Genomic DNA, 56558 nt, shown 5'->3' with positions numbered 1-56558 from the left:
ATCAGCGAGTACGATCCGATTGCCGCGGTTGAAGCCAGCCACAGCCATCAAGGCGGCCTGACCGCCCCGATGAATGGCAGCATTGTCCGGGTGTTGGTCGAGCCTGGGCAGACAGTAGAAGCCGGTGCGCCGCTGGTGGTGCTCGAAGCGATGAAGATGGAGCACAGCATTCGGGCGCCCCAGGATGGCGTGATCAAGGCCTTGTATTGCCAGGAAGGCGAGATGGTCACCGAAGGCAGCGCGCTGGTCGAGCTGGAGTAACCGCGAGTCACTGCCAGGTCCTGTGAGCCAGGATCTGGCGGGTTAAAACCGCGCGGTGGCCTGTACCACCACGCCGATGATCCGACACTGCTCGGTAAACAGGGCTTTGGGGTAGGTCGGATTCAAGGGCACCAGATAACGTTGCCCGCCCTCCTCGATCAACTTGCGAAAGGTCGCTTCGGCGCTGTCGGCCCATTGCGCGATCACCAGTTTGCCCGGTACCGCTTCCACCGCCGGGTCGACCAGGATCAGCATGTCCTGGGCAATGCTGATGCCTGTGGGTGCGGTCATCGCATCCCCCACCACCACCAACCAGAAAGCTGCGCCCTGGGCATGGTAATCCGTCATCTCGGAGCGCCCGTTGCCGTAGGCCGGCACCTGGGCCTCGCGCACCTGCGACAGGACCCGCCAATCGCTCACCGGGTAACGAAAGTATGGGTTGTACTTTTGCGCCAGCGATCCCGGTTCTGCACCCTCGTCCTGCGCCTGCTCGACCTCCCTGAGCACCATGGCCACCTCGAGAAAACCCAATCCGAGTTCCTGCAACACCCGGTTCATGTCATCGAGGCTGGGCTGCCGGCGCTTGTTCAGCCAATGCCCGACGCCACCCTGTGACATGGCGAGACGCTCTGCGAGTTTTTCCTGAGTGATCCGCAGTTCACTCATCTTGGCCTTGACCAATTCAATCCATTTATCCATGGGCGGAACAATACTTCGCGCTGGCTGACCCTCAACACACAAATTGTAGTATTTAATTTTTGGTCATGAATACAGTTAGTACTATTCTCTACCAACACCAACGGCTCCACCCTCGGAATAGGTACTCACCATGGATATCACCGATAACACGCTGCCCGCGCCGGAAACCACCAGCGACTTCAGTTCACTCAATAACTGCGCCGCCGCCCAACGCGCGCTGGATTATTACTTGAAACCCGCTGTTTCAGATCCCCAAGTCATCGAACGCTTCTTCGAGGTCAGCCCTCACGTCAGCCGCGAGGAAGCCTTGGCGCATGCCTCGGACCTGTTGCGCTGTGCGGCCGCCTCCGCCCATGAGTCAGCGGACAACCTGCAGGGCCCACGCCGCGACCTGGCGTTTTCGGTGGTGCACATGATCGACATGGCAAAAGCCATGGTGGACAGGTCACTGGACGCAGAACAGGTCTATTGAGATAACGCGGTTGAAACCGAGGTAAACGTCGGAACCTGAGGCAGGTCGCGGCGTCTGGCAAAACGACAGGAAAGATATTTCCTATGAGGCGGGTAAAAATAGTTGACTTGCAAATGATAATGATTATTATTGCGTGCAGCTGGTCGCGAGATCAGTCGATAGACCAAGGGACCTTAGGTCGGACTCTTGGAATATCTCCTCATCAGGCTAATCACGGTTTTTGACCCGGCTTTTTGCCGGGTCTTTTTTTTGCCAGTTATTCTGGCTTTGGCTTCAGGCTAATGAAGACTGGTACTGCTAAATTCGATGGCGCGCATGATATCAAAAGACCACCTTTTTGCAACACGACTCACAAAAACCCGAATTAAACACTGACAAATAGCACTTGAGAATCAATCGCATAGCCACTAAGCTGCTGCAGCGTCAAGGACGACGCCCCCCCTCCTTTCCCGGTAAATTGCCCTCGGCTTTACCCCTCGCCCGTGTAAAGTAGCGCCATAAAAATCATATCCAGGATGAGATTATGACCGTGGCTCAACGCTCCTTTGATATCACTGCCAACTTCGACAGCGGCAACATCGAAGTGCTGGACCTCAGCAATCCGCTACAGGCCTTGCTGGCCATCAAGCCCGACACCCGCAGCCCGCATTTCCAGTGGTTCCACTTCAAGGCCAGCGGCCTGCATGTGGGCGAAGAACACTGGTTTCGCCTGAGCAACGCCAGTAAGTCCTCCTACAACAAGGCCTGGGACGGTTACCAGGCGGTGGCCTCCTACGACCACGTCAACTGGTTCCGGGTGCCGACCATTTTCGAAGGCGACTGCTTGCGCTTCAGCCTGGAAGCCCGCGAGACTCACGCCTGGCTCGCCTACTTCGAGCCCTACAGCCGCGGCCGCCATGACTGGCTGATCGAGCAGGCGCTGGGCAAGGCCGGTACCGAGTTACTGGCCACCGGCAAGAGCGTCGAGGGCCGTGACATTCAACTGTTGCGCAAAGGCAGTGGCGCCGAAGGCCAGCGCAAGGTCTGGATCATCGCTCAGCAACACCCCGGCGAACACATGGCCGAATGGTTCATGGAGGGAGTGATCGAACGCCTGCAACAGCACAATGACCCAGAGCTCAACAGCCTGCTGACCAGTGCCGACCTGTACCTGGTGCCGAACATGAACCCGGACGGGGCGTTCCACGGCCACCTGCGCACCAACGCCATGGGCCAGGACCTCAACCGTGCCTGGCAGAGCGCAAGCCAGGAAAGCAGTCCGGAAGTGTTGTTCGTGCAGCAGCACATGGAGCAATACGGCGTTGACCTGTTCCTGGATATCCATGGCGATGAAGAGATCCCCTACGTGTTCACGGCCGGCTGCGAAGGCAACCCTGGCTACACGCCACGCCTGGCTGCGCTTGAGGAGCACTTTCGCAGCCATCTGAAACACCAGACCCGCGACTTCCAGACCACCCACGGCTACACCCGCGACCTACCGGGGAAAGCCAACATGACCCTGGCCTGCAACAGCGTCGGACAGAAATTTGACTGCCTGTCACTGACCCTGGAGATGCCGTTCAAGGACCACAACGACGCCCCGAACCCCCACACCGGCTGGTCCGGCAAGCGCTCGATGCAATTGGGCAAGGATGTGTTGTCGACCGTCGCCGCACTGGTGAAAACCCTGCGCTGATCGCTCAACGGGCCGCATGCCACAGCGCATGCGACCCTCAGGCCTCGCCGGCAGCGCCCTGCCCGATCAGTGATCCTTGCCGGACAGCATGCTCTGCAATACGCCGTCACGCCGGATCCAGCCATGGAACAGCGCTGCGGCCAGGTGCAGCAATACCGTGAGGAACAGCAGGTAGGCCAGGTACCCATGGGCCCTGCGCAGGAAGGCGAACAGCGCGGCATTGGCCGGCACGATTGCTGGCAATTGCAGGCCAATGCCCAGCGTGACCGGATCACCCGCTGCCGAAATCATCGCCCAGCCGAGCACTGGCAAGGTCAGCATCAGGGCATACAGCAGCCCATGGGACGCCTTGGCCGCGAGCACCTGCCAGTCGGGCAGGTCCGCCGGCAAGGGCGGTTGACGCGTCGAGAAGCGCACGAACAGGCGCACGATCACCAGCAACAGGATCGCCACGCCCAACGGCTTGTGCAGGTGGATCAGCCATTCATGGCGCTCGGACACCGAGGCGACCATGCCGGCGCCAATGAACAGCATGGCGATCACCAGCAATGCCATCAGCCAGTGCAGCAGCCGCGCCAGGGGCGCGAAGTGGTTCGGTTGCGCGCTCATTGGGCGGCCTCCTGTTTAGCGTCAGGCAACTGACCGACTTCGCTGGTCCGGCGCAGATAGGAGCTGGCGTAGGCGGCCGAGCGCGCGGCCAGCAACGGATCTTTCGAGGGCTCGATGCCACTGGGCAGGATCAGCGGGTCGTAGTTGATATCCCGGCACTCGCCACTGTTTTGCGCCTGGCTGCTTTGCAGCACCAGCGTCCCGGCGTTCAGTACCTTGCGTTCAGCCGGCCAGGCTTGACTGGCATCGTCAGTGGGGTCCGTCGGATCGGCCAGGGTGATCAGCAACTGCCAGCGCAACGGCCCGGCCTGCAGGCGCTCGCGCAAGTCCTGTTCGAGAACATCAGCGCCTTGTGCGGCGCTGGTGGTTGCGCCGTCCCGGGCCTGCGGGACGACCCCCCAACGCACGGCCTGGCGTTGACCCGCCGGATTCACCAGATAAAACGCATTGATGCCGTTATAGGTCTCGGTGGCATAGCTGGCCGAGGGTTTGGCGCTCTTGATCCAGCGCAGGAATGGCGCGGTTTCCGGGTGCGCGGCAAAAAATGCCGGGGCGGCCGCTGGGTCCGGTTTGCCCGTTGCAGGATCCGGGCTCTGCGCCTGCTGTAACTGATAAAACGCCTGGGGTGTACCCACCGGGAACACCGGCATGCTGTTCATGCCCGTGCGCCATTGTTGCCCATCGGCCTGAGTGAAGCGCAGCGCCAGGCTACGGATCGGCACGCTGGTATCCGGTGCGTAAGGATTGCCGCTGGGCAAGGCAAACCGCCCGACCACCGGGGTTCGTGCAGCGTTGAACACCTGCGCGGTGGAATAGGCACGCACCTCGTTGCTGCTCTCGAAATAGCCGATCACGCACACCCCCTTGGCGTGGTTGCGGCGAAACCCTGGGTGAACGCCATTGTTGGTTTCAAGCACGTTGACCAGTGCCTTGGGAGTCAAGCGCTGTGGGTCGAGAGAACCGTTGACGTAGGCAAAGGCCACGGCCATGGCGCCAACCACCAGGCCAATCGCTGCCAGGCGCAGAGCCAGGCTGACGGGACTTAAAGGAAGCCTGTCGGGGGGCGGGGAACGATCTACCATGTAACACTCCAGGGCCGGGAACGGCGTGTGGCAAGGATCAGGCAGACGTTGCCCTTCGACGTTTATTCCATGGCCCGGTGTTTATTTCTGCGCCACGGGAATAACCTCCACTGCCAAGCGTCTCTCTGGTCCCAAGCGTAGTGACTGGCCCGCCCACCATGAACCCTCTCGACGAACAGTTACGTGAACTGATCCCCAGGCTGCGTCGCTTTGCGGTCTCGCTAACCCGCAATTCCAGCAGCGCCGACGATCTGGTGCAGTCGTGCCTGGAGCGTGCGCTGTCGAGTTGGGGCAGCAAACACCCGGAGGGCGATCTGCGGGCCTGGCTGTTTGCGATTCTGTACCGGCAGTTTCTCGACGCCCATCGCCGCTCCCGGCGTTATGCGCGGATGCTTGAGTTTTTCACCGGCCGCGACGAGCCGCAGCCTTCGCTGGAGCGCACAGTGATTGCGCAGACCACCCTGGAAGCCTTCGACCGGTTGCCCACCGAGCAGCGGGCGCTGTTGCTCTGGGTTTCGGTGGAGGGCTTGAGTTATAAAGAGGTCGCCGAGATCCTCGGGGTCCCGACCGGCACCGTGATGTCTCGTCTGTCCCGGGCGCGCCAGGCTTTGCGTCTGCTCAGCGACGGTGAAATCAGTAGCCCTTCCCTGCGGAGACTCAAATGATCAGCATGCCGCCCAGCGTCAATGACCTGCACGCCTACGTCGACCATCAGCTCAACGATGCCGACCGGCGCCTGGTGGAGACGTACCTGGCGGCCAATCCGCAGATGGCCGGGCAGGTACGCGCCTGGCAGCAGGACGCCCAGCAACTGCGGGCAGCCCTGGGCGGCGCCTTGCAACAACCGGACAACCCCGACCTCGACCCGGGGCTGATTCGCCAACGCCGCAAGCGCCAGGCCCGGCGCTACCTGACCAGCGCCGCCCTACTGCTGATCGCAGTCAGTGTCGGCGGCCTGGGTGGCTGGCAAGCACGGCAAATGACGCTCAGCGGTGGCACCCTGCCGATGACTGACGCGATGCAGGCGTACCGGATGTTCGCCCAGCAAGGCCTGCTGCCGGCCGACTATCGGGTCAGCGATGACGGCGACATGCAGGGCTGGCTCGATCATTATTTTGCCCGCGCCAACCGCCTGCCGGACCTCGCCAACGCGGGTTTCCAGCCGGTCAGTGCACGATTGCTGAGCACCGACCAGGGCCCGGCGGCCATGGTGATGTATGAAGACCAAGGCGGGCGCAAGATCAGCTTCTACATCCGCCCGCCCGGCCCGCGGAACTACCTGCTCCCCAAAGGCAGTCGCAGCGACGGAGAATTGCAGGCGCAATACTGGTCAGGGGCCGGCTACAACTATGCGATGGTCAGCGAAGCCCGCGACCCGGCTACCCAGGTCATCCAGCAAACGCTGAAGTTCTAGCCGCCAGACCCGGACGTTTACCGTTATCATTCCAACGTTTGCAGGCTCGACGCCGCCCTCTCTTCCATTGACTGGATGTGTTCATGCATACCCTTGCACAACTGCGATCCGGCGAGTTGGCCGGGATCAAACGACTGGACCTGTCGTGCGGCCTGGAGGAGTTTCCCGAGGAAATTTACAGCCTGGCGGACTCGCTGGAGGTGCTCAACCTCAGCGGCAACGCCTTGCGCCAATTGCCGGACGACCTGCACCGACTGCGCCACTTGCGGGTGCTGTTCTGCTCGAACAATCTCTTGCGCGAACTGCCGGCCAGCCTGGGTCAATGCCAGCAACTGAGCATGATCGGCTGCAAGAGCAATCGCCTGCAGCGGGTCCCGGCCACGGCGCTGCCGCCACAGTTGCGCTGGTTGATCCTGACCGACAATGAACTGGAGCAATTGCCCAGCGAACTGGGGCAACGCCCCCTGCTGCAAAAACTCATGCTCGCCGGCAACCGGCTGCGCAGCCTGCCCGCCAGCCTGGGCCAGTGCCATCGGCTGGAATTGATCCGCATTGCCGAAAACCAACTCAGCGAACTGCCCCAGTGGTTGCTGACCTTGCCGTCCCTGGCCTGGCTGGCGTATGCCGGCAACCCGCTGGAAACCGAGGCCGATGCCAGCGCGCTGGCCGCCACCGCACACATCCCCTGGGCGCAATTGCAGCTGCAGCAGCGCCTGGGCGAAGGCGCTTCGGGGGTGATTCATCAGGCACGGTGGCAGCCGCCATCACTGCCGGAGCGCGAGGTCGCGGTGAAACTCTACAAAGGCTCGATGACCAGCGACGGTTCGCCCCTGCATGAGATGAACGCCTGCCTCAGCGCCGGCACTCATCCGCAGCTGATCAGCGTGCTGGGGCGCATCGTCGACCATCCACAGCAACAGGCCGGCCTGGTGATGGGGCTGATCGACCGCAGTTATCGCAACCTGGCCGCCTTGCCCAGCCTGGATTCCTGCAGCCGCGACGTGTATGAGCCCGACACGCGCTTTAGCGCCGAAGTGGCATTGAACATCGCCCGCGGCATCGCCTCGGCCGCTGCGCACCTGCATCGACAGGGCATCACCCACGGCGACCTGTATGGCCACAACACTTTGTATAACGATCAGGGCGACTGCCTGCTGGGGGACTTCGGCGCAGCGTCCTTCCATGCCCGCGCCGAGACCCTGGAAACCCGCGCACTGCAACGCATCGAAGTGCGCGCCTTCGGGATTCTGCTGGGGGAGTTACTGGCGCGGATCGACTCCGGCCTGAGTGCCGCACGACGCGAGGTACTGGAGAGGTTGCAGCGCCAGTGCTGTCAGCCCCAAGTGCTGGCACGGCCCGGGTTCAACGAAGTCGTGGAGCAATTGGAAAGTCTGTGACCGCTGCGCGGTCAATAGCGAGCAGGCTCGCTCCCACAGTTGACCGAGTTGCCTGGTCGGACGCGATCTAATGTGGGAGCGAGCCTGCTCGCGATGACGGTGTCACTGGCGAATCAGATCAACCCGCCAACCCGACAAACATGTCCTGCACGTCATCGTGGTTGTCCAGGCCTTCAAGGAACGCTTCGACTTCTTCCATCTGCGCGTCAGTCAAGCCGCTGACCGGGTTCTTCGGCTTGTAGCCCAGTTTTGCCGACAACACGGTGAAACCCTGCTCCGGCAAGGCTTTCTGCACCGAATCGAGGTCGGTGGCTTCGGTGATGAACAGGGTCGCGCCGTCTTCGGCGGGTTCGAAATCCTGGGCACCGGCTTCGATTGCAGCCATCTCCGGATCGGCGTCCGGGGTGTCCGGCGATGCCTCGATCATGCCCACGTGGTCGAAGTCCCAAGCCACGGAACCGGAAGCCCCCAACTGCCCCTTGCGGAACGCCACGCGGATTTCCGCCACGGTGCGGTTGATATTGTCGGTCACGCACTCAACGATCAGCGGTACCTGGTGCGGGGCAAACCCTTCGTAGGTCACACGGTGGTACTGCACGGTCTCACCCAGTTGACCCGAACCCTTCTTGATCGCCCGTTCCAGGGTTTCACGAGGCATCGAGGCCTTCTTGGCCTGTTCCACCACCAGGCGCAAATGCGCGTTGGTTGCGGTATCGGCACCGTTACGCGCAGCAATGGTGATTTCCTTCACCAGCTTGCCGAAGATTTTCCCCTTGGCGTTGGCTGCCGCTTCTTTGTGTTTAACCTTCCACTGTGCGCCCATAACTCACTCTCTTGATCTGTGGCGCCGAGACATCTATTGGCCGACGCTTTGCGCAAGTTTATACGGCAAAAAGTTGGCAATCGACCAAAAACTGCAGTGGATGAGCGACATCACCACAAGCGCTTGTAGGGGTTTTCTGAAATGCGCTTAGGGGCTGACTATTAACCCTCAGTGTTTCGTACCCTCGATGTCCCGAACTTCAAGGCACAAGGGTGTGTGATGCACAACGACATGGAAAGCCCCCCGGGCCTGAGCCCAACCCTGACCCTCCCCGAGCTCGCCTTGAGTTTTGCGGTGCGTCAGTTCAAAGGGCACGAAGCCCTCAACCAGCTGTACCAACTGGAGATCGAATTGCTCGGCCCCGCACCGGCGATTCGGCTGGAGCAGTGGCTGCACCAGCCGGCCTACCTCAGCCTGGGTGCGGATTGCGGTCGCCACGGGATCGTCCAGTGCGCCGCTCTGATCGAGGCAAGCGCACAGCAGATCACTTATCGTCTGACCCTGGTACCTCGCCTGGTAGCCCTGGAGCAAACGCCACGACGGCGTGTGCGGCGTGAGTTGAGCGTGCCACAACTGCTGCACCAGTTGCTCGAAGAGCACAACCTGCCCGCCGACAGTTACCGCTTCGAGCTGCACCATGGCGAGTACCCACCGCGGGCGCTGTGCATCCAGTACGACGAAACCGACCTGCACCTGCTGCATCGGCTGTGTGAAGAGGAAGGCATCCACTTTCACTTTGAACACCAGCACGAGCGACATGTACTGGTGTTCGCCGAGGACAGCGCCAGCTTCACCCAGCACCCGCTAGAGACCGCCTTTGCGCCCAGTGCCGACCAGCCGGTGATCAGCCAGTTGTTTCAATGTCACAGCCCGCTCGACTCCGCGCCGCGCCACAGCGTTCAGCCACGGGGCGAACCACAGGAGTCGCGCCCCGCGCCGGCAGACGCCGCCAATCAAATCGCCCAGGCCACAGCCCGGGCAACCCTGACCCAGCAGCACCAGCTCCAGTTGAGCCGGCGCGAGCTCGAACGGCTGCGGTGCCCGCACCGGCAAGTCCAGGGGCATAGTACCCAGCCGGATCTGTGCAGTGGCGGCATCCTGCAAGTCAGTGGCCATCCTGTCGCGGTGTTCAATGACCAGTGGTTGCTCTGCGAGGTCGAGCACCAAGGCTGCGCGAGCCACTACCGCAATCAATTCACCGCCATTCCCTGGTCCAGCGAATTCCGCCCGGCGCTCAAGCACCCCAAGCCGCGCATCCACGGCCAGCAAATCGGTCGGGTGGCAGAGCCAGCAGTGCTCGACGCACTGGGTCGGGTGGAGGTCCGGTTGTGGCCTGAGCAGACAGCGGGTGACGCGCCCTCGGGGATTTGGTTGCCCAGGGTCCAGGTGGCCGCTGCCGCCACGCAGGTGCCCGCAGGCGGCAGCGAAGTCCAGGTCAGCTTCCTTGATGGCGATCCCGATCGACCGGTGTTGTATGCCACCGACCGCGGCGCGGTGCGCAATGGCCCAACCCGGCACGATGAAGAACAACCTATCAGCCTCTGCGCCAATGGCAACGTGCTGCACCTGACTGCAGACAGCATCACCTTGGCCGGCCCACTGTTCAGCCCCACACCCACCCCTAGCGTGGACCCCCTCGAACAACCCGGGCTACCTCAGCCCCAGCACAGCGGCTGGAGCGGTGAGATCTCGCTGTTCGAACGCCCGCCCGCGACCACCGACCGCCTGGCCCACGCCAACTGGTACATCGTGCGTATGCCACGCCCCGGCCTCAAGGAGTTGAGCGGCCTGGATCGCAGCGACGTGGTCATGCAGGGCACCAGCCTGGCGTCGGGCAACCTGGCGCTTTCACCGGCGCAGAAAAAACAGCTAGCCTGCGAGTTCGTCCGCACCCCGGACCAACTGTGCCTGCTCTATCCCGGGCAATGCGTGGCGCTGGCCGAGTACTTCCAGCAACACTGGAACAGCGAGCAACGCCTGAGCTTCATTGAGAGTGCCAGGCCCACCAGCCCGTCTGCACGCACGGGGCACAACCAACTGTTGTTCGACTGGTTGCTGCCCCACGCCGGCAAGGCGCCCCGGTCAGGCTAAGAGCGGCGGCAGGGAGCAATCAGCTGTGCAGTGGCTAAATCGTTACCGGCACTGTGGGCACAAGCGCACGGTTAGGTTGCAGCCCTGCCGGGCGGCTGTTCCAGTGAGGGATCAGCACCAGGGCGGAAAACAACGCGCAACCGGCAAACACGATGAACACCGTGACCGTATCGAAGTAGCCGGGCAGCAGGCCGCCGAGGATCGCCCCGACCGAACCGCAGCCGTTGACGAAACCAGCGGCGGTGGCGCCGGCCTTGGCGGTGCCGAAGTCAATCGCGGCCGCACCGCTGATCATCGAGTCCGGTCCGTACAGGGTCAGGCCCATGACAAACAACAAGGCCACTACCAGCAACACGCTACCGGTCTGCAAGGCGCCCATGAACAGCGCCAGCGACACGGTCAGGGCCAGCAGGCTCAGGACGCAGGCCGGCAAGCGCCGCGCACCGAACAGTTTGTCCGAGGCCAGGCCTATCATGATCGGCCCCAGCAACCCCGCCAGCTCGAACGCGGTGGGGATGATCGCTGCCCCCACCTTGCCCACGGAGGGCATTTGCTCGAAGACGATCACTGGTCCCCACAACAGAATCGCGTAACGCGCTGGCTTGAGCATGAAGTACGCCAGGCCCAGGGTCAGCACCGTGCGGTTGCGCAGGATTTCGCGCAGCGGCGCCCACATACTGATCCGGCTTTGCGCATCTGCCTCGGCAGCTGTCAGTTGCGGCTGCGGCTCCACTGCCGGCAAGCCGACGTCTTCAGGCTGGTTGCGCTGAAAGATAAAAAACAGCAGCGCCACTACTGCCACCACCGCGGCACTGGAAATGAACGCCGTATGCCAACTGCCCACCAAGGTATAGGCCCACCAGCCGACAAAAGGCGAAGCCACCAGGCCGCCAAAGGCGTAGCACGAACTCCACAGGCCCAGCACCCGGCCGCGTTGTTCGGCGGGGTAGAAACTGCCGAGATTCTTGCACAGACCGGACCACCCGGTGGCCTGCGCCAGGCCCTGGATGAGCATGCAGGTAGCGAAGATCGGCAAGGTGGCAAAGGTGCCCATCACCAACGCCGCCAAGGCTGAGATCAACAATCCGCCGAACACCACCACCCGCGGCCCATAGCGATCGGCGAGGATGCCCCAGGTGAACTGGCCGACGGCATAGGCTGCCAGGTAGAGCCCGTCGAGGTTGGCCATGGCCATTTTGTCGAGGTGAAAGGTAGGGTCTTCACCGATCCCCAGCTTGGCCACGGAGAACGCTTTGCGAGTGAAGTAGAAGGCCGCGTAGGCGAGCCAGGTAATGGCGAAGATTTGCACGCGCCAACGCTTGAGGGTGCCGATGTGCTTTTGCATGGTGGATCTGACCTCAGGGTGTGAGTGTGCCGGCAGATTCCGAAAGCCAAACTCCTGTATTTTTATTGTTCAGCACTGCGCCAGGGCCCCTTGGAGGGCGGGCGTTACCGGTCAGATGAGTCCTGCTCCATCCCTGTCTCGAGATGTTCCATGCGCGTCAGGATCATGGCCACCGCCGTGGGTCGACTGACCGGCCTGCGGGGCTAGGTACGATAAAAACAGTTACTGTTGAATAAGAGAAATCGATTTATCGTATTTCAAATATACGCTCAGCCTGTAAGAGGTCACGCGATGTCGGTATCCCACGCCCAGCTCAAAGCTTTCCATGCCGTGGCCAAACACGGCAGCTTCACCAAAGCCGCCGAACGCTTGTTCCTGACTCAGCCGGCAATCTCCGACCAGGTGCGCAAACTCGAAGAGCGTTTTGGTGTGTTGTTGTTTCATCGCAACAAGCGCTCAGTGCGCCTGACCGACCTGGGTGAGCGCCTGTTGAGCATCACACAACGCCTGTTCGTGATCGAAGCCGAGGCCCAGGAACTGCTGCACGACTCCCAGGCACTGCAGACCGGCAGCCTGATCCTGGCGGTGGATGCCCCGGTCCACGTGCTGCCGCAAATCGCCCGGTTCTGCGAGCGCTATCCCGGCATCAGCGTGAAGATCGAAACCGGCAACACCGACGAATCACTGTTTCGCCTGTTCAACTATCAGGCTGACCTGGCCTTGCTCGGACGGGACGTCAGCGATGCGCGCCTGCTGACACTACCGCTGCGCAACGACCCGATGGTGGCATTCGTTTCCCGCAGCCACCCCTGGGCCGACCGCGAATCGATCTGCCTGGCGGACCTGGACGACACTCCGCTGGTATTACGCGAAATCGGTTCGGTGACCCGCCAGACCCTGGAAGAAGAAATGGCCCGGGCCGGCCTGCGCATTCGCCCGGCGATCCAGGTGGAGGGCCGTGAGGCCGCACGGGAAGCCGTAGTGGTCGGGATTGGCGTGGGCGTGGTCTCGGCCGCCGAGTTCGGCGCCGACTCCCGGGTTTGCGCTCTACCGATTATCGATTGCACCCGGCGCCTGACCGAAACCCTGGTGTGCCTGCGCGAACAGAGTTCTCGGCGCGTAGTGGCGACGTTTTTGCAGATGGTGCGTGAGAGCCTGGAGTAGGCAGGTCCGGCCCCATCGCGGGCAAGCCCGCTCCCACAGTGGCTCTGGGTGTTCGCAGATTTGGGGGACATCCACTCAGCTCCATCAATGTGAGCCTGCTAGCGGTAGACGCGCCACATTCCATCAGGCGGGCGCCAGGGCAAAAAACGCCTGGATCAGACGCAGGTCCCGGCGCCGCTCCATGCAGCCGATCAAGTGCCGATTGACCAGCCCCTCACCGATGATCGGCACCGCGCGCACCCGCGGGTCGTGACTGACCTCGACCGACGACACCACCCCGACCCCAAGTTCCGCCGCCACCGCCTCGGTCACCGCTTCGCGGCTGTCCAGTTCCAGCAGCACCCGAGGGGTGATCCGCGCCTGGCTGCAGGCCTCATCGAAGGTACGGCGGGTGATCGAACTCGGCTCCCGCAGGACCATGATCACCTGGTCCAGCGCCTCAAGGCTGATGCCCTGGTCCAGGCTCGACCAGGGGTGACCGGCGGGCACCAGCGCGCAGATGCGCGACTCGCTCAGGGCTTGCAGGTGCAGGCCCTTGCGCGGCTCGACTTCGGTCAGGACCGCCACGTCGGCGTGCTCGGACAGCAGCGCCGCGAGGGTTTCCTGGGCGTTGCCCAAGCGCAGGTTGACCGTGATGCCCGGGTAGCGCGCCCGCAGGCTGGCGAGCATCGGCATGACCATGTGCGGCCCGTCCGCCGCCACTTCCAGGCGCCCGGTCAGCAACTGCCGGTTGGCCTCGAGCATCACCTGGGCTTCTTCGGCCAGGCCGAACATCGCCCGGGTGATCGCCGCCAGCTTGGTGCCCTCCTCCGTCAGTTCGACCCGCCGTGCGGTGCGCCGCAGCAGCGTGATCTGGTAGTGCTCCTCCAGCGCCTTGATGTGCCCGGTGACTGCCGGCTGGCTGATGAACAGACGGGCAGCGGCCCGGGTAAAGCTGCCCTCACGGGCCACCGCATCGAATGCGCGCAGCTGGAACAGGTTCATGAATAAGCCTTACTGATGATTGGCATAACAACAAACAATTTGATTGATGGCGCGGCAAATTGCAATTTATCTCCCGTAGCTTCATCCCATCGATAACGAGGACACGCGAATGAGCACTGCCGAACCCATCCTGCTCACCCCCGGCCCACTGACGACTTCGGCCCGCACCCGCCAGGCGATGATGGTCGACTGGGGTTCATGGGATGACCGCTTCAACCAACTGACCGCCAGCCTCTGCGAACAACTGCTGAGCATCGTCAACGGCGCCGACAGCCACCACTGCGTGCCCCTGCAAGGCAGCGGGACCTTCGCCGTCGAAGCGGCGATCGGCACCCTGGTGCCCCGCGACGGTAAAGTGCTGGTGCTGATCAACGGCGCGTACGGCAAGCGCCTGGCGAAAATCTGTGAATACCTGGGCCGCTCGTTCAGCACCTTCGAAACCGCTGAAGACGAGCCGACCACCGCCGCCGACGTCGACCGCCTGCTGCGGGCCGACACCAGCATCACCCACGTTGCGCTGATCCACTGCGAAACCAGCACCGGGATTCTCAACCCGCTGGCAGAGATTGCCCAGGTCATTGCCGAGCACGGCAAACGCCTGATCATCGACGCCATGAGTTCGTTTGGTGCGCTACCGATCGACGCCCGGCAAGTGCCCTTCGACGCGCTGATCGCCGCCAGCGGCAAGTGCCTGGAAGGCGTGCCCGGCATGGGTTTTGTCTTCGCCAACAAGGACGCCCTGGCCAATGCGGCCGGCAACTCCCATTCGCTGGCCATGGACCTGTTCGACCAGCACAGCTATATGGCCAAGACCGGCCAGTGGCGCTTCACCCCGCCGACCCACGTGGTCGCGGCGCTCCACGAAGCCCTGCTGCAATACAACGAAGAAGGCGGCTTGGCGGTTCGCCACCAACGCTACGCCGACAACTGCCAGGTGCTGCTCGAAGAAATGGCCAGGCTTGGCTTGCGCAGCTTCCTGCCGACGGCCATCCAGGCGCCGATCATCGTCACCTTTCACGCCCCGCAGGACCCACGCTATCAATTCAAGGAGTTCTACGAACGGGTCAAGGCCAAGGGTTTCATCCTCTACCCGGGCAAGTTGACCCAGGTCGAAACCTTCCGCGTCGGCTGCATCGGTCACGTCAACCAGGCCGAGATGCGCGCCGCAGTGGCCGCCGTGGCCGAGGTCTTGCGCGAGATGGAAGTGCTCGACATCTGACTGTTCAGTGCTCAGCCGGACGCAGGCTACGCCAGCTGCTGCAGGGTTCACTATTTCCCAAATACAGGATTCGCAAACCATGAACTACAACAACCCAACTCAACTGCAAGCCGCCATCCTCGACTGGGCCGGCACCGTAGTCGACTTCGGCTCGTTCGCGCCGACCCAGATCTTTGTCGAGGCGTTCGCCGAATTCGACGTGCAGGTCTCCATCGAAGAAGCCCGTGGACCGATGGGCATGGGCAAGTGGGACCACATCCGCACCCTGTGTGACCAGCCACAAGTGGCCGAGCGTTATCGCAAGGTGTTTGGCCGCACCCCGACCGACGATGACGTGACCGCCATCTATCAACGTTTCATGCCGCTGCAGATCGAAAAGATCGCCGAGCACTCGGCGCTGATCCCTGGCGCCCTGGAGACCATTGCCAACCTGCGCCAGCAAGGCATCAAGATCGGTTCCTGCTCCGGCTATCCGAAACAGGTGATGGACAAGGTGGTCGAGCTGGCAGCCACCAACGGCTACATCGCCGATCACGTGGTCGCCACCGACGAAGTGCCCAACGGTCGCCCATGGCCGGCCCAGGCCCTGGCCAACGTCATCGCCCTGGGCATCAACGACGTCGCCGCCTGCGTGAAGATCGATGACACCGTACCCGGGATCCTCGAAGGCCGAAGCGCCGGGATGTGGACCGTCGCCCTGATCTGCTCCGGCAACGCGCTGGGCCTGACGTACGAGGGCTATCGCGCCCTGGGCAGCGACACCCTGGCTATCGAGCGCGAGCGCATTCATCGCCTGTTCGAAGGTTCGCGCCCGCACTACATGATCGACACCATCACCGACCTGCCGCAGGTGATCGCCGACATCAACAAACGCCTGGCCCAGGGTGAGATGCCACAAAGCAGCTGATCACCCTCGCGCCCGACAAAGCGCCAGCCCTTGACCGGGGCTGGCGCTTTTTTTTGGGTAAAGCCCTGTGACAGAGCGCTCTACGTAGGACAAAAGCCTGACCTGGCTCAGGCAATTTCCCGCTAACAGGATTACAGTGAAGGCACTCCGTCGCACAAGAATGGAGATTCGTGACCTGAACAGTGAGGAAAAAACCCTATGCCCTGGAAGAACTCTGTCTCACGCTACAGCAGCGTATCGATCGCGCTGCACTGGTTGATGCTGGTGCTGCTGATCGCGGTGTACGCCACCATCGAACTGCGGGGGATCTTTCCCAAAGGCAGTGGCGGTCGGACTCTGATCAAGGAAGCGCACTTCATGCTCGGCCTGACCGTGTTCGTCCTGGTCTGGTTGCGCCTGTTCGCCCGCAGCCTGGGGGTGGCACCGAAAATCGTACCCACTCCACCGCGCTGGCAAAGCCTGCTGGCGACCCTGATGCACGTCGCGCTGTATGTATTCATGATCGGCATGCCGATTCTCGGCTGGCTGATCACCAGCGCCGCAGGCCATCAAGTGATGTTCTATGGCATCGACCTGCCAATGCTGATCGGCGAAGACAAGGAGCTGGCCAAGCAGATCGAAGGCTGGCACGTGCTGGGGGGCACCATCGGTTACTGGCTGATCGGCCTGCATGCCGTGGCCGGACTGGCGCACCATTATTTCTACCGCGACAACACCCTGCTACGGATGATGCCCAAGCGCGGTTAACCACCTGCCTGGGAGGTAAATCCCCGGCGGCCCTGCAAGCCGCCGGTGTGCACAAAGATCCAGCGTGTGCCGGGGGCCACGTGCCCCGCCTCGACCTGTTGCTTGAGCGCCAGCAAGGCCTTGCCGGTGTACAGCGGCTCCAGCGGCAGACCACTGGCCTGCTCGGTGGCCTCGATGAACGCCAGGAGCACCGGGTCGACCTTGGCAAAACCGCCACGGCTGCCATCGATCAGCCGATAGTCGCCACCTGACCAGCCGCCCTGCGCCAGGATCGCTGCGACCTGTCCGGCCACACCGTGGTCGTCCGGCACCGCCAACACACCCTGCACCGCATGCTTGCCCGCCTCGGCCAGTACCAGGCCCGCCAGGGTGGTACCGGTCCCGCAGGCCAGCCACCAACCGTGGTGATCGGTCCAGCCCAGGCCAGGCAACTGCTCAGCGACCAGGTCCAGCAGTTGCCCGCAACCCCGCGCACCCGCCAAGCCGCCACCGCCCTCGGGGATTGGCGCAAACCCCGGGTACTGCGCCAACCACGGCTGCCAGAACCCAGGTTCATGCCGGGCTCGATAGCCGCCGTAACCCAGCCAGTGCAGGTGCATGCCGAACGCCTGCAGGTCTTGCACCGTGGCATTGGACTGGGGATGCCCGCGCAACAGACCGACGGTGGCAAAGCCAAATCGCTTGCCGGCCGCCGCCAGGGCGTGCAGGTGATTGGACCAGGCACCGCCCAGGCTGATGACGCCCTGTGCTCCCGCCTCGCTGGCGAGCCGGAGGTGATCCATCAGCTTGAACCACTTGTTGCCACAGATCAGCGGGTCGATCAGGTCCAGGCGCAGCACCGCGACCTCGACACCGGCACGGTCGAGCCAGTCCAGGTGCAGGGGTTCGAGGGGAGCGCGGGGAGACCAATCGGCAGGTACGCAAAACATCGGCAACATCGTTCACCAGAAGTGGAACGTCAGTCTACCAGCCATGCACCTCGTAGCAGCTGCCGAGCCTGCGAGGCTGCGTTCGGCTGCGAAGCAGGCGCCAAGGACCCACGCCAACCCGGCGAGGACTGCGTCCTCGAACGCAGCCTCGCGGGCTCGACAGCTGCTACAGGGCCAACGTGGGTTGGCTTAGAGCTCAGCCGCCAGACGCGATCCCTGGTTGATCGCGCGCTTGGCATCGAGCTCCGCCGCCACGTCCGCACCGCCGATCAGGTGCACGTTCTGCCCAGCGGCCAGCAGGCCGTCATACAGTTCACGCAGCGGGTCCTGGCCGGCGCAGATCACAATGTTGTCCACCGGCAACAGTTGCGGCTCGCCAGTCTCACCAATGCGAATGTGCAAGCCGGCGTCGTCGATCTTCAGGTACTCGACGCTGTTGAGCATCTGCACCTGCTTGTTCTTCAGACCGGTGCGGTGAATCCAGCCGGTGGTCTTGCCCAGGCCGTCGCCGACCTTGGATTTCTTGCGTTGCAGCAGGAACACCTCGCGGGCCGGGGCATGCGGCTCGGCCTTGATGCCGGCCACGCCACCGCGCGCTTGCAGGTGAGTGTCGATGCCCCACTCCTTCCAAAAGGCTTCGCGGTCCTGACTGGTGGACACACCCTGGTGCACGAGGAATTCCGACACGTCGAAACCGATACCGCCGGCGCCGATTACCGCGACTTTTTTACCGACCGGCTTGCGCTGCAGAATCACATCCAGGTAGCTCAGCACCTTGGCATTGTCGATGCCGGGAATCGCCGGCAGCCGTGGCGCGATACCAGTGGCCAGGATCACTTCGTCGTAGCCGCCGGCGACCAGTTGTGGCACATCGACCCGAGTATTCAGGCACAGCTCGACATGGCTGGTCTGCAACTTGCGGTTGAAGTAGCGCAGGGTTTCGAAGAACTCTTCCTTGCCCGGCACACGTTTGGCGACGTTGAACTGACCGCCGATTTCGCTGGCCGAATCGAACAGCGTCACCTGGTGCCCGCGCTCGGCGGCAACAGTGGCGGCCGCCAGCCCCGCAGGCCCGGCGCCGACCACGGCGATCTTCTTGATCTGCTGCACCGGCAGGTAATTGAGTTCGGTTTCGTGGCAGGCACGCGGGTTGACCAGGCAGGAGGTCAGCTTACCGCCGAAGGTGTGGTCCAGGCAGGCCTGGTTGCAGCCGATGCAGGTGTTGATTTCATCGCCACGCCCGGCAGCCGCCTTGTTGACGAACTCCGGGTCGGCGAGGAACGGCCGTGCCATCGAGACCATGTCGGCATCGCCTTCGGCGAGGATCTGCTCGGCGACTTCCGGGGTGTTGATGCGGTTGGTAGTGATCAGCGGAATACCCACCGAACCCCGCAACTTGGCGGTGACCTTGCTGAAGGCTGCACGCGGCACCTTGGTGGCGATGGTTGGAATCCGCGCTTCGTGCCAGCCGATCCCGGTGTTGATGATCGTTGCACCAGCCTGCTCGATGGCCTTGGCCAACTGCACGATTTCTTCCCAGGTGCTGCCGCCTTCCACCAGGTCGAGCATCGACAGGCGGAAGATGATGATGAAGTTCGGGCCGACAGCTTCACGCACGCGGCGCACGATTTCCACCGGCAGGCGCATGCGGTTTTCGTAGGCGCCACCCCAGCGGTCGGTACGGTGGTTGGTGTGGGCGGCGAGGAACTGGTTAATGAAATAACCTTCCGAGCCCATGATCTCGACGCCGTCGTATTCGGCGGTTTGCGCCAGGGCGGAGCAGGTGACGAAATCGCTGATCTGTTTCTCGATACCTTCCTCGTCCAGCTCTTTGGGCTTGAACGGGTTGATCGGCGCCTGGATCGCGCTCGGTGCCACCTGTTTCGGGCTGTAGGCATAACGCCCGGCGTGGAGGATCTGCATGCAGATCTTGCCACCGGCCTCATGCACCGCACGGGTGACGATCTGGTGTTTTAGCGCTTCTTCAAGGGTGGTCAGCTTGGCCGCGCCGCCGTACACCCCGCCCTCTTCGTTCGGACCGATACCGCCAGTGACCATCAGGCCAACGCCGCCACGGGCACGCTCGGCAAAGTAGGCCGCCATGCGCTCGAAACCACCCGGTTTCTCTTCCAGCCCGGTGTGCATCGAACCCATCAGGGTGCGGTTGCGCAACGTGGTAAAACCCAGGTCCAGCGGGGCCAACAGGTGCGGGTAGTGAGCGGCGGCCATCGGTAACTCCACAACGAGTGATCACGGAAAAAGTGCGAACGCTCTTGGGCGTCCATCGGTTATGGGTCACAGACTAAGAGCCGGCCCGCCTGCACTCAATGACCGTAACTGACAAGTTACTGATCCAAATGTGCAGCCCCCCTTGGCATTCGCCGGCATGGGGCCTACCCTAGTCGACGAACCCTGCACACGGCTGATCTTTAGTTTTCTCATGCGCAAACTTCTTTACCTGACATTCGCCATGGCCCTGCTCGCCGCCCTCACCACCTACGCCATGTGGACCGCCGAAAGACCGGTGGGCCATTACCTGTCCGACCTGCGCATCCAGCTCGCAGTGGATCAGGGCGTACCCGGTGACCGGGGCAACCTGCTGGGGATCCAGCCAGAGCTGTTCCCCACCGACTATCAAAGTCCCGAACGCCTGCACCGCAAGCTCGCGGCCTACTTGCAGCAAGCGCGCGATCAAGGCCTGCTCAACGCCAAGACCATCGTCGTGCTGCCTGAGCACATCGGCACCTGGTTGATGGTCAGCGGCGAGAAGGACGAGCTGTACCAGGCCAGCACGTTCGAGGAAGCCATGAACTGGCTGGCGGTGAGCAATCCCCTGCCGTTCCTGCGGGCGCTGATCGGCGCCCAGGGTGACAGCCGCCTGGAGGATGCCCACCTGCGCATGAAGGCCAAGATTATGGCCCGCCAGTACCAGGCGCTGTTCGGCGGCCTGGCCCGGGAATTCGACATTACCCTGGTCGCGGGCAGCATCGTGTTGCCGGAGCCGACGGTCAAAGACGGTGCCCTGAGCATTGGCCGGGGTCCGCTGTACAACACCAGCCTGGTGTTTGGCCGGGACGGTGCGCCCATCGGCCAGCCGCAACGGCAGTTGAGCCCGACCCTCACCGAGCAAGAGTTTATCCGGCCCAGTGGCGACCGGGCCGTCAACGTGATCCAGACGCCCGCCGGACGCCTGGGAGTGCTGATCGGCAACGACAGCTGGTACCCGGACAACTACCGCAAGCTCAACGACCAAGGTGCCGAATTGATCGCGGTACCGGCGTTCGTCACCGGCCGCAGTACCTGGGATCAACCCTGGCGCGGTTACCAGGGGCCCTCCACTCCCAGTGAAATCAGCCTCAAGCCCGGCGAACTCAGCGAAGGCCAGGCCTGGCACCGCCTGACCCTGACCGCACAGCCGCCGAGCAGCCTGGCCAATGCCGGGGTCAGCGTGTTCCTGCGTGGCCAGTTCTGGAACCAGGGCAGCGCCGGCCAGAGCTTCCTCAGCAGCAACGGCCAGCACTTCGCCGATGGCGAAGCCCGCGGTGCCCGTTTGCTGAATATCTGGTTGTAACCCATGAAGCCGCTGCCGATGCGCCTGGGGGACCTGTCCGTCGGCTTTGTCCATAGCCTGGCGGATGCCGTGCGCAGTCACGGCTGCGATCCACAACCGCTGCTGGAGCAATACGGCCTGGACCCTGCGCGCCTGGCCGAGGCCGGCGCTCGGCTGTCGATTCCGCGCTACATGCGCCTGGGCCACGCGGCCATCCAGATGACGGGAGACCCAGCCCTGGGCCTGCGCATGGGCCAGCTCAGTCGGTTGGGTCAGGCGGGGCTGGCCGGGGTCACTGCCGCCCAGGCACCGACGGTGCGCGAAGCGGCGCGCTGCCTGATTCGCTTCGAAGCCTTGTATGGCTCCAACTATCGCGGCCAGTCGAGCTTCCATGAGGATACCCAAGGGGCCTGGCTGCGGTTCTACTCCATCAGCCCGTACAACGCCTACAACCGTTTTGTGGTGGACTCGATCATCGCCGGCTGGTTGCAGCAACTCTCAAGTCTCTGCCCCCAACCACTGCGGGCCGAGCGCATCGAGATCGAATTCCTGGCACCCGACTACGCCGAGCGCTATGCCGTGCTGGGGGACTGCGCCTTGCAGTTTGGCGCCGAGCATAACCAGTTGCGCCTGAGCCAGGCCAGCCTGGCGCAACGCAACCCCGAGCACTGTCCCAGCACCTGGCGCCTGCTGCTCCAGCTGTGTGAGCGGGAGCTGGAGCAATTGACCCGCACCCGGAGCCTGCGCGAACGCATCACGCAGCTACTGGGGCCGTTGCTCAATGGCGGTCGTGAACCCGACCTGGAAGAAGTGGCGGCACGCTTGAAGTTGCCGACCTGGACCTTGCGCCGCAAGCTCGCTGAAGAGGGCACGCAGTTTCGCGCGATTCTCAACGACACGCGTCGCGACCTGGCCATGACCTATATCCGCGACACGGAACTGGCCTTTGGCGAAATCGCCTACTTGCTGGGGTTTGCCTCGGCCGAAGCCTTTCAACGCGCCTTCAAACGCTGGAACGGCCAGACGCCCGGCGAGTTTCGCCGCAGCCATCGGCAATCGGCCTGAAGCCCTCGCAAACTCGCAACCTGTAACTTGCAGCGGCTGCACTACAACTCGGTAGCGTCGTCCGCAGGCTCTAGCGGGTCGAGTTCGAATGCCTGATATTCCAGCAGCTCTTCTTGATAATCGTCCATTGCGAATTCCCTTTTAGTCGTGTCGAAAACCGTTGCACCAATGACCTACGCCATCAGCATAAAGTGCCCGCATGAAAGAAAAATGACGCGGGTACACGGTGGCTCCTGCCAATAAAACGTAGCAGACCCTGAAGAATTTATCATGGGCGCCGGATAGCGCAGTTTGATGCAGGTCAAGCGCCCGGCTGCGTTACCCCACAGGGGCCGCAGCGCTGGCTGACAGGTTACTGGCCGGAGGACGGCATAGGTGTGATCGGCTCGCTCGGGGCGGGCAGCGAATCTGGGTTGGCCGGGGGTGAGATCACTGGCGGCAAGGCTTGCGGCATGGGTTCCAGTGTTGGCTCCAGCGCAGGTTGCGGGACGGTCTGCGGGGCGGGCTCGATGACATTCGCAGGCGTGATCGGTGCGGCTTCGGGCGGTGGTGCTACCGGTTCGGATGCCGCCGGCGCAGTGGGCGCTGGCTCAGGCGTCGCAGGGGCAACGGGTTCGGCGGCAGGCACTGGCACAGGTTCTGGCGCAGGTTGTGCGGCAGGCGGCGGCGTGACTGGCGCGGGCTTGGCTTCTGGTACACCGAGGTCCGTCTTGGGTTTTTCGGTGATATGGGCGGCCTTTTTTACATCCGGTGGCAGGAACAATTCCACCAGGGCAAAAAAGCGCTCATAGAACTTACCCGAGGTGACGGTTTCACTCGCAACCTTGACCATCGAATCGTCGGAGGAGCCGATCGGCATCGATACCGACCCCAGCACCCCTACCCCGAGGCTGGCGGAGTTGTTGGTCTTCTTCAACGCGTAGCGGTCTTGCAAGGCGTTGGCAAACATGGTCGCGTGATGGCTGCTGTCTTCGGCGCAGACCACGCTGAAACTAATCTCCATGTGGGTGTCGCCGGTCTGCTGGAAGCTCTTGTGGCCACTGATCAGTTTCGGATCGGAACTGGTGATGATGTAGCCCTGGCTCAACAAGGCCCGGCGAGCAGCTTCACAGGAAGCGGTGTCGGTCACCGGATACTTGCGCGAGAAGGTTCCGGAGTCGTCGAAGTTCTCATGCTCATAAATGGCCTGGTCCTTCGCGCAACCAGCTGCGGCAGCCAGCACCAGCGCCAGTCCCGCGGTACGCATGGGGAATGATGTGAACATTGAACATCCTGAGGAAATCGGTACGGGGCGTATTGTGCAACAGTTCACCCCGTGACGGCGCATGGATTAGTGAGTTGCACACCTGACCCCTCTACTGACCATCGTTTAGCGGAAAAAGTCGCGCACTCAGGTGATCGATGAACACCCGGACCTTGGCGGCCGCATAACGGCTGGACGGCCAGAGGATCCAGAAAGTGCCCTGGTGCTCCAGGTGCGTGTCCAGCACGCGCACCAAACGCCCCTGCGCCACCGCCTCGCGCACCATGAAGTCCGGCAGGCAGGCAATCCCCAGGCCTTGCTGCACGACGTGGAACAAGGCTTCGATGGAGGTGCTGATGAAGCGGGTGGTCAATACTGGGTCGCTGCCATCCTCCTCGCCGTGCAACGGCCAGGGTTCGAGTTTGCCGCTGGCATGAAAGGTATGGCGCAGGCAGCCATGGGTCGCCAGGTCCTGGGGCACATGCGGGGTGCCATGCTCGGCAAAGTATTCCGGCGTACCGACCAGCACCTGGCGAAACCGCCCCAGGGCCCGGGCCATCAGGCGTGAATCCTTGGGGTTGCCGGTACGCACCACTGCGTCGAAGCCCTCCTCGACCACGTCCACCATGCGGTCCGTGAGGTCGATGTCGAGTTCGATCTCGGGGTAGCGCTGCATGAACTCGGTAAGCACCGGCATCACCAGGCTGTGCACCTGGGGCACGCTGATACGGAGCTTGCCCTTCGGCGCGCTGGCGGCGCTGCACAACTCGAACTCGGCCGCCTCGACTTCCGCCAGGATGCGCCGGCAGCGCTCCAGGTACAACGCGCCTTCGGCGGTCAGGGTGATGCTGCGGGTGCTGCGATGAAACAGGCGTACCGTCAGCCGCTCTTCGAGGCGGGCGATGCTTTTGCCCACCGCCGATGACGAAATCCCCAGTACCCGCCCCGCTTCAGTGAAGCTGCGAACATCGGCGACCTGCACAAACACCGAGATACTGCCCAGGCTATCCATTCTTCCATTCCCTCATTGCGGACATCCAGGTCCGATAAGTTCGGAACCTTAGCCTGTTTTTCCAGAGCGTGCAGCGCACTACCCTTGGCGCCATCTACACACCCTCTGAAACGGACCTCATGCCCATGAACGAACCCGAACTGCTCGCGCCCTTGCCCTCGGTGGCGCCGGAGCGCGCCGAACGCCTGCCCTTAGGGGGATTGCTGGCGCTGGCCATCGCCGGCTTCATCACCGTGATGACCGAAGCCCTGCCCGCTGGCCTACTGCTGCCCATGAGCGAGGGCCTGAATGTCTCGCACGGACTGATCGGACAACTGGTCACGCTGTATGCCGTGGGTTCGTTGCTGGCAGCCATTCCGCTGGTGATCGCCACACGGGGCTGGCGCCGCCGTCCGTTGCTGCTGATCGCCATTGCCGGGTTCAGCATCGTCAACAGCGTCACCGCCCTGTCCGAAAGTTACGGGTTGACCCTGGTAGCGCGCTTTTTTGCCGGGGTCTTCGCCGGGTTGCTCTGGGCGCTGCTGGCCGGTTACGCCAGCCGCATGGTGGCGCCTCACCTGCAGGGACGGGCAATCGCCGTGGCCATGTTGGGGGCACCACTGGCCCTGTCCCTAGGCGTTCCAGCGGGCACCTATGTGGGAAATATGCTGGGTTGGCGCACGAGCTTCGCCCTGATCAGTGTCATCACCGTGGCGCTGATCGCCTGGGTCCGCTGGCAGGTCCCGGACTTCCCCGGACAAAGCGCCGACAAGCGCCTGCCGCTCCGCCAGGTCATCGCCCTGCCCGGCTTGAAGGCGGTGCTGTTCGTGACTTTGGCCTACGTGCTGGCCCACACGATCCTGTACACCTACATTGCGCCATTCCTCGAGCCCGCCGGCCTCACCGGGCAAACTGACCAGGTGCTGCTAGTGTTTGGCCTCGCGGCGCTTTTGAGTATCTGGATCGCCGGCCTGCTGATCGACCGCTGGCTGCGCCCCCTGATGCTGCTCAGTTGCTTGCTGTTTATCGTAGCGGCGCTGCTGATGGCGACGGCCAGCGAGTCGGCGCCGCTGATCTATGCCGCGGTGGCCATCTGGGGCCTGGGCTTTGGCGCTCTGGGCACCCTGCTGCAAACCGCCCTGGCGAAAGCGGCCGGCGACTCGGCGGATACCGCACAGTCGATGCTGGTGACCATGTGGAACCTGGGGATGGCCGGTGGTGGCCTGGCCGGCGGCGTGGTGCTCGAGCACCTGGGCGCAGTGACATTCCCCTGGCTGGTCAGCGCCTTACTGCTGTTGTGCCTGCTGGTGGTTTTCAACGCCCGCCAGCATGGGTTTCCCGCCCGGAGCTGATTGACGGCCAACAAAAAACCCCGGCCTGGTGGCCGGGGTTTTTTGTTTGCAGCTTTACGCGTCAGTCAGGCATCAGTAACGCTTGACGTCGGCCTCGCTTTCCAACTGCTTGCGGTAGGCGGCAAAGTCTTGCTGGCCGACGCGGGACGCGAGGAAGCGGCGGTACTCAGCCTTCTCCTCGTCAGTAGGCGCAGCAGCTTCGTTCACCCCATTGAGGCGCACGATCACCAGGCTGCCATCAGCCAGGGTCACGCTGTCGAAGCTCGGCTTGTCCTTGGCAGCAGGCTTGGGCATGCGGAACAAGGCTTGTAGCACAGCAGGTTCGATACCTTCCTGACCACGGGTGGCCGCTTCGGTAACTTTCCAGCCCAGGCTGTCAATCGCGGTCTTGCCGTCGCGCAGGCCGGTAACCAGCTCCTCGGCCTTGGTCTTGGCCGCAGCACTGGCGTGCTCCTTGACCAATTGCGCACGAATCACGGTATCAACGCTGGCCAGAGGCATTTGCTCAGGTTTGCGATGCTCTTTGGCGCGCAGCACGATCACGGTTTCCGGATCCAGTTCGATGGCGGTGCTGTTGGCACCCTCATCCAACACTTCTGGACTGAACGCTGCAGCGATCACGGCACGGTTGGCCGCAACGCCTTCGCCACCTTCACGGCCAAACGGCGCGGAAGTGTGTACGGTCAGCTTCAGATCAGCTGCTGGCTGGGCCAGGTCGGAGGCTTCGAACGAGGAGTCCTCCAGTTGCTTGGTCGCCTCGACGAACAGTTGTTCGACCTGTTGGGTTTTCAGGTCGCGCGTCAGCTTGTCCTTGAGGCTGGCGAAGCTCGGAACTTGCGGCGCTTCAACACCCAGCAACTTGATCAGGTGGTAACCAAAGCTGGAGCGAACCGGCGCCGAGACCTGGTCTTTGTTCAACGCGTACAGCGCTGTTTCAAAGTCCGGGTCATAGACACCTGGGCCTGCGTAACCGAGGTCACCGCCATTGGCGGCCGAACCCGGATCCTGGGAGAACTCTTTGGCCGCGGCCTCGAAGCTTTCACCCTTGGCCAGGCGCGCTTGCACCTCTTCAATCTTGGCCTTGGCTTGCGCCTCGGTCACCTTGTCGTTGACTTCGATCAGAATGTGCGCAGCCCGGCGTTGTTCGGCCAGGTTGGCGATTTCTTTCTGATACGCATCCTGCAGCGCTTCGTCTTTCACGGTGACCTGGTCGAAGAAGGACGACTTCTTCAATTCCAGATAGTCGATGACTACCTGATCAGGTGTCATGAATTCCTTGGCGTGCTCGTCGTAGTAAGCCTTGACCTCGGCATCGGTCAGCTTGACCGAGGCAGGATCAGTCTTGACGTTCAGGGTCGCGAAATCACGGGTCTGTTTTTCCAGACGGGCGAAGGCAAGCACTTGGGCATCGGTGACAAAACCGCTGCCTGCCAGGCCGGCACGCAATTGGCCGATCAGCATTTCCTGAGCCAGCATCTCGCGGAACTGCAGGCGGCTGTAGCCCAACTGACGAACCACCTGGTCAAAACGCTCGGCACTGAACTTGCCATCGACCTGGAATTCAGGTGTCAGCAGAATCACCTGGTCCAGAGCCGCTTCGGAGAAAGCGAACTTCGAATCATGGGCGCCTTGCAGCAACAGTTTGCGATCGATCAGGCCTTTGAGGGCCGATTCGCGCAGCATTTTTTCATCCAGCAAGGACGCGTCGAAGTCCTTGCCCAGCTGTTGCATGAGTTGGCGGCGTTGCATATCAACCGCCTGGCTCAGCTCGTTCTGGCTGATTTCTTCACCGTTGACCTTGGCCACTTCGTTTTTCGAACTGGAGACCTGGAAAATGGCATCGACACCGGTCAAGGCCATCAGTGCAACGATGACCCCGATAATAGTCTTGGCAATCCAGCCTTGTGAATTGTCCCTGATATTTTGCAGCATGCGTCCCCCAGAAACGGTTGAACTTCAAAATTAGGCAACCGTGGAGCGTGGGTAGAATCCGGATAGAAGAAAGGCGCATCCGAGGATGCGCCTTCTCGTAACTGGCGGAGCGGACGGGGCTCGAACCCGCGATCCCCGGCATACCAGGCAATATTCCAATCGCCCGTACTACCGCCCCGCTGCCAGGTCAGGCATGACCCCGACCCGGATAGGCAAAAAACCGAGTGAGGCTTAGTTGACAGCTTCTTTCAGTGCTTTACCGGCTTTGAAGCCTGGCTTTTTGGCAGCAGCGATTTCCAGAGTCTTACCGGTCTGTGGGTTACGACCGATACGAGCTGGACGGTCAGTCACGGAGAAAGTACCGAAACCTACCAGAACTACAGAGTCGCCGGCCTTGAGGGCACCAGTGACGGATTCGATTACAGCGTCCAGCGCACGGCCAGCAGCAGCTTTCGGGATATCAGCGGATGCAGCGATAGCATCAATCAGTTCCGACTTGTTCACTCTAAGTCCCCTTATATCTATTTGAGATGATTCTAAGTTTTTTGGTGAAAGCAAAAACGAGTGCTGAATGGCCTACAGACACTTAAGAGCCGCTTTATATCAAGGGCTCTAAAAAACTGTCAAGGAAGCCCCCCAGGCTAATACGTACTAATGCGTGCTAATTCTTTCCTTAGAGTCAGACTCGCGTTTTTCATCCTTTGCAACTATCTCGGGAGCCACATCGGGCAAGGGCTCCGGCGCGTATTGCAGCGCAATTTGCAGGACCTCGTCAATCCATTTAACCGGTTTAATCTGAAGATCTTGCTTGATGTTGTCGGGAATTTCCTTCAGATCGCGTACGTTCTCTTCAGGAATGATCACCGTCTTGATCCCGCCGCGATGTGCCGCCAGCAGTTTTTCCTTCAGGCCACCGATGGCCAGGACCTGACCGCGCAGGGTGATTTCGCCGGTCATGGCGACATCCGCCCGTACCGGGATCCCGGTCAGTGCCGACACCAGTGCCGTGCACATGCCTACACCCGCACTAGGACCGTCTTTGGGCGTAGCCCCTTCCGGCATGTGGATGTGGGTGTCGCGCTTCTCATGGAAGTCCAGGGGGATCCCCAGGCTCTTGGCCCGACTGCGTACAACCGTCAGGGCTGCGGTGATCGATTCGACCATCACATCGCCCAGCGAACCGGTCTTGATCAATTGCCCCTTGCCCGGGACCACGGCCGCTTCGATGGTCAGCAATTCACCGCCCACCTGGGTCCATGCCAGGCCCGTCACTTGGCCCACCTGGTCCTGCTGCTCAGCCAGGCCGTAGCGGAATTTGCGCACGCCCAGGAAGTGCTCGAGCATGTCGGCCGTAACCTTCACCGAGAAGCGTTTTTCCAACGCGTGCTCTTTGACAGTCTTGCGGCAGACCTTGGCAATCTGGCGCTCCAGCCCACGCACACCGGCTTCGCGGGTGTAGTAGCGGATGATGTCGCGGATCGCTTCGGCTTCAAATTCCAGCTCGCCCTTCTTCAGGCCGTTGGCCTGGATCTGCTTGGGCGACAGGTATTTGACCGCAATGTTGATCTTCTCGTCTTCGGTGTAACCCGGCAGGCGGATCACTTCCATACGGTCGAGCAGCGCCGCGGGAATGTTCATCGAGTTCGAGGTGCACAGGAACATCACATCGGACAGGTCGTAGTCGACTTCCAGATAGTGATCGTTGAAATTGTGGTTCTGCTCGGGGTCGAGTACTTCCAGCAAGGCCGATGCCGGGTCGCCTCGCATGTCGCTGCCCATCTTGTCGATTTCATCGAGCAGGAACAGCGGGTTGCGCACCCCTACTTTGGTCATCTTTTGAATCAATCTTCCTGGCATCGAACCGATGTAAGTACGGCGATGACCACGGATTTCCGCTTCGTCACGCACGCCACCCAGGGCCATACGGACAAATTTACGGTTGGTGGCGTGGGCAATCGACTCGGCCAGGGAAGTTTTACCGACCCCAGGAGGACCGACCAGACACAACACCGGACCACGAATTTTCTTCACGCGCTTTTGCACGGCGAGGTATTCGAGGATCCGCTCTTTGACTTCTTCCAGACCATAGTGGTCGGCGTCGAGAATGTCTTCGGCACGCGCCAGGTCCAGGCGGACCTTGCTCTGCGCCTTCCATGGCACCTGGACCAGCCAGTCGATGTAGGTGCGCACTACGGTCGCTTCGGCCGACATCGGCGACATTTGCTTGAGCTTGTTCAGCTCAGCCAGGGCCTTGGCCAGTGCATCTTTTGGCAGGCCGGCGGCATCGATGCGCTTTTTCAGCTCTTCGACTTCGTTGTGGCCTTCTTCGCTGTCGCCGAGCTCTTTCTGAATGGCCTTCATCTGCTCATTCAGGTAGTACTCGCGCTGACTGCGCTCCATTTGTTTCTTGACCCGGCCACGAATGCGTTTTTCGACTTGCAGCAGGTCGATTTCCGCATCCAGCAACGCCAGCACGTGTTCGACACGGGCCGACAGGTCGAGAATCTCGAGGATTTCCTGCTTCTGCTCGATTTTCAGCGCCATGTGCGCGGCCATGGTATCGACCAGGCGACCTGGCTCGTCGATGCTGTTGAGCGACGACAGGACTTCGGCAGGGACTTTCTTGCCCAGTTGAACGTACTGTTCGAACTGCGACAGCAAACTGCGAACGAACACTTCCGACTCGCGCTCTGGCGCGTCGACTTCGTCGATCAGGGAAACTTCGGCACGGCAGTGGCCGTCCACTTCAATGAAACGCTCGACAGCACCACGTTGCTCACCCTCGACCAACACCTTGACGGTGCCATCAGGCAGCTTGAGCAATTGCAGCACGGTGGCGATGGTCCCGACGCGATACAGCGCGTCTTCTCCGGGATCGTCGTCGGCAGGGTTTCTCTGGGCCAGCAGCAGGATCTGCTTGTCGCCCGTCATCGCGGCCTCGAGGGCTTCGATAGATTTCTCGCGCCCCACGAACAGCGGGATAACCATGTGCGGATAAACCACGACATCACGCAATGGCAGGAGAGGCAATTCGATGGTTGTCTTCATGATTTCGCCTCTACGGCGGCCATAAGGCCGTAAACAGATGGAAGTAAGCTTGAAACCAAGATGGGGGCTGCCTTGCAAAAAAACAAGCTGATTAACCGCGCTCGATAAAGATCGCAGCCGGCAACAGCCTGTACAAAAGCAAAGGGGCCCGAAGGCCCCTTCTTTATCCAGCAGTGCGACGCTTACGCGTCTGGCGCTGCCTTGGCAGCCGGCTCACTGTTTTCATAGATATACAGTGGCTTGGACTTGCCTTCTATAACGCTTTCATCGATCACTACTTTACTCACCTCGGACTGCGAGGGGATTTCGTACATAGTGTCGAGCAGTACACCTTCGAGGATCGAGCGCAATCCACGGGCACCGGTCTTGCGTTCCAGGGCACGTTTGGCGACCGATTTCAGGGCGTCGGAGCGGAACTCCAGATCAACGCCTTCCATCTCGAACAGCTTGGCATACTGTTTGGTCAGAGCATTTTTCGGCTCGGTGAGAATCTGCATCAAAGCAGCCTCGTCGAGCTCGTCCAGCGTCGCCAGCACCGGCAGACGGCCAACGAATTCCGGGATCAGACCGAACTTGACCAGATCGTCAGGCTCGACTTCACGCAGGGACTCACCCACCTTCTTGCCTTCTTCCTTGCTGCGAACTTCTGCGTTGAAACCGATGCCGCCCTTGGTGGAACGGTTTTGAATAACCTTTTCCAGACCGGAGAACGCACCACCGCAGATGAACAGGATGTTACGAGTGTCGACCTGCAGGAATTCCTGCTGCGGATGCTTGCGACCACCTTGTGGTGGAACGGAAGCGACCGTGCCTTCGATCAACTTGAGCAAGGCTTGCTGCACGCCTTCACCGGAAACATCCCGGGTGATGGACGGGTTGTCAGACTTGCGCGAAATCTTGTCGATTTCATCGATGTAGACGATGCCCATTTGAGCTTTCTCTACGTCGTAATCGCACTTCTGCAGCAACTTCTGAATGATGTTCTCAACATCTTCGCCCACGTAACCCGCCTCGGTGAGGGTGGTCGCGTCAGCGATGGTGAACGGTACATTCAGCAGACGAGCCAGGGTTTCGGCAAGCAGGGTTTTACCCGAGCCTGTCGGGCCGATCAGCAAGATGTTGCTCTTGCCGAGTTCGACGTCGTCATTCTTCTTGTCACGCTGGTTCAGGCGCTTGTAGTGGTTGTATACCGCTACGGCCAGAACCTTTTTCGCACGTTCTTGACCAATCACATATTGATCAAGGATGCCGCTGATTTCTTTAGGCGAAGGCAATTTATGCGCGCTGCTCTCGGCCTGGGCTTCCTGCACCTCCTCACGGATGATGTCATTGCACAGGTCGACGCACTCGTCGCAGATAAAGACCGAGGGGCCGGCAATCAATTTGCGCACTTCATGCTGGCTTTTGCCACAGAAGGAGCAATAGAGCAGCTTGCCGTTGTCCTCGCCGTTGCGGGTGTCAGTCATTCGTTCGATCCAAATCCGATAGGCTTGCAACACAAGATGAAGGCTATTGCGGGCTTTTTCAAGCCCGCCGGTGATCAGACCAGCCCACCAAGCCTATTTTGAGCTGCTTATTTTTAAGCTGGGCGCTGGGCGATCACTTCGTCGATCAGGCCGTACTCACGCGCGGCTTCTGCACTCATGAAGTTATCGCGGTTGGTGTCACGCTCGATTTCTTCCAGCGTGTGCCCGCTATGCTTGGCCATCAGCGTATTGAGACGCTCACGGATGAAGAGGATTTCCTTGGCATGGATTTCGATATCCGAGGCCTGGCCCTGGAAACCACCCAGTGGCTGGTGAATCATCACACGCGAGTTCGGCAGGCAATAACGCTTGCCGGCAGCACCGGCCGTCAGCAGGAATGCACCCATGCTGCACGCTTGACCGATACAGGTAGTCGACACGTTTGGCTTGATGAACTGCATGGTGTCGTAGATCGACATGCCCGCTGTCACCGAACCGCCCGGGGAGTTGATATAGAGATGGATGTCCTTGTCCGGGTTTTCCGCTTCAAGGAACAGCAGCTGCGCACAGATCAGGTTGGCCATGTAGTCCTCTACCGGACCAACCAGAAAAATCACCCGCTCCTTGAGGAGGCGCGAGTAGATGTCATAGGCGCGTTCGCCACGAGCAGACTGCTCGACAACCATCGGGACCAGGCCGCCTGCGGCCTGGATATCAGAGTTCTGCTGAATATACGAATTACGGAACATGCTCTGCAGTCACTCCCAAATAGTTATGTCTTGAATACGCATAAGCCAGCTCGAAGGCTGGCTTATGTGTGTGCTTCTAACGCAAAAACAATCAGTCGGCTTGTGGAGCTTCTACCGGCTTGACCGCTTCTTCGTAAGAGACCGATTTGTCGGTCACGCTAGCTTTCTGCAGAACAGTATCCACAACTTGCTCTTCCAGCACAACCGAACGAACTTCGTTCAGCTGCTCGTCGTTTTTGTAGTACCAGGACACTACTGCTTCTGGCTCCTGGTAGGCCGAAGCCATTTCCTGGATCAGTTCACGTACGCGGTTTTCGTCAGGCTTGAGGTCGAATTGCTTGACCACTTCAGCCACGACCAGACCCAGCACAACGCGACGCTTGGCTTGTTCTTCGAACAGCTCGGCAGGCAGTTGATCAGGCTTGATGTTGCCACCGAACTGCTGAACAGCCTGCACGCGCAGACGGTTCACTTCGTTCTCCAGCAGGGCCTTGGGCACTTCGATCGGGTTGGCGGCCAGCAGACCGTCCATTACCTGATTCTTGACCTTGGATTTGATCGCCTGACGCAGCTCGCGCTCCATGTTCTTACGAACTTCGGCGCGGAAACCGTCGATGCCAGACTCTTTGATACCGAACTGGGCGAAGAATTCTTCGGTCAATTCAGGCAGTTTCGGCTCGGAAACAGTGTTCACGGTCACGGTGAACTCGGCTGCTTTGTTAGCCAGGTCCAGGTTCTGGTAGTTTTCCGGGAAGGTCAGGTTCAGAACGCGCTCTTCGCCCGCCTTGGCGCCTACCAGGCCTTCTTCGAAGCCCGGGATCATGCGGCCAGAGCCCAGCACCAGCTGAGTACCCTTGGCGGAACCACCGGCAAACACTTCGCCGTCAACCTTGCCAACGAAATCGATGTTCAGTTGGTCATCGTTCTGGGCCGCGCGATCGACTGCTTCGTAACGCACGTTCTGCTTGCGCAGGATGTCCAGCATCTTGTCCAGATCAGCGTCCGCCACGTCAGCGCTCAAGCGCTCGACTGCGATGGATTCGAAACCGGCAACGGTGAACTCAGGGAACACTTCGAACACAGCAACGTATTCCAGGTCCTTGCCAGCTTCGAGCGATTTTGGCTCGATCGATGGCGAACCTGCCGGGTTCAGCTTCTGCTCAACCACAGCTTCGTAGAAGGAGGACTGGATCACGTCGCCTACAGCTTCCTGGCGAGCATCAGCACCGAAACGGCGCTTGATTTCGCTCATTGGCACTTTGCCTGGACGGAAGCCAGCAATCTTGGCCTTTTGGGCAGTCTGCTGCAGACGCTTGTTGACCTGAGTCTCGATGCGCTCAGCCGGCACGGTGACGCTCATGCGGCGCTCAAGAGCAGAAGTATTTTCAACAGAAACTTGCATGGATATTCCTCGTTGCACAGACGTTAGCCGGCCGTTTCCGACCCCAGAATCAAGGGCATGCATTCTAGTGGGTCAAACTCAAGAAGTCACCCTACTGAGAACGGGTAAAAAAGCAGCAGGCAATTTATAAGGGCGGATACACCAAAGCACCTCGCCCCCATGGCAAATACAGCCAATCACGCCAGGGCTCTGCGCCAACCCTTCCTTTATATAGAAGAGGCGACTGGGCATGACCCCGACAGCCGATCCTGCGAGCAGGAACAGCGGGCAGCGCAGCATCATCGAGAAACACAAATACGACGAAACGCCCTGCCCCTACGGCCCAGTACCTGCAGCCGCTGAACTTTCTAGCCAGCAAAAACAAAAAAGGCGCCAGACTGTTAAATCTGGCGCCTTTCGAAATATGGGGTGGACGATGGGGATCGAACCCACGACAACGGGAGTCACAATCCCGTGCTCTACCAACTGAGCTACGCCCACCATATTGCGTAACAAAGAAGCCAAATCACTTCTTCGTTGAACCCCGCCCATGCCAACCGACATGAATGAAGCTTTATTTGGTGCGGATGAAGAGACTCGAACTCTTACGCCTCGCGGCGCTGGAACCTAAATCCAGTGTGTCTACCAATTCCACCACATCCGCGAGTTGAAGCCTTTAAAGCAAAGGCGCCAGACTGTTAATCGGGCGCCTTTCGAAATATGGGGTGGACGATGGGGATCGAACCCACGACAACGGGAGTCACAATCCCGTGCTCTACCAACTGAGCTACGCCCACCATATCGCGTTACTTGTGCCAAAGCTGCCTAATGGCGCACCCGGCAGGACTCGAACCTGCGACCATCCGCTTAGAAGGCGGATGCTCTATCCAGCTGAGCTACGGGCGCCTTATTAATCTGTACTCTTGGAGGACTACAAACTAAGTGCTTTCCAGTCTTGCAGAATGTTGATTCCGCTCGACCTTCCTAACCAGTGCTAGGCTGTGCCCGACAAGTGCGACGAATAGTATAGAGCCACCTACAGGTCGTCAAATGATTTTTGAGAAAAATTCATTTAATTAAAGGGCTTAGGGGAATTTGCAGACCAAGCGCCTTTGCCCTCACGTCCTGGCATGCGAGAATGCGCTCTCTTTTCTTCCCCCTCTCGATGGTTAATCACGCGCAATGACTGCACAACTAATCGACGGCAAATCGATCGCCGCCAGCCTGCGCCAGCAGATCGCCAAACGTGTTGCCGAGCGTCGCCAGCAAGGTCTGCGCACGCCAGGCCTCGCGGTGATCCTGGTCGGCAGCGATCCCGCCTCTCAGGTTTATGTCTCGCACAAGCGTAAAGACTGTGAAGAGGTCGGCTTCCTCTCCCAAGCCTACGACCTGCCCGCTGACACCACCCAGCAAGCCCTGACCGACCTGATCGACCGTCTCAATGAAGACCCGAACATCGACGGCGTACTGCTGCAACTGCCCCTGCCGGAACACCTGGACGCCTCCAAACTGCTGGAGCGCATTCGCCCGGACAAAGACGTCGACGGTTTCCACCCTTATAACGTCGGCCGCCTGGCCCAGCGCATCCCCCTGCTGCGCCCGTGCACCCCTAAAGGCATCATGACCCTGCTGGAAAGCACCGGGGCCGATCTCTACGGGATGGACGCGGTGATTGTCGGCGCATCCAACATTGTCGGTCGCCCGATGGCGATGGAACTGCTGCTGGCCGGCTGCACCGTGACCGTGACCCACCGCTTCACCAAGGACCTGGCCGGCCACGTCGGCCGCGCCGACCTGGTGGTAGTGGCCGCCGGCAAGCCGGGCCTGGTCAAGGGCGAGTGGATCAAGGAAGGGGCGATCGTGATCGACGTCGGCATCAACCGCCAGGACGACGGCAAGCTGGTCGGCGACGTGATCTACGAAACCGCCCTGCCCCGCGCTGGCTGGATCACCCCGGTGCCAGGCGGCGTCGGCCCGATGACCCGTGCCTGCCTGCTGGAAAACACCCTGTATGCCGCGGAAACCCTGCACGGGTAACTCTGGGCTCGAGCTGGTGTTTCAAAATGCAAACCCCGTCCCTTGGCGTAATGCTGTTCACTTAAGCGGAGCAGCCTCACGGTCCACTGGGAACCGGGTCTTTGAAATCTTCACCGTCCTTGGCCTCGAAGGCCTGGGGCGGTGATCCAGAAACAATCCCCCGATACCTGCCCTCAGTTCCGCCAAGCGTCTCCCTGTCGCTGAAACTGGATTGGCTGCTGCCATCACGATCAATTGCACGGCGATGTACTGGCAGGCCGGTTTGAAACGGATGTCCGAAGGCGCTCGACCAAACGCCACCGCCGCTTGGCTCGCTTCCCGGCGAATCACGTTGTAAGCCAGCAACAGCCCCCACACTTCCTGATAGATCAGCTCGATTTTTTTGCTGCGCAAGGTCATTGCGTTCTGTTGCATTGAACTCTTGATGTCCCTGAAACCCAACTCGATCTCCCAACGCTCCTGATAAAGTTTGGCAACAGCCTTAGTGGTGTAGGTCTTGGCCGGCAAGGACGTCATCACGGTCTTCACTTTGCCTTGAATTTCATAGCTGACTTCGCGTACCTCCCAGTGCGAGGGAAGAGTCGGATTTCGCTTTCTGGCCTGTGGCGAGACTTTCATACGCACCAAACGGTCGCGCTGGTTGTAGCGGGCCACTTCCTCGCAGACCAGTCCCTTTTTTGCCGGGATCAACCAATGACGGCTGGTGCCCGTTCTACTTAGGCTCAACAGCAGCTCCGCGCCCCAGAACCCTTTGTCGAACAGCGTCACCGAGTGGTCGGGAATATGCTGCAAAAACTCGTCGGCCAGGCGCATTTCACTGCGTCGGTAAGGGCTCAATTGTGCATCTAGGATCACGTGCGAACGCACATTCATTAGCGCCACCAGGCGCAGCATCGGAAACGGTGTCTGGCGATCGCTGGGGGTGTTTCCCGACCCGAAGTGATCTCGAAGCTCGGGCGTATCCGGGGTGCGAAAAAGCGCACCGTCCACCGCGAAAACCTGCAAATTATGCCAGGCATCATCGTCATAGCGCTCTGCGCCCCAATGGTTGCCGGTCTTGCGGAACAACCACTCAACAGGATCGGCGCCGAGCCGTTTACGAGCTTCGGTTACACCACTGCGCGCCAGCAAATGGTCAGAGGCCAAGCCTTGGGCGCAGATGTTCAAACGCCTGGCCACCTCGTGAACCGGCTCGTCACGAAATAACGCCATGCCAAGCACTAGCCACAGCACTTGATCAGCGGGCAGGCGCCGCCGGCGAATGGTCGCCTGACTGGAGAGGTCGAGCGCAGACGCTACCCACTCGATGGGAATGTTTTGGGTGAAGGTGCTCAGGTCGCAGAAGTTAAAAAGGTCGTCGAGGTCGAGCAGGTCCTGTTGAACAGACATAAAAAATCCGATGCCAGAGGTCTGGCATCGGATTTTCTAGGAAGCCCGGCGTGAGCTCAAATGCTTAAGTGAACAGCATTACGTCCCTTGGCGGGGTTTGTCGTTTCTGGGCACCGCCAGCGGCTACTCGTCGAAAAGCCCTGTTTTTTACTCGAAAACAAGGGCTTTGCGCTGCCCAGCGAAGAACATTCGACAGTTCCTCAGCTACGCTCATAAAATGTAACGTTTTTCTGGAAAAAGCCCGTTGCACAACGGCATACCCACATTTATCGAGTCCACTCGCGTGAAAATCCGTCTTTCTATCCTGAGTCTCTTTTTGGCATTTTCAGGCACCGTCTTGACGCCGAGCGTCAACGCGGCAGAAACCACCGCAGTACCTCGCGACACCTCGAAACTGCATATTGCCTCCGGCAGCGCGATGCTGATCGACCTGCAGACCAACAAGCTGATCTACGCCAGCAACCCGGACGTGGTGGTACCCATCGCCTCGGTCACCAAGTTGATGACCGGCCTGGTGGTGCTGGAAGCCAAACAGAACATGGAGGAATACATTTCCGTGTCGATCAGCGACACCCCGGAAATGAAAGGCGTGTTCTCGCGGGTCAAGATTGGTAGTGAGCTGCCACGCAGGGAAATGCTGCTGATTACCCTGATGTCCTCGGAAAACCGCGCCGCCGCGAGCCTGGCTCACCACTACCCGGGCGGCTACGTGGCCTTTATCGCAGCCATGAACGCCAAGGCCAAGGCGCTGGGCATGACCAGCACCCACTATGTCGAGCCCACCGGCCTGTCGACCAGCAACGTCTCCACCGCCCGCGACCTGAGCAAACTGGTGCAGGCGGCACGCAAGTACCCACTACTGAGCGAACTGAGCACCACCAAGGAAAAAACCGTGGCGTTCCGCAAGCCCAACTACACCCTGGGCTTTCACAACACCGATCACCTGGTGCGCAAGGATAATTGGGACATCCAGCTGACCAAGACCGGGTTTACCAACCAGGCCGGCCATTGCCTGGTACTGATTACCCGAATGGGTGGTCGCCCGGTTTCGCTAGTGATCCTCGATGCCTTCGGCAAGTACACGCACTTCGCCGACGCCAGCCGGATCCGCCAATGGGTCGAAACCGGCAAGAGCAGCACGGTACCGGCAGTGGCCTTGCAGTACAAAGCCGACAAGAACCTCAAGAGCCGCCAGAGCGGTGTGGCACAAACGGCGGATTGATCCGCCCCACAGTAAAACGGCGCCCCAGGGCGCCGTTTTTCATTTCTGGCTATTCAATGCCTGGGTCGCTTGGGCGGCCGCCTCTTCGCGCCCTGCCTGGCTCAGCTCATTGGCCGCCTGCAGCCAGCGCTGGCGATCAACCTTGGCCGGTATCTGCGTCGGCGCCTGTACCAGCACCGCCCAGCCACCTGCACTTTGGAAAGCCGACTCAAAGGACTTGAAGTCCATCAACAGGCGCTTTTCCAGGCCTGAGCGCAGCAACACCGTTTGTTTCTGTTGGTTGTAGCCGGCAAGCAAGGCATACCGCGGCTCTTTCCAGAATGCCGAACCCTCGGTGTAGCGCAGCCACACCGGGTTACCCGCGGCCACCTGGGTCAACAGTGCCGGCAGGTTGCTGTCCAGCGGATAGACCACCATCCCGTATTCACGGGCCAGTTTCTGCATATTGTGCTGCAACTGCGCCTCGGCGCCGGGCAATCGCAAGGGTTTTTCCAGCAATCCCGGGGTAATCGTCACGCCCTGCTGCGACAGCAGGCTGGCCAGGGTCTGCGGGCCGCCCTGATAGGCGTCGCCCCGATAGAAGCGGCCACTGAGCTCGACACGCTCGGGCAGGCGTTTGATTTCCGGCTGCACACTCCCGGCACACCCGGCCAGGCTCAAGACGCAGGCGGTAGCCAGCAAGGCAAAGCGAAATCGAGGAAGTACCGGCAACATCATCACTCACTTGTTCAGGTGCCAGGCGTCAGCGTCCCGGCTTCGCCCCTGATCATAGCAGCGGTATAGCCTTAAACGGCAGTCGGCTGCGGCTGATAGAGCAAACTGGTTAGTGACTCACGACCATTGGTCAATAGCCTGCAACATCACAGCGGCTAGACTGACACCTGCGAGAAGCATGTGCCCGATGCAGGGCAAAGAGGAGGCACTGATGAGCCTGATCACCACCGTTGCGCTGCTGATCATTGGCTGGCTAGCCGTAGCGGCGGCCATGCTGTGGGGCGTATTGCGCATAACCCGCCGGCATCACCACGCCTACCGTGCGCCGCAAACCCCGACGCCTGAGCACAAACCCGAGCAACCCCACGCCTCTGCCCATTGAGCGCCCCCCAGAAAACAAAACGGCCGCCTGCACCCTGGGTGCAGACGACCGTTGATTGTTGCCTTCAGACGTTACGCCTGTTGGGCCAGCTTTTTCTGCCGGGCCTTACGCGACAGCATGTTCAGCACCTCGATTGCCGCCGAGAACGCCATTGCCGCATAGACGTAGCCTTTTGGTACGTGGGCGCCAAAACCTTCGGCGATCAGGGTCATGCCGATCATGATCAGGAAGCCCAGGGCCAGCATTACCACGGTCGGGTTGTCATTGATGAACTTGGCCAGAGGCTCAGCCGCCAACAACATCACCAACACCGACACCAGCACCGCGATGATCATGATCGGCAAATGCTCGGTCATGCCGACGGCGGTGATGATGCTGTCGATAGAGAACACCAGGTCGAGCATCAGGATCTGGCCGATTGCCGCGGCAAAACCCAAGGTCACACCAGAAGTTTTCGACGTCGGATCATCCGGTGCCGGGTCCATGCTGTGGTGGATTTCCGTGGTGGCCTTCCACAACAGGAACAGGCCACCGGCAATCAGGATCATGTCTTTCCAGGAGAACGCGTGGCCTAGCACCTCGATCACCGGCGCAGTCAACTGCACGATGAAGGCGATGGTGCTCAACAGGCCCAGGCGCAGCACCAAGGCCATGCTGATACCGATCCGGCGCGCCTTGGCCCGATGTTGCTCGGGCAGCTTGTTGGTCAGGATCGAGATGAAGATCAGGTTATCGATGCCGAGCACGATTTCCATGACGATCAGGGTAGCCAGGGCGACCCAGGCAGTGGGGCTTGCAGCAAGTTGTAAAAGGTATTCCATGGGTCAGTCCTGACTCGGTGTTAAACGGATTAGATTTCCTGCGACGAACTTTGTTCTTTATCGCTATCGGCCGGGCTGTCTTTTTTGCCGATGATATTGCCGGTGGCATCGCTCAGTGCCTGTTCCGCCGCTTTGTGGGTCTCATCGATCGCCAGCTTGGCCGATTCGGCAGCCTTGCCCATCAATTGCTGGGCACTTTTTTCAGCCTGGTCACAGCCCGTCAACAGCAGTGCGGAAACGGCCAGTACGGACGCTGCCGTCAGGGTCTTGAAGGTCTTCATGGTTTTCCTCGTTAGAACAGAGACGGCCGTAACAGCGGCCCGTCGATAGCGAGGCATTCTAAGGAGACTGACACTTCAGGAAAATTCGTATTTTTAGCGTCTATACTTCGGTTTTTACGAATCGGCGCTTGTCATGCTCAATTATCGGCAATTGCATTACTTCTGGGTCGTGGCCAAGACCGGCAGCATCGTGCGTACGTGCGAGCAACTGAACCTCACGCCACAGACCATCAGCGGCCAGATCAGCCTGCTCGAACAAACCTACGGCATCGAGCTGTTTCGCCGGGTCGGGCGTCAACTGGAGTTGACCGAGGCCGGCCGCCAGGCCCTGCCCTACGCCGAGCAGATGTTTCAGTTGGGAGGTGAACTGGAAGCCCTGCTGCGGGCCCAGCCCAATGAACAGCAGATCGTGTTTCGAGTCGGCGTCGCGGACGTGGTGCCCAAGTCCATCGTCTATCGCCTGATCGCGCCCACCATGGAGTTGACCGAGCCGCTGCGCATCACTTGCCGTGAGGACAAGCTGGAGCGTCTGCTGGCCGACCTGGCGATCCAGCGCCTGGACCTGGTGATTTCCGACAGCCCGATGCCCTCGCACCTGGACATCAAGGGCTACAGCCAGAAACTCGGTGAATGTGGCATCAGTTTTTTTGCCACCCGGGAGCTGGCGCAACGTTACGGCAGCGACTTCCCCCATTGCCTGCACGGCGCCCCGTTGCTGATTCCCGGCCAGGAAACCGTGGTGCGCAGCCGTTTGCAACGCTGGTTCGCCGAGCAGAAAATCCAGCCGCGGATTGTCGGCGAGTTTGATGACAGCGCCCTGATGCAGGCGTTTGGCCAATCCGGCAGCGGGATTTTTATCGGCCCCAGCGTGATCGCCGATGAGGTCCGGCGCCAGTACGGTGTGCAGTTGATTGGCCAGACCGATGCGGTGACGGAGTCGTTTTACGCCATTTCAGTGGAGCGCAAGGTCAAGCACCCGGGCATCGTCGCCATCACCGAAGGGGGGCGCGAGCTGTTCACCAGTCTCTAGGGCTTCAGGCGCAGGCCACCGGCGCCTTGAACTTCATCAGCAGCAGGGCCAGCACGATCGACAGCACAATGAACCCGGCTGCGGCAAAGCCCAGGCTACCCAGGCCCAGGGTATCGATCACCCGCCCGCCCACCAGCGCGCCCAGGCCGATCCCCAGGTTGGCCCCGGCGATGTTCAGTGACGCAGCGAAGGCCGGCGCCTGGGGTGCGGCCTTCATCAGGCGCACATGGCTGACCAGGAACAACGCCGCCTGGGTCACGCCCCACACGCCCATCGCCGCCGCCAGCCCGAGTGTCGAGTGGATACTCGGCACCAGTGCCACCATGCCGCCGACCATGAAGCCACAAAACACCATGGACGCGATCAACGGATGGCGGTCGACCATGCGCCCACCCAGCGAATTGCCGATCAGGCCGACTGCACCGAAGCCCATCAGGCACCAGCCCACCAGCGTGCCGTTGAAGCCGGCCAGGCGCTCAAGAATATCCGCCAGGTAGGTGTAGGCAGTGAACATGCCGCTGAACACCAGGATCGACAACAGCACATGGCCTTGCATCAACGGGCTGCGCAGGATCTTGAACTGCGCGCGCAAGCTCACCTGTTGCTGGTGCAGATCGGTGCGGGGCAGGTAGATAAACAGCAGCAAGGCCTTGGCGAAGGCAATCACCGCGAGGATAGCGAACGCACTGCGCCAGCCAAATGCATCCGAGATCAGCGTGCCCACGGGGATGCCGAACACCGTGGCGCAGACGATCCCGAAGCCGATCTTGGCAATCGCCCGGCCGGCGTACTGCGGCCCGACAATGTCCACCGCCGTTTCGCTGGCCAGCGCCCAGAACACCGGCAACCCCAGGGCCGGTATCAGCCGTGCCAGGGCCATCACCCCGATGTTGGGCGCCAAGGCCGCCAGAGTGTTGGCCAGGCCGAACAGAATCAGCACGCTGATAAACAGGCGACGACGCTCGAACCGCGCGCAGTACGCGGTCAGGAACGGACCAAAGGCGGCGACGGTAAATGCGAACAGGGTCACCAGCAGCCCCGCCTGGGAAACGCTGACCTCAAGGTCGCGGGCAATCGAGGGCAACAGCCCGACAATGACAAATTCCGTGGTCAGCACGGTAAATCCGGCGGCTGACAACAGCAGGATGGGCAACAGCATGGAAAACTCCAGAAAACGACAACGCCAGCGATAGCCCGAGGGCCCACTGCACAGAGATGAAAAAAAGGATGGCGAATCTTAACAGAATGCGTCCCCGTACCGCAGCAACACGTGCAGAACCGCCTTCCAGGCTGGCGTCAGATCGTCACAGGTCTGCGGGATACGGCCTACGCTGTGCTAAAGTCCGCGCCCGCGAAAGACTGGACAGTTCGCGTTGCCTGCCGGTTCCGCCAGCCTGCCCGTTTGTTGCTGGCGGCCCCACATGGATTCACGGCACCCTAAAAAAATCAGAGATACCGCTATGACTGCTGCCCCGCCTACTCTTTTGCAAAGACTCAAACGCACCAGCCTGGTCACCCAGATTGTCATCGGCCTGATCGCCGGGATTGCCCTGGCCCTGCTTGCGCCTGATGCGGCGAAGTCCACCGCGTTCATCGGCAAGGTGTTTGTCTCGGCGCTCAAGGCCGTCGCCCCAATCCTGGTGTTCGTGCTAGTCATGGCCTCGATTGCCAACCACAAGCACGGCCAGGAAACCCACATCCGCCCGATCCTCTTCCTCTACCTGCTGGGCACCTTTGCCGCGGCCGTGGTTGCGGTGGTGGCCAGCACCCTGTTCCCGTCGAACCTGGTACTGGCGACCCATGATGTGGCGATCACCGCCCCCGGCGGGATCACCGAGGTCCTGCAAAGCCTGCTGCTGAGCGTGGTCGATAACCCGGTCAGCGCTCTGATGAACGCCAACTTCATCGGCATCCTGGCCTGGGCCATTGGCATGGGCGTGGCTATCCGCCACGCCGGCGAAACCACCCGCACCGTGCTGGGCGACCTGTCCAACGGGGTGACCCTGATCGTGCGCCTGGTGATCCGATTTGCGCCGCTGGGGATTTTTGGCCTGGTGGCCTCGACCCTGGCTACCTCGGGCTTCGGCGCGCTGGTCGGCTACCTGCACCTGCTGGCCGTGCTGCTAGGCTGCATGCTGTTCGTGGCACTGGTGATGAACCCAGCCATCGTCTACTGGAAACTGCGCCGCAACCCTTACCCGCTGGTATTGACCTGCCTGCGTGAAAGCGGGATCACCGCCTTCTTTACCCGCAGCTCGGCGGCCAACATTCCAGTCAACCTGGAGTTGAGCAAGCGCCTGGGCCTGCATGAAGACACCTACTCGGTCTCCATCCCGCTGGGCGCCACCATCAACATGGCCGGCGCGGCAATCACCATCACCGTGCTGACCCTGGCGGCTGTGCACACCCTGGGCATTGCCGTGGACATCCCCACCGCCATCCTGCTGAGCATTGTCGCGGCCATTTGCGCCTGTGGCGCCTCGGGTGTCGCCGGCGGCTCGCTGCTGCTGATTCCCCTGGCCTGCAGCCTGTTCGGCATCCCCAGCGAAATCGCCATGCAAGTGGTAGCGGTCGGTTTCATCATCGGTGTGTTGCAGGACTCGGCGGAAACCGCACTGAACTCCTCCACCGACGTGCTCTTCACCGCTGCGGCCTGTATGGCCGAGGAAACCAACAGCGAGCAGACCGTGTAAAATCCGCCGCAACAAAAAGCCCGCCCAGGTTCACACCGGGGCGGGCTTTTTTGTTGCGCTGGGGTTTAGAACGCGCCCATGTAATCGCGCTTGCCGACTTCCACACCGTTGTGACGCAGGATCGCGTAGGTGGTGGTGACATGGAAGAAGAACTGCGGCAGGCCGTAGGTCAGCAGGTAGGACTGGCCGCTGAAGCGCTTCTCTTTAGGCGTGCCTGGACGAGTAACGATCTCGATGCCTTCCTTGCCATCGATCTGCGCAGGCTGGATGCCGTCGATGAAGGCCAGGACCTTGGCGATCAACACTTGCAGCTCAGCGAAGGTCACTTCGCTGTCGTCGTACTTCGGCAGCTCGACTTCAGCCAGGCGGGCCGAAACGCCCTTGGCGAAATCGACGGCGATCTGCACCTGACGTACCAACGGGAACATGTCCGGGAACAGGCGCGCCTGCAGCAGGGCATTAGGGTCGATGTTCTTGGCCGTGGCATGGGCCTCGGCCTTGTTCAGCACATCGCTCAGGGCGTTGAGCATTTGCTTGAAGACCGGAACGGATGCAGCGTACAGAGAAATAGTCATGGCAGTCTCGTGTGTTGACAGGAGGGAACGTGCGCCGATTATAGCCATCCGCGCCCTCCCGAGACCGTTCTTTTTCAGCTGCCGTAAACCTTCGCCGCCGGGACGGCCTGGGTCATCAACTGTGCAATCGCCTCACCCATCTCGGCGACCGCCCAGCGGCCCTGACGGTCCAACTGCGGGCCGCGGCGCCAACCGTCGGCAACCGACAACTTGCCGCCCTCGACTTCGAACATCTGCCCGGTGACCTCGGCGCTAGCTGCGGATCCGAGCCACACCACCAGTGGCGCGACATTTTCCGGGGCAAAGTAATCGAAGCCTGCTTCAGGCTTTCTCATGGTCTCGGCGAACACCTGCTCGGTCATGCCGGTGCGCGCGGCCGGGGCCAAAGCATTGACGGTGATCCCATAGCGGCGCAGTTCTGCGGCCTGCACCAGCGTCAGCGCGGCAATACCGCCCTTGGCCGCCGCATAGTTGGACTGGCCAATAGAACCCTGCAAACCGGCACCGGAGCTGGTATTGATGATCCGCGCATCGACCTTCACTCCCCCCTTGGCCTGCTCACGCCAGTACTTTACGGCGTGGCTGGCGATGCAGAAATGGCCCTTGAGGTGCACGGCCACCACGGCGTCCCAGTCTGCTTCGGTCAGGCTGGCGAACATGCGGTCGCGGCAGATACCGGCATTGTTGACCACCACGTTCAGATCGCCGAAGGTTTCAATTGCCTGGCGCACGATCAGCGCCGCCGAGTCATAGCGGGTGATATCGTCGCTGTTGGCCACGGCGCTACCGCCCTGCCCCAGAATCTCGGCTACCACAGCCAGCGCCGCTTCACGGTTGATGTCGTTGACCACAACTTTTGCGCCTTCTGCAGCGAAGGCCAGGGCGTAGGCCCGCCCCAGACCACCGCCTGCGCCGGTGATGATCACCACGCGGTTTTCACAGATTTTCATGTTCTACATCCTTCAGATTCTTTACTGCTCAATACAATCCCCTGTGGGAGCTGGCTTGCCAGCGATGCAGGCGCCGCGGTGTGTCAGGTCCACCGCCGTGATGCCATCGCTGGCAATCCAGCTCCCACAGGGGGTCGGTGTACATCTGGTTTTACAGGCGTTCGATAATCGTCACGTTAGCTTGGCCGCCGCCTTCGCACATGGTCTGCAAACCGTAGCGACCGCCGCTGCGTTCCAGTTCGTGCAGCAAGGTGCACATCAAGCGGGTGCCGGTGGCGCCTAGTGGATGACCGAGTGCGATGGCCCCGCCATTGACGTTGGTTTGCTCATGGGGATAACCGGTCTCCTTGAGCCACGCCATGGCCACCGAGGCGAACGCTTCGTTGATTTCCACGCGGTCGATGTCTTCCAGCTTCATCCCGGCGCGCTTGAGTGCGTAGGCGGTGGCCGGAATCGGCGCGGTGAGCATCCAGATCGGATCTTCAGCGCGCACGCTAAGGTGATGGATGCGTGCACGCGGTGTCAGGCCGTACCGCTTGAGCGCCGCTTCAGAGACGATCAACATCGCGCTGGCCGCATCGCAGGTCTGACTCGACACTGCTGCGGTCACCCGGTCGCAACCGAACAGGTTTTCCAGTTCGGCCATTTTCTCAAGGCTGGTCTGGCGCGGCGTTTCGTCATGAATCAACCCGGCCAGCGGCACGATTTCACGGTTGAACCGCCCTTGTTCGATGGCCTGCAAGGCCCGTCGATGGGACTCCAGCGAATAGGCTTCAAGCTGCGCCCGGGACAGCCCCCATTTCTCGGCAATCATCTGCGCCGAACGAAACTGCGTCGGTGGTTGCGCGCCATAGCGGCGCACCCAGCCTGCGGAACCACTGAACGGATCGGTGAAGCCCAACGGTTCGGCGGCGATCATCGCCGAGGAAATCGGGATCTGGGTCATGGTCTGCACACCACCAGCGATCACCACATCCTGGGTGCCGCTCATCACTGCTTGTGCGGCGAAGTGCACCGCTTGCTGGGACGAACCGCACTGCCGGTCGATAGTGGTGCCGGGTACCGATTCTGACAAACCGGCGGCCAGCCAACTGGTGCGGGCAATGTCCCCGGCCAGTGGGCCGATGGTATCAACGCAACCGAAGATCACGTCGTCGTAATCCTCGTCGGCAATGCCGTTACGCTCGACCAGTGCACGCAGTACGTGGGCGCCCAGGTCGGCGGCGTGAATCTGGCTCAAACCACCCTTGCGCCGTCCGGTGGGCGTGCGCAGGGCGTCGACAATATAGGCTTCAGGCATGGTCTACCTCGGTGAAAAAAATGAAATCGGGTATTAAGAGCGCCGAAAAACCCGTGGGAGCGAGCTTGCTCGCGATGGCGGAGTGTCAGTCAACATCGATGTTGGATGTGCCGGCCTCATCGCGAGCAAGCTCGCTCCCACAGGGATGCAGTCCCCCTCTAATGACGGGTTAGAACGTACTGCCCGCCCCAAGCGCAGGGTTGCCATCGAACAGCGCCGCGCGGATCCGCCCCTTGTGGTGGCCGCGATCACCCCAGACCTTGTCCAGCGCCCAGGCACGTTTCATGAACAGGTGCAGGTCGACTTCCCAGGTGTAACCCATGGCGCCGTGTGCCTGGATACTGTTCTGCGCGGCGAGCATGGCCGCTTGCGCCGTTGCCAGCTTGGCGTGGGAGACGCAGACATCCTGATTGGCTTGCTGCCTTGCGACCGCATAGGCGGCGCGATACAGCGGGCCTTTAGCGAACTCGATCTGCACCGCGACGTTAGCCATCAAATGCTTGACCGCCTGGAACGACCCCACAGGTTTGCCGAACTGCTTGCGCTCGAAGGTGTAGTCCACCGCCAGGTCAACCATACGCTTGGCCAGCCCGAGCAATTGCGCGGCGCTGGCGAGGGCACCACGGTTGCAGGCATCCGCCCACAAGCGCCGGCCGTGTTCGCCGCTGGCGACGCAGGTGGCAGGCGTTGGTGTCCACTCGACCTGGAATAGCTGGCGGCTCGGGTCGACCGATTCGTTGCGGGTCAGACGCACGGCATCACGCTCCAGGGCGTGCACTTCGTCGCCATTGGCCAACAACAGCAGATCGGCGACATGGGCATCGCTGACCAGCGGGTTGCCCGGTTCAGAAACGGCGAGACGTGCACGGCCCTCGGCCACTCGCGACAGCCAAGTTTGCTTGAGCGACGCGTGTTGCTCATCAAGGGCGGCGAGCAGCGGCACGCCGATCAGCATGGTGTCCACCAGCGGCTCGGGTAGACCGGCGTAACCACATTCCTGGGCAATCAGCACGAAGTCCAGCTCATTCATGCCCATACCATCCTGCGCTTCGGGCACGGTCAGCGCGGTCAATCCGAGCTCCACAAGCTGCGCCCAGAGTGAGTCACTGCGCCCGTTGTCGCTCTGCCACAGTTCGCGGATGCGTTCCGGGGTGACTTCATTGATCAGGAAGCTGCGGACGTTGTCCTGAAACAGCAGTTGGTCGCGGCTGAAACTAAAGTCCATGGTCTATTCCTCAGGCACGCGGCATGCCGAGCATGCGTTCGGCAATGATGTTGCGCTGGATCTCGTTGGTACCGGCGTAGATCGGCCCGGCCTGGGCAAACAGGAAACCTTCCAGCCAATGGCCAACATCACCGGCAGCCGGGGCTTGGGGTAGCAATTCGCCGCGTAGGCCGAGAATGCTCATAGCGGTGTCGTGCATGCGCTGGTCGAGCTCCGACCAGAAGATCTTGTTGGTCGACGATTCCGGCCCGATCTTGCCGCCCTGCACCAGTTGCGAGGCGGTCATGTAGGTGCTCAGGGTGTAGGCCTCGGCATCGAGCCAGGCGCGCATCACCGCTTCGCCAATGGCCGGGTCACGATCGGCCTGCTCGCGGTTGGCCTGGTACAGCTGCACCAGACGCTTGGCGGTCTCCTGGAAGCGCGCCGGTGAACGCAGCAACAAACCGCGTTCGAAACCAGCGGTGGACATCGCCACATGCCAGCCCATGCCTTCGCCACCGAGGGCGTTTTCCAACGGTACCTTGACGTCGTCGAAGAAGATTTCGGCGAACCCCGGCAAACCGTTGAGCTGGGGAATCGGCCGCACGGTGATGCCTGGTGTGTCCAGCGGTAGCAAAATGAAGGTCAGGCCGTGATGGCGCTGGGACTGCGGGTCGGTACGGAAAATACCGAACGCCCAATCGGCCCACACTGCGCGGGTAGACCAGGTTTTCTGGCCGTTGATCACGTAATGGTTGCCCACCCGCTCCGCCTTGGAGCGGATCGCCGCCATGTCCGAGCCGGCACCTGGCTCGGACCAGGCCTGGGCCCAGATGTCTTCACCGGTGGCCATGCGCGGCAGAAACCGTGCCTTCTGATCGAAGCTGCCGTACTCCATCAGGGTCGGGCCGAGCAGGAAAATGCCGTTCTGGTTGACCCGTGCCGGCGCCCCGGAACGGTAATATTCCTCTTCGAAAATCAGCCACTCGATCAGGTCGCAGCCGCGCCCGCCGAGTTCGGTCGGCCAGGTGACCATGCCCCAACGGCCTTCATTGAGTTTGGCTTCCCACGCGCGGTGCTCGGCAAAGCCAGCCTCGGTGTCGAACGATTGCAGCGGTTCACGGGGTACGTTGGCCGCAAGCCAGCTCCGCGCTTCGGCGCGAAAAGCCTGCTGGGCCGGGGTATAGGTCAGGTCCATGAGTATGCCTTCAGCCGTTGAATCGGGCATCGCGTTTCTCGACGAACGAGTCGCGTGCTTCCTGAGAGTCCAGTGAGCGGTAGGCTTCAAGGGTGAAGCCCTGCTCCCAGCGGTACTTGTCTTCCAGATTGCCGTCTTCGATGCCGCTCAGCGCTTCCTTGGCCAGGCTGATCATGCCGGGGCTCTTGGCGGCGATGGTGCGGGCGATCTGCAACGCGGCTTCGCGCAGGTCTTCGCGCTTGACCACCCGCTCGACTGCGCCCAATCGGTACGCTTCGGCAGCGCTGATCGGTTCGCCGGTGAAGTACATGTGGCGGACTTTCTGCACCGGGAACAAACGCTGCAAATGCGCACCGCCGCCCATGGCGCCACGATCCACTTCGGGTACGCCAAAAGTGGCGCATTCGGACGCCACCAGAATGTCGGCAGCGCCGCATATGCCGATGCCGCCGCCCAGCACAAAACCGTGCACGGCCACGATCACCGGTTTCGGATTGCGGTGGATGGCTTTGAAGCTGTCGTAGTTGCCCTTGTTCACCGCGACGATCAGGTTGCCGTCGGCGGCCAGTTCCTTGATGTCGACCCCGGCGCAGAAACCGCGGCCTTCAGCACGGATAACGATTACCCGCACATCGCTGTCGCGACCCAGACTTTCGATCTCGCTGGCGATATCCGTCCATCCCTGACTGCTGAAGGCATTGACCGGTGGCCGGTCGAACACAAGCTCTGCGATGCCGCTATCAATACTCACGCTAAATGGTTTCATGGTTTCCTTCCTTCACAATGCATGGCCCCTTCACGACACACGGCGGCATAGCTCGCCCAGGCGCGCTTCGGCGTCGCGGACGATCTGTTCAATCAATTGGGCGCAGCTGGGCAAGCTGTCGATGGATGCAGCGATTTGTCCGGCAGGCAGCACACCCTCTGCCGGACGCCCGTCGACCATGGCTTTCTGGATCACCATCGGCGCGTTGGCGGCCATGATGCTTTGCGCGGCGGTCAGCTCCCCGGCGCCACGCATCTTCAAGACGCTACCGAGCAATTGCATGAGGCTAGCGCCGGTGTGGCGGCGGTAGGCCAGGCCACTCTGCAACGCCAGCAACAGACGCTTGAGACCGCCGCTGCTTTCCAGCTGGTTGAGCAATTCGTTGCGGATCATTCGTTGTGGCATGCCGTCGATGGCGCGGCTGATGATGATGGCCGCCGGGTCCTTGACCGCCAGGTAACGGGCCAGGGTCGCCTGGGGCACCGGGCTGTCGGCGCACATCAGAAAGCGCGTGCCCATGGCGATGCCCTCGGCGCCATAGGCCAGGGCCGAAACCAGGCCCCTGCCATCCTTGAAGCCACCCGCCGCGACCACGGGCACCGCCACCGCGTTGACCACTTGATCCAGCAGCAGCGAGGTCGGCACACTACCGGTGTGTCCCCCGCCCTCCGCGCCCTGCACCGTCACTGCGTCGGCGCCCATTTCCACGGCTTTCTGCGCATGCTTGAGCGCGCCCACCGTGGGGATGCACACCACTGCGGCGTCCTTCAGGCGGCTGATCATTTGCTTGCCCGGCGAACGGCTGTAGCTGACCGCGCGAACTTTGTGGCGCAATACCAGCTCGACGATCTCGTCGGCATTGGCCTGGTACATATGGAAATTCACCCCGAACGGCTGATCGGTCAGGCGCCGGGTTTCGATGATCGCCGCTTCCATCTGCAGCGGTTCGATGGTCGCCCCGGCGAGAAAACCGAAACCACCGGCATTGCCCGTGGCCGCTACCAGTTTTGGATCGGCGACCCAGCCCATGGCGGTCTGGATGATCGGGTAGCGGCAACCGAGCAGTTCGGTCAAACGGGTATTCAACGAGATCGCCATGTTCACGCCTCGCCCGTTTTGCGCTGGGAACTGGCCATGGCCTTGGCGTCGTAACCGCCGAGGCGGTCGCCGGACACCAGCTCATTGTGGGCATGGGCGAAGTGATGCAGGCCGAACACCATGTCCATGGTCGCGCGCTTGCCCATCAGATCTTCGGCGTTGTTCACCGCCTGCTTGCTCAGTTGCAGGCCCAGGCGTGGCATCTGCGCGATGCGTCCGGCGATGTCGAGGGTCTGTTGCTCCAGCTCATCGCGAGCCACCACCCGGTTGAGCATGCCCATCTGATAGGCCCGCGGTGCCGGCATGCGCTCGCCGAGGAACAGGAACTCCTTGGCGATGCGCGCATTGAGTTCATGCACGTGGGCGAAGTACTCGACCCCGGGAATGCCCATGCGCACCACCGGATCGGCGAAGTAGGCCTCCTCGCTGGCGACGATCAGGTCGCAGACCCAGGCCAGCATCAACCCACCGGCAATGCACGCGCCCTGGACCATGGCGATGGTCGGCTTGGGCATCTCGCGCCAACGGCGGCACATGCCCAGATAGACTTCCTGTTCGCGGGCATACAAAAACTCGCCGCCCGGTTTGTTCACATGGTCGTACCACAGGCTGGCACGGTCGAACGTCTTGTCGACGTCACGACCCGGGGTGCCGATGTCATGCCCGGCGGAGAAATGCTTGCCGGCGCCACGCAACACAATGACCTTCACTTCGTCGTCAGCGCAGGCCCGACGAAACGCCGCATCCAGCGCGTAGGTCATCTGCGAGTTCTGCGCATTGTGGTACTCGGGGCGGTTCATGGTGACCAGCGCCACCGCACCGCGCACCTCGTAAAGCACCACCTGGGCCGCATTCTTGTCGTTATCTTCAGCCATCACTTCTCTCCGCAACGCGTAGCTCAGCGTTGGCCTGGCGGGTTGTCTTTGAGTTGCAGGGCGCGCAGGTTGTGCGGGTCCAGGCGCTGGATCAGCTGCAATTGCTCGGCCGTCGGAGCGCCGGTAGTCGGGCAGTTGTCCGGCACATGCAATTCAAAACCGGTGTTGTCCTGGACTTGCGCCGCCGTCACGCCGGGGTGCAGCGAACGGATGCGCATCTGCCGCTGCGGGCCCTGGAAATCCAGGACACAGAGATCAGTGATGATCAGGCGTATGTCGATCTCGTCCAGCGACCAGCCCCTGGCCAGACGAGCCGGGTTGTAGCCGACCGAGGCGACCATATCGACCTCGCCTTCGACGAACACCCGGCGGTTATGACTCGGCACGCAAAAGGAGTTGGCGTGGCTGATCGAGTTGCCGGGAAAACCGCGCACGCCGAGCATCTGCGCCTTGGGTTTGGCGTAGTCACCGATGCAGGAAATGTTCGCCTGACCGTAACGGTCGATCTGGGTCGGGCCGACCAGCGCATGGCGCTTGCCGCCCCAGACGTTGTCGAAAATCCGCGAGAAACCCATCCAACTGTCGCGCTTGGGCTCGTAGCCCTTGCGTGCACCCAACAGCACCGGTTCGGCGACCATGTAGGCTTCGGAGTCGGTCATCAGCAACTGCGGGTTGCTGGTCAGCATGGCCAGCGAAGCGGCCAGGCGCGGGATCACGCCGATGCCGCTGGCCAGAATCTCGCCGTCTTCACGCCAGGCGTCGGAGGCCGCGCAGATCATCAGTTCGGCGAGGCTGTAAGTAGTAGTGCTCATCGGAAGGTTCCCTTAGAAAATCGGCAACGGCAGTTCACGGATCGCAGCCAGGCCGCCGACCTTTTCCAGATATTGTTCGTGGGTGCAGTCGACGTAATCGCGCACGTAGCCCTGCCAGCCATCGGCCGCCTGCACCGTGGCGTTGTAGGCCTTGAAGTGCGCGACATCGAAACCGTACAGCGGCGCGCACGAAGACGGATGCGCCCCGCCTGGCACGTGGGCCACGGCGGTGGTCAGGTTGCGTTCCCAGAACACTTGATGGGCGTGGGCGCGGTCCTGATGGAAGTACTCGCTGTCGACCAATTCATCGCAGGTCACGTAGCTGTGGGTCGCGGCGCGCACAAACAGGTCGTCCATGTAGTGATCCGGGCCGCTGATCTGACACACCCCGCGTTTGTCGGCGCGATCGACATGCACCAGCGCCGCGTCGAGCTTGAGCGCCGGCATGGCAACCCAGTCCTTGCCATCGGCGTAAGGCGAGGCGATCAACTTAATCTGCCGGTTGTGGCGTAGCACATCGGTGCCCAACCCCACAGCGGTCGGAATGAACGGCACATTCATCGCCGCCGCCCGCAGACCGAGCAACAGCATGCCTTCGTCGATCTCCATCACCTCAAGCGCCGCCTCCTGGCGCGCCTTGCGGAAGTACGGCTCCAGGGGAATGAAGTCGAGGGAGACGAAGGCGAATATCAGCTTCTTGATCTTCCCGGCGGCGCAGAGCATGCCGACATCGGCCCCGCCGTAGGCGACCACAGTCAGGTCCTTGAGGTCCGAGCGCAGAATCTCGCGCACCAGCGCCATCGGCTTGCGCCGCGGTCCCCAGCCACCGATACCGATGGTCATGCCGTCACGCAATTGGCCGACGATCTCGGCGGTACTCATTTGCTTGTCCATCGTCTTGTTCCTCATTGGCGACCGACACTGAAGTCGTGGCCCCAGTGGCTGACCACGGTGCTTTCGAACGGCGTGTGGCGGTCCCAGTCGACCACCAGGCCATCGCAGCCGTATTCCAGGTCAAACCCGGACGGGGTCTTGATATAGAAAGAAATCATCTGGTCGTTGGTGTGCTGGCCGAGCGTGGCCGACAGCTTCACGCCATTGGCGTGGACGCGATCCAGGGCGCGGCCGACTTCATCCAGCGCGTTGACCTCGACCATCATGTGCACGCAGCCGTGGGGCATCGGGCACTCGAAAATCGCCAGCGAATGGTGACGGCCGTTGTTGCAGTGCAGGAAGTGAATGCGCTTTTGCGGCTCGCTCGGGTCCGCAGTGAAGCGGACCTTCATCAGGTCCGACAGGCCGAAACCCATCACCTGTTCGTAGAAGTCGCGGCAGCGCTCGAAGGCTGGCGCTGGCAGTACGACGTGGCCCATGCCGAGGTCGTTGGTGACAAACCCTTTGACGCCAACTGGCGAGACAAATCGGGAGAAGTCTTGCAATGGCCCCCAGAAGATTTCGTGGCGATTGCCATCCGGGTCGCTGAAGTGCACCAGCTCCTGGACTTTGCGCTGCTCGGCCTCGGTTGTCGTGCCGCGAGTTACTTGAACGTCGGCGTGTTGCAGTTCGAGCACCGCCTGCTCGAGCGCAGCTTTGCCGGCCACTTCCCAGCCGCAGGCACCAAAACCGTTCTCGGCACTCTTGTGCACCAGGATGCGGTGATGACGCTCGTCCATTTTCAGGTACACAAGCTCATCGTCGCCGCTGACCATCATGCCCAGCACCTGGCCTGCGTAATGGCGCCATTGCGCCAGGTCGCTGGACAACAGGGTGACGTAACCCAGACCACGGATATCCATGGATGCACTCCTCGTTCTGCTCAGGCCGTGCCGCCCTTCGGCAACTGCCGGGGGTGACTTTATGTGGACCTATTCAAGCGGGTTCGGGCAGGGGCAACATCGTCCAATGGGACTAGCGCAAAGGATGGGGTACACACATAAAAACTGTGGGAGCGAGCCTGCTCCGGGCGGCGTTCCGACGATGGTCGCCGACGATAACGCTGGAAACCTGACACTCCGCGGCGCTCTTCTGTTTTTCGCGAGCAGGCTCGCTCCTACAAGTGGTATGTGGTGGTCAAGATTGGTGCGGGCATAAAAAAACGGGCCTTGGGGACCCGTTGGAAAGTTGGCCTGACGTCCGTACCAGGCCTGAAAAAATATGGAATTGGGGCATGACACTGAACCTGTGGGAGCGGGCTTGAACGCGATGGCGGTCAGCCAACAGAGATGTTGAATGTGAAGCCCTCATCGCTGGCAAGCCAGCTCCCACAGGTAATGAGGCGTGAGCGGGCTGTTCTTCAACCCTTGCGGAAGTGCGGAATCACCTTCTCGCCAATATTCTTCAAGGTCTCCAACTGCGCCCACTGCGGCACGGTACCCATCTGGCAGATGAACAGGATTTCGTCGGCGCCGGCGTCGATCAGGCGCTGCACATAGTTGATGCAATCCTCGACCGTGCCGTAGGCATGGTTCGGGTTCATCATCGCCATCGTCGGGTCGGAGAAGTCGACGCTGACTTCTTCGGAGGCGAAGCGCGACTTGATCACGCTCTGACCATTGCCATCGACGAAGGTGTCGTCCTTCCACTTCTCCGGGTCCGGACGCTCGCCACCGCCGTACC

52 protein-coding genes and 4 tRNA genes (2 of these 56 cut by a window edge) are annotated in these 56558 nt (G+C 61.3%); 19 read left to right on the top strand and 37 right to left on the bottom strand.

Annotated elements, in window-relative coordinates; genetic code table 11:
- Positions 1–261, top strand: the final stretch of a protein-coding gene (locus QMK50_RS23020; protein ID WP_320334047.1) for an acetyl/propionyl/methylcrotonyl-CoA carboxylase subunit alpha. It extends 1689 nt beyond the left edge of the window; the window shows 261 of its 1950 coding nt (coding positions 1690–1950); its start codon lies beyond the left edge, outside the window; its stop codon occupies positions 259–261.
- 42 nt (positions 262–303) lie between these two features.
- On the opposite strand, the gene QMK50_RS23015 is transcribed toward QMK50_RS23020, so the two are convergent.
- Positions 304–960, bottom strand: a complete 657-nt coding sequence (locus QMK50_RS23015; protein WP_095167840.1) for a LexA family transcriptional regulator — start codon at positions 958–960, stop codon at positions 304–306.
- A gap of 130 nt (positions 961–1090) precedes the next feature.
- Here QMK50_RS23015 and QMK50_RS23010 point away from each other — a divergent pair, with 130 nt between their 5' ends.
- The gene (locus QMK50_RS23010) at positions 1091–1432 is read left to right on the top strand and encodes a DUF6124 family protein (RefSeq protein ID WP_320334046.1); all 342 of its coding nucleotides are present in this window, start codon (positions 1091–1093) and stop codon (positions 1430–1432) included.
- A 523-nt stretch (positions 1433–1955) separates the two neighbouring features.
- Complete coding sequence (locus tag QMK50_RS23005) at positions 1956–3107, top strand: M14-type cytosolic carboxypeptidase (protein ID WP_320334045.1); 1152 nt, start codon at positions 1956–1958, stop codon at positions 3105–3107.
- A 66-nt stretch (positions 3108–3173) separates the two neighbouring features.
- On the opposite strand, the gene QMK50_RS23000 is transcribed toward QMK50_RS23005, so the two are convergent.
- Together QMK50_RS23000 and QMK50_RS22995 are read right to left on the bottom strand one after the other, a co-directional pair.
- The gene (locus QMK50_RS23000) at positions 3174–3716 is read right to left on the bottom strand and encodes a cytochrome b (protein WP_320334044.1); all 543 of its coding nucleotides are present in this window, start codon (positions 3714–3716) and stop codon (positions 3174–3176) included.
- Complete coding sequence (locus tag QMK50_RS22995) at positions 3713–4798, bottom strand: catalase family peroxidase (protein ID WP_159994618.1); 1086 nt, start codon at positions 4796–4798, stop codon at positions 3713–3715. The genes QMK50_RS23000 and QMK50_RS22995 overlap by 4 nt, the downstream gene beginning before the upstream one ends.
- Before the next feature lie 158 nt (positions 4799–4956).
- Here QMK50_RS22995 and QMK50_RS22990 point away from each other — a divergent pair, with 158 nt between their 5' ends.
- The 3 genes from QMK50_RS22990 (at position 4957) to QMK50_RS22980 (ending at position 7609) form a co-directional block, all read left to right on the top strand.
- Positions 4957–5463: a sigma-70 family RNA polymerase sigma factor gene (locus QMK50_RS22990; protein WP_320334043.1), complete on the top strand. Its 507-nt coding sequence runs from the start codon at positions 4957–4959 to the stop codon at positions 5461–5463.
- A complete protein-coding gene (locus QMK50_RS22985; protein WP_320334042.1) occupies positions 5460–6212 on the top strand; it encodes an anti-sigma factor in 753 nt (250 codons plus the stop codon). Before QMK50_RS22990 ends, QMK50_RS22985 begins: the two co-directional genes overlap by 4 nt.
- Before the next feature lie 83 nt (positions 6213–6295).
- Complete coding sequence (locus QMK50_RS22980) at positions 6296–7609, top strand: leucine-rich repeat-containing protein kinase family protein (RefSeq protein WP_320334041.1); 1314 nt, start codon at positions 6296–6298, stop codon at positions 7607–7609.
- Positions 7610–7727: 118 nt separating this feature from the next.
- Here QMK50_RS22980 and QMK50_RS22975 read toward each other — a convergent pair whose 3' ends face one another.
- Positions 7728–8432, bottom strand: a complete 705-nt coding sequence (locus tag QMK50_RS22975) for a YebC/PmpR family DNA-binding transcriptional regulator (protein ID WP_095167828.1) — start codon at positions 8430–8432, stop codon at positions 7728–7730.
- A 231-nt stretch (positions 8433–8663) separates the two neighbouring features.
- Here QMK50_RS22975 and QMK50_RS22970 point away from each other — a divergent pair, with 231 nt between their 5' ends.
- Positions 8664–10523 carry a type VI secretion system Vgr family protein gene (locus tag QMK50_RS22970; protein WP_320334040.1) on the top strand — a complete coding sequence of 620 codons (1860 nt, stop codon included), beginning with the start codon at positions 8664–8666 and terminating at the stop codon, positions 10521–10523.
- 34 nt (positions 10524–10557) lie between these two features.
- Here QMK50_RS22970 and QMK50_RS22965 read toward each other — a convergent pair whose 3' ends face one another.
- A complete protein-coding gene (locus QMK50_RS22965; protein ID WP_320334039.1) occupies positions 10558–11868 on the bottom strand; it encodes an MFS transporter in 1311 nt (436 codons plus the stop codon).
- A gap of 291 nt (positions 11869–12159) precedes the next feature.
- On the opposite strand from QMK50_RS22965, the gene QMK50_RS22960 reads away from it, so the two are divergent.
- Complete coding sequence (locus QMK50_RS22960) at positions 12160–13032, top strand: LysR family transcriptional regulator (protein ID WP_095167822.1); 873 nt, start codon at positions 12160–12162, stop codon at positions 13030–13032.
- Positions 13033–13155: 123 nt separating this feature from the next.
- Here QMK50_RS22960 and QMK50_RS22955 read toward each other — a convergent pair whose 3' ends face one another.
- A complete protein-coding gene (locus tag QMK50_RS22955; RefSeq protein ID WP_159994607.1) occupies positions 13156–14016 on the bottom strand; it encodes a LysR substrate-binding domain-containing protein in 861 nt (286 codons plus the stop codon).
- Positions 14017–14125: 109 nt separating this feature from the next.
- On the opposite strand from QMK50_RS22955, the gene QMK50_RS22950 reads away from it, so the two are divergent.
- The 3 genes from QMK50_RS22950 to QMK50_RS22940 all read left to right on the top strand — a co-directional run bounded on the left by QMK50_RS22950 (position 14126) and on the right by QMK50_RS22940 (position 16889).
- Positions 14126–15235 carry a 2-aminoethylphosphonate--pyruvate transaminase gene (locus tag QMK50_RS22950; protein ID WP_095167819.1) on the top strand — a complete coding sequence of 370 codons (1110 nt, stop codon included), beginning with the start codon at positions 14126–14128 and terminating at the stop codon, positions 15233–15235.
- Positions 15236–15314: 79 nt separating this feature from the next.
- Entirely contained in the window at positions 15315–16142 is an 828-nt protein-coding gene (gene phnX, locus QMK50_RS22945) for a phosphonoacetaldehyde hydrolase (protein ID WP_095167817.1), read from the top strand.
- Between the two features lie 198 nt (positions 16143–16340).
- Positions 16341–16889 carry a cytochrome b gene (locus QMK50_RS22940; protein WP_320334038.1) on the top strand — a complete coding sequence of 183 codons (549 nt, stop codon included), beginning with the start codon at positions 16341–16343 and terminating at the stop codon, positions 16887–16889.
- On the opposite strand, the gene QMK50_RS22935 is transcribed toward QMK50_RS22940, so the two are convergent.
- On the bottom strand, positions 16886–17818 hold the full coding sequence (locus QMK50_RS22935) for a 1-aminocyclopropane-1-carboxylate deaminase/D-cysteine desulfhydrase (RefSeq protein WP_159994603.1): 933 nt from the start codon (positions 17816–17818) through the stop codon (positions 16886–16888). The two genes, QMK50_RS22940 and QMK50_RS22935, sit on opposite strands and share 4 nt — an antisense overlap.
- Before the next feature lie 189 nt (positions 17819–18007).
- Complete coding sequence (locus QMK50_RS22930) at positions 18008–20047, bottom strand: NADPH-dependent 2,4-dienoyl-CoA reductase (protein ID WP_320334037.1); 2040 nt, start codon at positions 20045–20047, stop codon at positions 18008–18010.
- Between the two features lie 211 nt (positions 20048–20258).
- On the opposite strand from QMK50_RS22930, the gene QMK50_RS22925 reads away from it, so the two are divergent.
- Together QMK50_RS22925 and QMK50_RS22920 are read left to right on the top strand one after the other, a co-directional pair.
- Positions 20259–21389 (top strand): carbon-nitrogen hydrolase family protein, encoded by a 1131-nt coding sequence (locus QMK50_RS22925; RefSeq protein ID WP_320334036.1) that lies wholly within the window; start codon positions 20259–20261, stop codon positions 21387–21389.
- 3 nt (positions 21390–21392) lie between these two features.
- A complete protein-coding gene (locus tag QMK50_RS22920) occupies positions 21393–22433 on the top strand; it encodes an AraC family transcriptional regulator (RefSeq protein WP_095167808.1) in 1041 nt (346 codons plus the stop codon).
- A 352-nt stretch (positions 22434–22785) separates the two neighbouring features.
- Here the strand turns inward: QMK50_RS22920 and QMK50_RS22915 are convergent, their stop codons facing one another.
- Together QMK50_RS22915 and QMK50_RS22910 are read right to left on the bottom strand one after the other, a co-directional pair.
- Positions 22786–23697 (bottom strand): DUF2242 domain-containing protein, encoded by a 912-nt coding sequence (locus QMK50_RS22915; RefSeq protein ID WP_320334035.1) that lies wholly within the window; start codon positions 23695–23697, stop codon positions 22786–22788.
- Between the two features lie 91 nt (positions 23698–23788).
- Complete coding sequence (locus QMK50_RS22910; protein ID WP_320334034.1) at positions 23789–24688, bottom strand: LysR substrate-binding domain-containing protein; 900 nt, start codon at positions 24686–24688, stop codon at positions 23789–23791.
- A 125-nt stretch (positions 24689–24813) separates the two neighbouring features.
- Here QMK50_RS22910 and QMK50_RS22905 point away from each other — a divergent pair, with 125 nt between their 5' ends.
- Positions 24814–26019 carry an MFS transporter gene (locus QMK50_RS22905; protein ID WP_320334033.1) on the top strand — a complete coding sequence of 402 codons (1206 nt, stop codon included), beginning with the start codon at positions 24814–24816 and terminating at the stop codon, positions 26017–26019.
- A gap of 72 nt (positions 26020–26091) precedes the next feature.
- Here the strand turns inward: QMK50_RS22905 and QMK50_RS22900 are convergent, their stop codons facing one another.
- The 10 genes from QMK50_RS22900 to QMK50_RS22855 all read right to left on the bottom strand — a co-directional run bounded on the left by QMK50_RS22900 (position 26092) and on the right by QMK50_RS22855 (position 35501).
- Positions 26092–27951, bottom strand: a complete 1860-nt coding sequence (locus QMK50_RS22900) for a SurA N-terminal domain-containing protein (RefSeq protein ID WP_320334032.1) — start codon at positions 27949–27951, stop codon at positions 26092–26094.
- 231 nt (positions 27952–28182) lie between these two features.
- Entirely contained in the window at positions 28183–28455 is a 273-nt protein-coding gene (locus QMK50_RS22895) for an HU family DNA-binding protein (protein WP_002552737.1), read from the bottom strand.
- Between the two features lie 147 nt (positions 28456–28602).
- Positions 28603–30999, bottom strand: coding sequence for an endopeptidase La (gene lon / locus QMK50_RS22890; RefSeq protein ID WP_095167799.1), 2397 nt, complete (start codon positions 30997–30999; stop codon positions 28603–28605).
- Positions 31000–31181: 182 nt separating this feature from the next.
- The gene (clpX, locus tag QMK50_RS22885) at positions 31182–32465 is read right to left on the bottom strand and encodes an ATP-dependent Clp protease ATP-binding subunit ClpX (protein WP_095167797.1); all 1284 of its coding nucleotides are present in this window, start codon (positions 32463–32465) and stop codon (positions 31182–31184) included.
- A 113-nt stretch (positions 32466–32578) separates the two neighbouring features.
- Complete coding sequence (gene clpP, locus QMK50_RS22880; RefSeq protein WP_095167796.1) at positions 32579–33214, bottom strand: ATP-dependent Clp endopeptidase proteolytic subunit ClpP; 636 nt, start codon at positions 33212–33214, stop codon at positions 32579–32581.
- A gap of 91 nt (positions 33215–33305) precedes the next feature.
- Positions 33306–34616 (bottom strand): trigger factor, encoded by a 1311-nt coding sequence (tig, locus tag QMK50_RS22875; RefSeq protein ID WP_095167793.1) that lies wholly within the window; start codon positions 34614–34616, stop codon positions 33306–33308.
- Positions 34617–35020: 404 nt separating this feature from the next.
- Positions 35021–35096 (bottom strand) — tRNA-His (locus QMK50_RS22870).
- 78 nt (positions 35097–35174) lie between these two features.
- A tRNA-Leu gene (locus tag QMK50_RS22865) sits at positions 35175–35259 on the bottom strand.
- A 57-nt stretch (positions 35260–35316) separates the two neighbouring features.
- Positions 35317–35392, bottom strand: a tRNA-His gene (locus tag QMK50_RS22860).
- 32 nt (positions 35393–35424) lie between these two features.
- Positions 35425–35501, bottom strand: a tRNA-Arg gene (locus QMK50_RS22855).
- Between the two features lie 276 nt (positions 35502–35777).
- Between QMK50_RS22855 and folD the strand changes: the two genes are divergently transcribed.
- Complete coding sequence (gene folD, locus QMK50_RS22850) at positions 35778–36632, top strand: bifunctional methylenetetrahydrofolate dehydrogenase/methenyltetrahydrofolate cyclohydrolase FolD (protein WP_095167791.1); 855 nt, start codon at positions 35778–35780, stop codon at positions 36630–36632.
- 57 nt (positions 36633–36689) lie between these two features.
- Here the strand turns inward: folD and QMK50_RS22845 are convergent, their stop codons facing one another.
- Positions 36690–38021 carry an IS4 family transposase gene (locus tag QMK50_RS22845; RefSeq protein WP_320332658.1) on the bottom strand — a complete coding sequence of 444 codons (1332 nt, stop codon included), beginning with the start codon at positions 38019–38021 and terminating at the stop codon, positions 36690–36692.
- A gap of 283 nt (positions 38022–38304) precedes the next feature.
- Between QMK50_RS22845 and pbpG the strand changes: the two genes are divergently transcribed.
- Positions 38305–39243, top strand: coding sequence for a D-alanyl-D-alanine endopeptidase (pbpG, locus tag QMK50_RS22840; RefSeq protein ID WP_095167790.1), 939 nt, complete (start codon positions 38305–38307; stop codon positions 39241–39243).
- Positions 39244–39282: 39 nt separating this feature from the next.
- On the opposite strand, the gene QMK50_RS22835 is transcribed toward pbpG, so the two are convergent.
- Positions 39283–39960, bottom strand: a complete 678-nt coding sequence (locus tag QMK50_RS22835; RefSeq protein WP_320334031.1) for a peptidase C39 family protein — start codon at positions 39958–39960, stop codon at positions 39283–39285.
- A 175-nt stretch (positions 39961–40135) separates the two neighbouring features.
- Here QMK50_RS22835 and QMK50_RS22830 point away from each other — a divergent pair, with 175 nt between their 5' ends.
- Positions 40136–40339, top strand: coding sequence for a hypothetical protein (locus QMK50_RS22830; protein ID WP_095167786.1), 204 nt, complete (start codon positions 40136–40138; stop codon positions 40337–40339).
- Positions 40340–40410: 71 nt separating this feature from the next.
- Here the strand turns inward: QMK50_RS22830 and QMK50_RS22825 are convergent, their stop codons facing one another.
- Together QMK50_RS22825 and QMK50_RS22820 are read right to left on the bottom strand one after the other, a co-directional pair.
- On the bottom strand, positions 40411–41160 hold the full coding sequence (locus QMK50_RS22825; RefSeq protein WP_159994587.1) for a TerC family protein: 750 nt from the start codon (positions 41158–41160) through the stop codon (positions 40411–40413).
- Positions 41161–41189: 29 nt separating this feature from the next.
- Positions 41190–41441, bottom strand: a complete 252-nt coding sequence (locus QMK50_RS22820; RefSeq protein WP_095167782.1) for a hypothetical protein — start codon at positions 41439–41441, stop codon at positions 41190–41192.
- 133 nt (positions 41442–41574) lie between these two features.
- Here QMK50_RS22820 and nhaR point away from each other — a divergent pair, with 133 nt between their 5' ends.
- A complete protein-coding gene (gene nhaR / locus QMK50_RS22815) occupies positions 41575–42471 on the top strand; it encodes a transcriptional activator NhaR (protein WP_320334030.1) in 897 nt (298 codons plus the stop codon).
- A gap of 4 nt (positions 42472–42475) precedes the next feature.
- On the opposite strand, the gene QMK50_RS22810 is transcribed toward nhaR, so the two are convergent.
- Positions 42476–43630, bottom strand: coding sequence for an MFS transporter (locus QMK50_RS22810; RefSeq protein WP_095167779.1), 1155 nt, complete (start codon positions 43628–43630; stop codon positions 42476–42478).
- A gap of 301 nt (positions 43631–43931) precedes the next feature.
- On the opposite strand from QMK50_RS22810, the gene sstT reads away from it, so the two are divergent.
- Complete coding sequence (gene sstT / locus QMK50_RS22805) at positions 43932–45164, top strand: serine/threonine transporter SstT (protein ID WP_159994583.1); 1233 nt, start codon at positions 43932–43934, stop codon at positions 45162–45164.
- 65 nt (positions 45165–45229) lie between these two features.
- On the opposite strand, the gene QMK50_RS22800 is transcribed toward sstT, so the two are convergent.
- The 12 genes from QMK50_RS22800 to QMK50_RS22745 form a co-directional block, all read right to left on the bottom strand.
- A complete protein-coding gene (locus QMK50_RS22800) occupies positions 45230–45739 on the bottom strand; it encodes a DUF1993 domain-containing protein (protein WP_320334029.1) in 510 nt (169 codons plus the stop codon).
- 74 nt (positions 45740–45813) lie between these two features.
- Positions 45814–46689, bottom strand: coding sequence for an SDR family oxidoreductase (locus QMK50_RS22795; protein WP_320334028.1), 876 nt, complete (start codon positions 46687–46689; stop codon positions 45814–45816).
- A 151-nt stretch (positions 46690–46840) separates the two neighbouring features.
- Positions 46841–47989, bottom strand: coding sequence for an acetyl-CoA C-acetyltransferase (locus QMK50_RS22790; protein ID WP_320334027.1), 1149 nt, complete (start codon positions 47987–47989; stop codon positions 46841–46843).
- A gap of 169 nt (positions 47990–48158) precedes the next feature.
- Positions 48159–49214, bottom strand: a complete 1056-nt coding sequence (locus tag QMK50_RS22785) for an acyl-CoA dehydrogenase family protein (protein WP_320334026.1) — start codon at positions 49212–49214, stop codon at positions 48159–48161.
- 10 nt (positions 49215–49224) lie between these two features.
- Complete coding sequence (locus tag QMK50_RS22780; protein ID WP_320334541.1) at positions 49225–50391, bottom strand: acyl-CoA dehydrogenase family protein; 1167 nt, start codon at positions 50389–50391, stop codon at positions 49225–49227.
- Positions 50392–50401: 10 nt separating this feature from the next.
- The gene (locus tag QMK50_RS22775) at positions 50402–51157 is read right to left on the bottom strand and encodes an enoyl-CoA hydratase family protein (RefSeq protein ID WP_320334025.1); all 756 of its coding nucleotides are present in this window, start codon (positions 51155–51157) and stop codon (positions 50402–50404) included.
- Between the two features lie 30 nt (positions 51158–51187).
- Complete coding sequence (locus QMK50_RS22770) at positions 51188–52255, bottom strand: nitronate monooxygenase (protein ID WP_320334024.1); 1068 nt, start codon at positions 52253–52255, stop codon at positions 51188–51190.
- 2 nt (positions 52256–52257) lie between these two features.
- Complete coding sequence (locus tag QMK50_RS22765; RefSeq protein ID WP_320334023.1) at positions 52258–53130, bottom strand: enoyl-CoA hydratase; 873 nt, start codon at positions 53128–53130, stop codon at positions 52258–52260.
- A 23-nt stretch (positions 53131–53153) separates the two neighbouring features.
- Positions 53154–53942: a ketoacid CoA transferase gene (locus QMK50_RS22760; RefSeq protein WP_320334022.1), complete on the bottom strand. Its 789-nt coding sequence runs from the start codon at positions 53940–53942 to the stop codon at positions 53154–53156.
- A 12-nt stretch (positions 53943–53954) separates the two neighbouring features.
- Positions 53955–54836, bottom strand: a complete 882-nt coding sequence (locus QMK50_RS22755) for a CoA transferase subunit A (protein ID WP_320334021.1) — start codon at positions 54834–54836, stop codon at positions 53955–53957.
- Positions 54837–54847: 11 nt separating this feature from the next.
- On the bottom strand, positions 54848–55738 hold the full coding sequence (locus QMK50_RS22750; RefSeq protein WP_320334020.1) for a VOC family protein: 891 nt from the start codon (positions 55736–55738) through the stop codon (positions 54848–54850).
- Between the two features lie 497 nt (positions 55739–56235).
- Positions 56236–56558, bottom strand: partial view of an LLM class flavin-dependent oxidoreductase gene (locus tag QMK50_RS22745; RefSeq protein ID WP_320334019.1) — the end only. The gene runs 799 nt beyond the window's last position; the window shows 323 of its 1122 coding nt (coding positions 800–1122); its start codon lies beyond the right edge, outside the window; its stop codon occupies positions 56236–56238.

It is taken from the genome of Pseudomonas sp. P5_152 (genome assembly GCF_033989915.1).
Taxonomy (GTDB): Bacteria; Pseudomonadota; Gammaproteobacteria; order Pseudomonadales; family Pseudomonadaceae; genus Aquipseudomonas.
Note: the sequence above shows the minus strand (reverse complement) of the source record. Positions and strands in the feature narration are given on the sequence as shown.

Bases quoted from the DNA above. Each gene is read 5' to 3' on its own strand.
- QMK50_RS22835 (WP_320334031.1), bottom strand. From the start codon at position 39,960: ATGATGTTGCCGGTACTTCCTCGATTTCGCTTTGCCTTGCTGGCTACC.
- QMK50_RS22985 (WP_320334042.1), top strand. From the start codon at position 5,460: ATGATCAGCATGCCGCCCAGCGTCAATGACCTGCACGCCTACGTCGAC.
- QMK50_RS22800 (WP_320334029.1), bottom strand. From the start codon at position 45,739: ATGACTATTTCTCTGTACGCTGCATCCGTTCCGGTCTTCAAGCAAATG.
- lon (WP_095167799.1), bottom strand. From the start codon at position 30,999: ATGAAGACAACCATCGAATTGCCTCTCCTGCCATTGCGTGATGTCGTG.
- QMK50_RS22845 (WP_320332658.1), bottom strand. From the start codon at position 38,021: ATGTCTGTTCAACAGGACCTGCTCGACCTCGACGACCTTTTTAACTTC.
- QMK50_RS22760 (WP_320334022.1), bottom strand. From the start codon at position 53,942: ATGAGCACTACTACTTACAGCCTCGCCGAACTGATGATCTGCGCGGCC.
- QMK50_RS22930 (WP_320334037.1), bottom strand. From the start codon at position 20,047: ATGGCCGCCGCTCACTACCCGCACCTGTTGGCCCCGCTGGACCTGGGT.
- QMK50_RS22820 (WP_095167782.1), bottom strand. From the start codon at position 41,441: ATGAAGACCTTCAAGACCCTGACGGCAGCGTCCGTACTGGCCGTTTCC.
- QMK50_RS22990 (WP_320334043.1), top strand. From the start codon at position 4,957: ATGAACCCTCTCGACGAACAGTTACGTGAACTGATCCCCAGGCTGCGT.
- QMK50_RS22975 (WP_095167828.1), bottom strand. From the start codon at position 8,432: ATGGGCGCACAGTGGAAGGTTAAACACAAAGAAGCGGCAGCCAACGCC.
- QMK50_RS23015 (WP_095167840.1), bottom strand. From the start codon at position 960: ATGGATAAATGGATTGAATTGGTCAAGGCCAAGATGAGTGAACTGCGG.
- QMK50_RS23010 (WP_320334046.1), top strand. From the start codon at position 1,091: ATGGATATCACCGATAACACGCTGCCCGCGCCGGAAACCACCAGCGAC.
- QMK50_RS22915 (WP_320334035.1), bottom strand. From the start codon at position 23,697: ATGTTCACATCATTCCCCATGCGTACCGCGGGACTGGCGCTGGTGCTG.
- QMK50_RS22960 (WP_095167822.1), top strand. From the start codon at position 12,160: ATGTCGGTATCCCACGCCCAGCTCAAAGCTTTCCATGCCGTGGCCAAA.
- QMK50_RS22830 (WP_095167786.1), top strand. From the start codon at position 40,136: ATGTGCCCGATGCAGGGCAAAGAGGAGGCACTGATGAGCCTGATCACC.
- QMK50_RS23000 (WP_320334044.1), bottom strand. From the start codon at position 3,716: ATGAGCGCGCAACCGAACCACTTCGCGCCCCTGGCGCGGCTGCTGCAC.
- QMK50_RS22950 (WP_095167819.1), top strand. From the start codon at position 14,126: ATGAGCACTGCCGAACCCATCCTGCTCACCCCCGGCCCACTGACGACT.
- sstT (WP_159994583.1), top strand. From the start codon at position 43,932: ATGACTGCTGCCCCGCCTACTCTTTTGCAAAGACTCAAACGCACCAGC.
- QMK50_RS22935 (WP_159994603.1), bottom strand. From the start codon at position 17,818: ATGTTTTGCGTACCTGCCGATTGGTCTCCCCGCGCTCCCCTCGAACCC.
- nhaR (WP_320334030.1), top strand. From the start codon at position 41,575: ATGCTCAATTATCGGCAATTGCATTACTTCTGGGTCGTGGCCAAGACC.
- tig (WP_095167793.1), bottom strand. From the start codon at position 34,616: ATGCAAGTTTCTGTTGAAAATACTTCTGCTCTTGAGCGCCGCATGAGC.
- QMK50_RS22770 (WP_320334024.1), bottom strand. From the start codon at position 52,255: ATGGCGATCTCGTTGAATACCCGTTTGACCGAACTGCTCGGTTGCCGC.
- QMK50_RS22775 (WP_320334025.1), bottom strand. From the start codon at position 51,157: ATGAAACCATTTAGCGTGAGTATTGATAGCGGCATCGCAGAGCTTGTG.
- phnX (WP_095167817.1), top strand. From the start codon at position 15,315: ATGAACTACAACAACCCAACTCAACTGCAAGCCGCCATCCTCGACTGG.
- QMK50_RS22790 (WP_320334027.1), bottom strand. From the start codon at position 47,989: ATGCCTGAAGCCTATATTGTCGACGCCCTGCGCACGCCCACCGGACGG.
- QMK50_RS22925 (WP_320334036.1), top strand. From the start codon at position 20,259: ATGCGCAAACTTCTTTACCTGACATTCGCCATGGCCCTGCTCGCCGCC.
- QMK50_RS22795 (WP_320334028.1), bottom strand. From the start codon at position 46,689: ATGAAAATCTGTGAAAACCGCGTGGTGATCATCACCGGCGCAGGCGGT.
- QMK50_RS22970 (WP_320334040.1), top strand. From the start codon at position 8,664: ATGGAAAGCCCCCCGGGCCTGAGCCCAACCCTGACCCTCCCCGAGCTC.
- QMK50_RS22780 (WP_320334541.1), bottom strand. From the start codon at position 50,391: ATGGACCTGACCTATACCCCGGCCCAGCAGGCTTTTCGCGCCGAAGCG.
- QMK50_RS22900 (WP_320334032.1), bottom strand. From the start codon at position 27,951: ATGCTGCAAAATATCAGGGACAATTCACAAGGCTGGATTGCCAAGACT.
- QMK50_RS22825 (WP_159994587.1), bottom strand. From the start codon at position 41,160: ATGGAATACCTTTTACAACTTGCTGCAAGCCCCACTGCCTGGGTCGCC.
- QMK50_RS22785 (WP_320334026.1), bottom strand. From the start codon at position 49,214: ATGGACTTTAGTTTCAGCCGCGACCAACTGCTGTTTCAGGACAACGTC.
- QMK50_RS22955 (WP_159994607.1), bottom strand. From the start codon at position 14,016: ATGAACCTGTTCCAGCTGCGCGCATTCGATGCGGTGGCCCGTGAGGGC.
- QMK50_RS22980 (WP_320334041.1), top strand. From the start codon at position 6,296: ATGCATACCCTTGCACAACTGCGATCCGGCGAGTTGGCCGGGATCAAA.
- QMK50_RS22910 (WP_320334034.1), bottom strand. From the start codon at position 24,688: ATGGATAGCCTGGGCAGTATCTCGGTGTTTGTGCAGGTCGCCGATGTT.
- QMK50_RS23005 (WP_320334045.1), top strand. From the start codon at position 1,956: ATGACCGTGGCTCAACGCTCCTTTGATATCACTGCCAACTTCGACAGC.
- QMK50_RS22905 (WP_320334033.1), top strand. From the start codon at position 24,814: ATGAACGAACCCGAACTGCTCGCGCCCTTGCCCTCGGTGGCGCCGGAG.
- QMK50_RS22755 (WP_320334021.1), bottom strand. From the start codon at position 54,836: ATGGACAAGCAAATGAGTACCGCCGAGATCGTCGGCCAATTGCGTGAC.
- QMK50_RS22940 (WP_320334038.1), top strand. From the start codon at position 16,341: ATGCCCTGGAAGAACTCTGTCTCACGCTACAGCAGCGTATCGATCGCG.
- QMK50_RS22810 (WP_095167779.1), bottom strand. From the start codon at position 43,630: ATGCTGTTGCCCATCCTGCTGTTGTCAGCCGCCGGATTTACCGTGCTG.
- QMK50_RS22750 (WP_320334020.1), bottom strand. From the start codon at position 55,738: ATGGATATCCGTGGTCTGGGTTACGTCACCCTGTTGTCCAGCGACCTG.
- clpP (WP_095167796.1), bottom strand. From the start codon at position 33,214: ATGTTCCGTAATTCGTATATTCAGCAGAACTCTGATATCCAGGCCGCA.
- folD (WP_095167791.1), top strand. From the start codon at position 35,778: ATGACTGCACAACTAATCGACGGCAAATCGATCGCCGCCAGCCTGCGC.
- QMK50_RS22965 (WP_320334039.1), bottom strand. From the start codon at position 11,868: ATGCAAAAGCACATCGGCACCCTCAAGCGTTGGCGCGTGCAAATCTTC.
- clpX (WP_095167797.1), bottom strand. From the start codon at position 32,465: ATGACTGACACCCGCAACGGCGAGGACAACGGCAAGCTGCTCTATTGC.
- QMK50_RS22920 (WP_095167808.1), top strand. From the start codon at position 21,393: ATGAAGCCGCTGCCGATGCGCCTGGGGGACCTGTCCGTCGGCTTTGTC.
- QMK50_RS22765 (WP_320334023.1), bottom strand. From the start codon at position 53,130: ATGGCTGAAGATAACGACAAGAATGCGGCCCAGGTGGTGCTTTACGAG.
- QMK50_RS22995 (WP_159994618.1), bottom strand. From the start codon at position 4,798: ATGGTAGATCGTTCCCCGCCCCCCGACAGGCTTCCTTTAAGTCCCGTC.